This is a genomic window from Vreelandella andesensis (genome assembly GCF_003989795.1).
Lineage (GTDB): Bacteria > Pseudomonadota > Gammaproteobacteria > Pseudomonadales > Halomonadaceae > Vreelandella > Vreelandella andesensis.
Genome location: NZ_RZHG01000023.1, coordinates 1 through 57671 on the forward strand (window position 1 = coordinate 1; position 57671 = coordinate 57671).

46 protein-coding genes (1 of these 46 running past the window's edge) are annotated in these 57671 nt (G+C 51.7%); 24 read left to right on the plus strand and 22 right to left on the minus strand.

What is annotated here, in order from left to right:
- Positions 1 to 36 precede the first annotated feature (36 nt).
- Positions 37 to 1607, minus strand: a protein-coding gene (locus ELY33_RS13260; protein ID WP_126942763.1) for an IS3 family transposase whose coding sequence is annotated in 2 segments (ribosomal slippage) — positions 37 to 1154 and positions 1154 to 1607 — 1572 coding nt in all. Because the reading frame shifts where the segments join, the coding sequence is not laid out codon by codon here.
- Positions 1608 to 2085: 478 nt separating this feature from the next.
- Between ELY33_RS13260 and ELY33_RS13265 the strand changes: the two genes are divergently transcribed.
- The 7 genes from ELY33_RS13265 to ELY33_RS13295 all read left to right on the plus strand — a co-directional run bounded on the left by ELY33_RS13265 (position 2086) and on the right by ELY33_RS13295 (position 11385).
- Positions 2086 to 4017: a hypothetical protein gene (locus ELY33_RS13265; protein ID WP_208644246.1), complete on the plus strand. Its 1932-nt coding sequence runs from the start codon at positions 2086 to 2088 to the stop codon at positions 4015 to 4017.
- Positions 4010 to 6652 (plus strand): WD40 repeat domain-containing protein, encoded by a 2643-nt coding sequence (locus ELY33_RS13270; RefSeq protein ID WP_126948394.1) that lies wholly within the window; start codon positions 4010 to 4012, stop codon positions 6650 to 6652. Before ELY33_RS13265 ends, ELY33_RS13270 begins: the two co-directional genes overlap by 8 nt.
- Before the next feature lie 110 nt (positions 6653 to 6762).
- Positions 6763 to 7800 carry a hypothetical protein gene (locus tag ELY33_RS13275; protein ID WP_126948395.1) on the plus strand — a complete coding sequence of 346 codons (1038 nt, stop codon included), beginning with the start codon at positions 6763 to 6765 and terminating at the stop codon, positions 7798 to 7800.
- A gap of 18 nt (positions 7801 to 7818) precedes the next feature.
- Positions 7819 to 8616 carry a M48 family metallopeptidase gene (locus ELY33_RS13280; RefSeq protein ID WP_126948396.1) on the plus strand — a complete coding sequence of 266 codons (798 nt, stop codon included), beginning with the start codon at positions 7819 to 7821 and terminating at the stop codon, positions 8614 to 8616.
- Between the two features lie 406 nt (positions 8617 to 9022).
- On the plus strand, positions 9023 to 9523 hold the full coding sequence (locus tag ELY33_RS13285; RefSeq protein ID WP_126948397.1) for a ferritin-like domain-containing protein: 501 nt from the start codon (positions 9023 to 9025) through the stop codon (positions 9521 to 9523).
- 660 nt (positions 9524 to 10183) lie between these two features.
- Positions 10184 to 10516, plus strand: coding sequence for a hypothetical protein (locus ELY33_RS13290; RefSeq protein ID WP_208644247.1), 333 nt, complete (start codon positions 10184 to 10186; stop codon positions 10514 to 10516).
- Positions 10483 to 11385 carry an extracellular catalytic domain type 1 short-chain-length polyhydroxyalkanoate depolymerase gene (locus ELY33_RS13295; protein ID WP_126948398.1) on the plus strand — a complete coding sequence of 301 codons (903 nt, stop codon included), beginning with the start codon at positions 10483 to 10485 and terminating at the stop codon, positions 11383 to 11385. Before ELY33_RS13290 ends, ELY33_RS13295 begins: the two co-directional genes overlap by 34 nt.
- A 123-nt stretch (positions 11386 to 11508) precedes the next feature.
- Here the strand turns inward: ELY33_RS13295 and lhgO are convergent, their stop codons facing one another.
- Entirely contained in the window at positions 11509 to 12726 is a 1218-nt protein-coding gene (gene lhgO, locus ELY33_RS13300) for an L-2-hydroxyglutarate oxidase (RefSeq protein ID WP_126948399.1), read from the minus strand.
- Positions 12727 to 12991: 265 nt separating this feature from the next.
- On the opposite strand from lhgO, the gene ELY33_RS13305 reads away from it, so the two are divergent.
- The 7 genes from ELY33_RS13305 (at position 12992) to ELY33_RS13335 (ending at position 19765) form a co-directional block, all read left to right on the plus strand.
- Entirely contained in the window at positions 12992 to 13705 is a 714-nt protein-coding gene (locus ELY33_RS13305; RefSeq protein ID WP_126948400.1) for a hypothetical protein, read from the plus strand.
- A 67-nt stretch (positions 13706 to 13772) separates the two neighbouring features.
- Positions 13773 to 14183 carry a DUF2784 domain-containing protein gene (locus tag ELY33_RS13310; RefSeq protein ID WP_126948401.1) on the plus strand — a complete coding sequence of 137 codons (411 nt, stop codon included), beginning with the start codon at positions 13773 to 13775 and terminating at the stop codon, positions 14181 to 14183.
- Between the two features lie 197 nt (positions 14184 to 14380).
- Positions 14381 to 15739: a S8 family serine peptidase gene (locus ELY33_RS13315; protein ID WP_126948402.1), complete on the plus strand. Its 1359-nt coding sequence runs from the start codon at positions 14381 to 14383 to the stop codon at positions 15737 to 15739.
- A gap of 71 nt (positions 15740 to 15810) precedes the next feature.
- The gene (locus ELY33_RS13320) at positions 15811 to 16050 is read left to right on the plus strand and encodes a hypothetical protein (protein WP_126948403.1); all 240 of its coding nucleotides are present in this window, start codon (positions 15811 to 15813) and stop codon (positions 16048 to 16050) included.
- A 52-nt stretch (positions 16051 to 16102) separates the two neighbouring features.
- On the plus strand, positions 16103 to 16696 hold the full coding sequence (locus tag ELY33_RS13325; RefSeq protein WP_126948404.1) for a LemA family protein: 594 nt from the start codon (positions 16103 to 16105) through the stop codon (positions 16694 to 16696).
- A gap of 25 nt (positions 16697 to 16721) precedes the next feature.
- Positions 16722 to 18653, plus strand: coding sequence for a M48 family metallopeptidase (locus ELY33_RS13330; RefSeq protein ID WP_126948405.1), 1932 nt, complete (start codon positions 16722 to 16724; stop codon positions 18651 to 18653).
- Positions 18654 to 18721: 68 nt separating this feature from the next.
- On the plus strand, positions 18722 to 19765 hold the full coding sequence (locus ELY33_RS13335) for a nucleoside monophosphate kinase (protein WP_126948406.1): 1044 nt from the start codon (positions 18722 to 18724) through the stop codon (positions 19763 to 19765).
- Between the two features lie 231 nt (positions 19766 to 19996).
- Here ELY33_RS13335 and ELY33_RS13340 read toward each other — a convergent pair whose 3' ends face one another.
- Positions 19997 to 21913, minus strand: a complete 1917-nt coding sequence (locus ELY33_RS13340; RefSeq protein ID WP_126948407.1) for a DNA topoisomerase III — start codon at positions 21911 to 21913, stop codon at positions 19997 to 19999.
- A gap of 195 nt (positions 21914 to 22108) precedes the next feature.
- Here ELY33_RS13340 and ELY33_RS13345 point away from each other — a divergent pair, with 195 nt between their 5' ends.
- Complete coding sequence (locus tag ELY33_RS13345) at positions 22109 to 23356, plus strand: ABC1 kinase family protein (RefSeq protein WP_126948408.1); 1248 nt, start codon at positions 22109 to 22111, stop codon at positions 23354 to 23356.
- 82 nt (positions 23357 to 23438) lie between these two features.
- The gene (locus ELY33_RS13350; protein WP_126948409.1) at positions 23439 to 25259 is read left to right on the plus strand and encodes an SEC-C domain-containing protein; all 1821 of its coding nucleotides are present in this window, start codon (positions 23439 to 23441) and stop codon (positions 25257 to 25259) included.
- Positions 25260 to 25261: 2 nt separating this feature from the next.
- Here ELY33_RS13350 and ELY33_RS13355 read toward each other — a convergent pair whose 3' ends face one another.
- Positions 25262 to 26632 (minus strand): AmpG family muropeptide MFS transporter, encoded by a 1371-nt coding sequence (locus tag ELY33_RS13355; RefSeq protein ID WP_126948410.1) that lies wholly within the window; start codon positions 26630 to 26632, stop codon positions 25262 to 25264.
- 119 nt (positions 26633 to 26751) lie between these two features.
- On the opposite strand from ELY33_RS13355, the gene ELY33_RS13360 reads away from it, so the two are divergent.
- Both ELY33_RS13360 and ccoM read left to right on the plus strand, forming a co-directional pair.
- Positions 26752 to 27270: an FKBP-type peptidyl-prolyl cis-trans isomerase gene (locus ELY33_RS13360; RefSeq protein ID WP_126948411.1), complete on the plus strand. Its 519-nt coding sequence runs from the start codon at positions 26752 to 26754 to the stop codon at positions 27268 to 27270.
- 214 nt (positions 27271 to 27484) lie between these two features.
- Positions 27485 to 27610: a cytochrome c oxidase subunit CcoM gene (gene ccoM / locus ELY33_RS18260; RefSeq protein ID WP_279629881.1), complete on the plus strand. Its 126-nt coding sequence runs from the start codon at positions 27485 to 27487 to the stop codon at positions 27608 to 27610.
- A 215-nt stretch (positions 27611 to 27825) separates the two neighbouring features.
- Here the strand turns inward: ccoM and ELY33_RS13365 are convergent, their stop codons facing one another.
- The 6 genes from ELY33_RS13365 to ELY33_RS13390 all read right to left on the minus strand — a co-directional run bounded on the left by ELY33_RS13365 (position 27826) and on the right by ELY33_RS13390 (position 34786).
- On the minus strand, positions 27826 to 28284 hold the full coding sequence (locus ELY33_RS13365) for a group I truncated hemoglobin (RefSeq protein WP_126948412.1): 459 nt from the start codon (positions 28282 to 28284) through the stop codon (positions 27826 to 27828).
- A 30-nt stretch (positions 28285 to 28314) separates the two neighbouring features.
- Positions 28315 to 29172 carry a DUF3034 family protein gene (locus ELY33_RS13370; protein WP_126948413.1) on the minus strand — a complete coding sequence of 286 codons (858 nt, stop codon included), beginning with the start codon at positions 29170 to 29172 and terminating at the stop codon, positions 28315 to 28317.
- Positions 29173 to 29192: 20 nt separating this feature from the next.
- Positions 29193 to 31535, minus strand: coding sequence for a bifunctional diguanylate cyclase/phosphodiesterase (locus ELY33_RS13375; protein WP_126948414.1), 2343 nt, complete (start codon positions 31533 to 31535; stop codon positions 29193 to 29195).
- A 42-nt stretch (positions 31536 to 31577) separates the two neighbouring features.
- Positions 31578 to 32255: a cupredoxin domain-containing protein gene (locus ELY33_RS13380; protein WP_126948415.1), complete on the minus strand. Its 678-nt coding sequence runs from the start codon at positions 32253 to 32255 to the stop codon at positions 31578 to 31580.
- A 192-nt stretch (positions 32256 to 32447) separates the two neighbouring features.
- A complete protein-coding gene (locus ELY33_RS13385; protein WP_126948416.1) occupies positions 32448 to 33026 on the minus strand; it encodes a lytic transglycosylase domain-containing protein in 579 nt (192 codons plus the stop codon).
- Positions 33027 to 33037: 11 nt separating this feature from the next.
- On the minus strand, positions 33038 to 34786 hold the full coding sequence (locus ELY33_RS13390; protein WP_126948417.1) for a proline--tRNA ligase: 1749 nt from the start codon (positions 34784 to 34786) through the stop codon (positions 33038 to 33040).
- Positions 34787 to 35028: 242 nt separating this feature from the next.
- Here ELY33_RS13390 and ELY33_RS13395 point away from each other — a divergent pair, with 242 nt between their 5' ends.
- Positions 35029 to 35463: a hypothetical protein gene (locus ELY33_RS13395; protein ID WP_126948418.1), complete on the plus strand. Its 435-nt coding sequence runs from the start codon at positions 35029 to 35031 to the stop codon at positions 35461 to 35463.
- Positions 35464 to 35688: 225 nt separating this feature from the next.
- Here the strand turns inward: ELY33_RS13395 and ELY33_RS13405 are convergent, their stop codons facing one another.
- Positions 35689 to 36456, minus strand: coding sequence for a glycerophosphodiester phosphodiesterase family protein (locus tag ELY33_RS13405; protein WP_126948419.1), 768 nt, complete (start codon positions 36454 to 36456; stop codon positions 35689 to 35691).
- A gap of 225 nt (positions 36457 to 36681) precedes the next feature.
- Here ELY33_RS13405 and ELY33_RS13410 point away from each other — a divergent pair, with 225 nt between their 5' ends.
- From ELY33_RS13410 to glpK, 5 genes are all read left to right on the plus strand, one after another.
- Positions 36682 to 37659 carry an NADPH:quinone reductase gene (locus ELY33_RS13410; RefSeq protein ID WP_126948420.1) on the plus strand — a complete coding sequence of 326 codons (978 nt, stop codon included), beginning with the start codon at positions 36682 to 36684 and terminating at the stop codon, positions 37657 to 37659.
- A 61-nt stretch (positions 37660 to 37720) separates the two neighbouring features.
- Positions 37721 to 38524 carry an enoyl-CoA hydratase-related protein gene (locus ELY33_RS13415; RefSeq protein WP_126948421.1) on the plus strand — a complete coding sequence of 268 codons (804 nt, stop codon included), beginning with the start codon at positions 37721 to 37723 and terminating at the stop codon, positions 38522 to 38524.
- Between the two features lie 176 nt (positions 38525 to 38700).
- Positions 38701 to 40554, plus strand: coding sequence for an SLC13 family permease (locus ELY33_RS13420; protein WP_126948422.1), 1854 nt, complete (start codon positions 38701 to 38703; stop codon positions 40552 to 40554).
- Positions 40555 to 40671: 117 nt separating this feature from the next.
- A complete protein-coding gene (locus tag ELY33_RS13425; RefSeq protein ID WP_126948423.1) occupies positions 40672 to 41430 on the plus strand; it encodes a DeoR/GlpR family transcriptional regulator in 759 nt (252 codons plus the stop codon).
- Positions 41431 to 41593: 163 nt separating this feature from the next.
- Positions 41594 to 43078, plus strand: coding sequence for a glycerol kinase GlpK (gene glpK, locus ELY33_RS13430; protein ID WP_126948424.1), 1485 nt, complete (start codon positions 41594 to 41596; stop codon positions 43076 to 43078).
- A 124-nt stretch (positions 43079 to 43202) separates the two neighbouring features.
- Here the strand turns inward: glpK and ELY33_RS13435 are convergent, their stop codons facing one another.
- The 11 genes from ELY33_RS13435 to betI form a co-directional block, all read right to left on the minus strand.
- On the minus strand, positions 43203 to 44858 hold the full coding sequence (locus ELY33_RS13435; RefSeq protein ID WP_126948425.1) for a glycerol-3-phosphate dehydrogenase/oxidase: 1656 nt from the start codon (positions 44856 to 44858) through the stop codon (positions 43203 to 43205).
- A 171-nt stretch (positions 44859 to 45029) separates the two neighbouring features.
- Complete coding sequence (locus ELY33_RS13440) at positions 45030 to 46769, minus strand: ABC transporter substrate-binding protein (protein ID WP_126948426.1); 1740 nt, start codon at positions 46767 to 46769, stop codon at positions 45030 to 45032.
- A 107-nt stretch (positions 46770 to 46876) separates the two neighbouring features.
- Positions 46877 to 47149: a DUF2160 domain-containing protein gene (locus ELY33_RS13445; RefSeq protein ID WP_126948427.1), complete on the minus strand. Its 273-nt coding sequence runs from the start codon at positions 47147 to 47149 to the stop codon at positions 46877 to 46879.
- A gap of 15 nt (positions 47150 to 47164) precedes the next feature.
- Entirely contained in the window at positions 47165 to 48061 is an 897-nt protein-coding gene (locus tag ELY33_RS13450) for a carbohydrate ABC transporter permease (protein WP_126948428.1), read from the minus strand.
- A gap of 1 nt (position 48062) precedes the next feature.
- Entirely contained in the window at positions 48063 to 48950 is an 888-nt protein-coding gene (locus ELY33_RS13455) for a carbohydrate ABC transporter permease (RefSeq protein WP_126948429.1), read from the minus strand.
- Entirely contained in the window at positions 48947 to 50044 is a 1098-nt protein-coding gene (locus ELY33_RS13460; RefSeq protein WP_126948430.1) for an ABC transporter ATP-binding protein, read from the minus strand. Before ELY33_RS13460 ends, ELY33_RS13455 begins: the two co-directional genes overlap by 4 nt.
- Entirely contained in the window at positions 50037 to 51134 is a 1098-nt protein-coding gene (locus ELY33_RS13465) for an ABC transporter ATP-binding protein (protein WP_126948431.1), read from the minus strand. Before ELY33_RS13465 ends, ELY33_RS13460 begins: the two co-directional genes overlap by 8 nt.
- 447 nt (positions 51135 to 51581) lie before the next feature.
- The gene (locus ELY33_RS13470) at positions 51582 to 54068 is read right to left on the minus strand and encodes an acyl-CoA dehydrogenase (protein ID WP_126948432.1); all 2487 of its coding nucleotides are present in this window, start codon (positions 54066 to 54068) and stop codon (positions 51582 to 51584) included.
- A gap of 213 nt (positions 54069 to 54281) precedes the next feature.
- A complete protein-coding gene (gene betA / locus ELY33_RS13475; protein ID WP_126948433.1) occupies positions 54282 to 55958 on the minus strand; it encodes a choline dehydrogenase in 1677 nt (558 codons plus the stop codon).
- A 10-nt stretch (positions 55959 to 55968) separates the two neighbouring features.
- Positions 55969 to 57438 carry a betaine-aldehyde dehydrogenase gene (betB, locus tag ELY33_RS13480; protein WP_126948434.1) on the minus strand — a complete coding sequence of 490 codons (1470 nt, stop codon included), beginning with the start codon at positions 57436 to 57438 and terminating at the stop codon, positions 55969 to 55971.
- 10 nt (positions 57439 to 57448) lie between these two features.
- Positions 57449 to 57671, minus strand: the 3' end of a protein-coding gene (betI, locus tag ELY33_RS13485) for a transcriptional regulator BetI (RefSeq protein ID WP_208644248.1). It continues 401 nt past the right edge of the window; only the last 223 of its 624 coding nucleotides appear in the window; its start codon lies beyond the right edge, outside the window — the gene reads right to left on this strand; its stop codon occupies positions 57449 to 57451.

A 57671-nucleotide genomic window follows, 5' to 3' on the forward strand; every position in this document is an offset into this window, starting at 1 on the left:
CGGTGATTTTCAACCCAGTTGTCCAAATGGCTGCCTCTAAGCAGCCTGTTTATTACGCTCGATTTCGTGCATTTTTCCAGGGTTGAGCGACACCGAACCGAGCACCTCCCAGTTTCGGGTGCTGCCCGACCAGCGTTGTGGATGCCGGCGCTTAGCCCTTTCGTAAACCGCTTTGCGGTGCTCAAGACGTTCTCGGTCGACACCTCGATGCCGATCAGCGGGTGTCACGTACCGAATGCCACTATGCAGGTGCTGTTCGTTATAAGCGCGTTCGAACGCCAGCATCCAGTCTCGTACCGCACTCAGCGATGCAAACCCCTTCGTAGGCCACGCGGGGCAATATTTGACGGTGCGGAACAACGCTTCCGAGTAAGGGTTGTCATTGCTCACTCTCGGCCGGCTGTAAGACATCAACATTCCCAGCTCTGTTAATCTTGCTTTAAGCGTATAAGACGTCATCGGCGCACCGTTATCTGAGTGCAGCACCGGGGGCTGATGCCAGCAGCCTTCTCGCAATAAGGCGCGTTCCAGCAGTTGTTTCGCTAACTCGCCTGATTCCGCCTCATGGACTTCCCACGCGATGATTTTGCGGCTGTAGATATCCATGATCAGATAGAGATACCAGTGCTGACCACGCACAACGGAAGAACAGTAGCTGATATCCCAACACCAGACCTGGTTCGGCCCAGTGGCCGTAAAGCTCGTCGGCTCAGGTACTGGTCGGCGTGGTTTCATTCGCCCTCGGTGGTGCTGCTGTTCGTGCTTTTTCAGCACCCGGTAGAACGACGATTCGGACGCCAAGTAGGCCCCTTGATCGGCCAGTAACGGCACGATTTGAGACGGCGGCAGGCTCTGATACTCGGGGCGATGGCAGGCGTTCAAAATGGCCTGTTTCTCCTCGTGAGTCAGTTGATGCGGCTGACGGCCTTGTACCGCGTGTGGACGCTGATCCTCAGCCACCGCGCCACACGCAGAACGCCAGCGTTTCAGTGTGCGCTCGCTCACGTCGATAATCGCCGCTGCTTGATAACGGGAAGCACCCCCCGTTATCGCTTCATCAAATAACGCAATGAGCCTTGCACGTTCCTCAAACGGCGTCAGTCGTCCTCGCCGCTGTTCGGGTCTTCGCTGTACAAGGCGTCGAGCTTTTTTGAGAGCACCAGCAACGACGTGGTTTCCGCTAGGGCTCTGTCTTTGCGGCGCACTTCCGCTTTGAGTTGTTTGATCGTCTTACGGTCTTGTTTACGCTGCTTTTGTGCCGTTTTTTGCTGGTCTTCTTGTTGGCCAGCGCCCTGGAGACAAGCGGCTTTCCACTGCTGGATTTGCTCGGGATAAAGGCCTTTTTCGCGGCAGTAAGCACCAAGCTCTGTTTCTGAGAGGGTGGCGGTTTCGATGACCACGGCAAGCTTGGCGTCAGGCGACCACTCGTTGTCGCTTTGGGTGTAACCCGGCACAGGCACTCCTTTTTCTCGACACTGTTTTAACCAACTATACAGCGTCGCGTCAGAGATGCCTTCTTCAGTGGCGACCGACACCACACTGCGATTATGGGGGGGCAACAACTTTTTCAGTACGGCGGCTTTACGCTCTGCAGAATAACGTGGCACACGTGCTCCATGCCGCTCCCTCTGGAATAGATTTGGGCAATATCGCCAACCGGACAACTAGGTTGACAGAGGGGGCATCCGATGATGACGAAACAGGCTAGCCAACACTATCCGATAAATTCCATGGATGAGCAATCGGCAATGTTCAATGGGATTTAGTGATTTAACTCGAATATAAAGCATGAGAATACTCATTTAAATATCAGCTTTGGTTAAAGTTTTGAGAGCATTGTTTGAAACTTTGTGTGATTTAGTGAGTTGTTAGATGGTTGAATATAAAATCTAAGCACAGTAGTAATTTTTGGTCCGAGTTTTCAAAGTGCTCGTTTGGTATTTTAATAATAAGGTTTAACTAACATAAGTATTAATAAATTAAGCGTTGACCATCTGCATTAAAGCCCCTAGGTTTTTTTAAATATATTTAAACGTAATTGGCGATCATTGCTCTAGCGATTTGAGCGTTTGAAGGTTGGAAAACATGCATTGGATTCCAGATAATACCTTTCGATTTATCTCTTTTGCTGTTTTGCTAAGCTCTGCAAGCATTGCCTTTTCTCAAGATTCGGCTAGCGCAGTAGATGCCCTGGATATAGAGGAAATCGAACGCATAGCAGACATCGCGCGAGCTGGGAGTGACCCTCGAATTACGGCGAGCCTTATTGATAAAAGTGGGCGAAACGATAATCGCACGAATGCCACGCTGCCAGTTCTCGTATCCATTCAGGGTGATCCGGCTTTTGTCTACACGCGAGGAGGGCACTATGGTGTGCCCGAAGGAGAACCGGAATTCGTAATGCGTTGCCGAGGTAACGGCATCGTCGATATGTCCCTGGTGGTTCGGGGGGTGCCGCCCTCTGATAGTAATACAGGCAAGCTGCTGCCAGTTTCAATCGACCTAGAGCCCGGTGAAAGTTATCCGCTTCGCATATCACCTTATGGCCAAAATTTGGACTACACCCTGCCAGTAGAATGGGTCGAAACCTTTCCCGATTATAGTCTTCTCCTTCGTGTGGCTGGGTCGGCACGGGCCGATGATCCGTTCTTTACGTCTCTTCGAGGCACTACGAATTTTTCTTATCAACTAAGAACACCTGCCACGGTAACGGGACGAGAGAATGAACTTGTCTGGTTAGGAGGCGGGTTGGACTTCAGCTCATTTCGTGAAGATGTCGCACCGCTTCTTGAACATTGTCGTGCAGGTAACACAAATCCGATGGATCGAGAGATGGGGCCAGCGGTAGAGATTGCCGCCACCCCGATGGCCACACTGCTTGACGTCAATCTCGATTTTTTGCCGGAAAGCCAGCGCCAGAGTTTTCGTCGAATCCTGGAAGGAGAACGTTGGTCGTCAGAATCATCGCCGCGCTTGCCATTACTTACTTACTTCGCCTTCCACCAGGCGTATTGGGAACGCTGCGCAACGACATCTGATGTGCCGATGAGTTTCTACATGACGACGCCCCTGCCGAAGGTCAGAACGATCGGCATTCAGGATGAGGACTATGCCTCGTTCGTGGTGAGTGCCTCAGTGTATCCCCAGGTCAGCAGAGAAACCTACGACAATGAAATCAGGAATGATTTTAGCTTCGACGTTGTAACTCAGCGCTTTGATGAAGCAATGGAAAGGCAAAAAGACGCGTGGCTCAGCGTATTCGCGCATCATGGTTGCTCTGGAGAAGTTTATGATGCTTTCAGGGAGGCAGTAAGCAACAACCTACCTTACCTCGAATATCGAAACGGTAGCCGTGAGGTCATCGTGGATTTTGGTGGCACTTCTTTTGACATACGACTGCCACAGCCAATCAATCTGGAGATGGCAAGGGAAATCGCTGCCGCTGAGATGGCATCGGTAAACAATTCTCTCTTCACCCGTGACTATCCTGGCCAGATACTGCGGAGTATCGCCGTCGGGAATTTTGCTCTTGCGGACCGTATCGAAGATGAATTTATTGCAGCGATTGTGAACCCCTTTGTAGGGAATTCGGAAAATCCGATATTAAAGCTACTGAAACCGTTGATGGAGTTCGAAAGCGCCATGAAACGGCAGTCAAACATCATTGCTGCCTACGCTGTTGGACGCATGCATATACTCGGATCTTGTGGAGAGCCAACAACGTCGTACCAACAGGACACCGTTTATTGGACAGAGTACACCAACGGGTTGGGGCAATACGTTTCATCTTCTGCAGAAAGCCGCAAGACAGACTATGCCTCAGTGCCCAGTAAGTTCGACAGCATTGTAAGGACGCACAACTCGATCACCACGTCGGCTTTTCTCTCTAGCCAAATGGCCACCATCATCAGCAGGCTGAGTTGCGACAGCTCGATTCGAGTGCAGCTCGAAGACAATTTGATTGCCTATTTCAATGGAAGTGCACCAGCACACATTAGGCCTATTTCGAATGATTAAAATTCGACAACTAACGCATTTTTTTGCGTCTATAAAGTCGTGGCGATGGGGATATAAAACACCCGTATGGTTTGCGGCTGTATGGTTAGCTTATTTTATGGGGTTCTTCTCGCCAACGGTTTTAGCGCAGGAGGATGCCCTTCGCATACAGTCCACGGCGTTCGCCGAAGAATCGGCAAGACTGTTAGGCGCTGGGCAGCAACGGGCCGCGATTATAGAGGCGCTTAAAGGTTTGCCTGAATCGTTTACGGATGATGTGATTTCGGATTACCCCGACGCTTGGCTTGCTTTTTACCGTGCGGCGACCGCGCTTATTATTGTCACTCCGTACCACGGTGATATGGTGGCTGTGGCTAACCGTGAACGCACAAGGGTTGCATTCAAAGGCACTATGATGGGTGATGAGCTAGAACTCGCTTCCGTCGCGCCGTCGGTACTTTGGGACGCAGTGAACAACCAAGAGATTGCCGTCGTTGCAAATGCAACCGAAACCAATGATGACTCTCGAATGTTCGGCTATGAGCTCTCTGCGTCACCAGGTTCTGCTTTGTTTTCGGTCTCGGGCGCGGGGTCTCCAGAAATAAAGTTGTTTGATAGTCAGGACGGAACTGAAGTTGTCAGCTTGCAGATTCCACCCCAGCCGATACCGGTTGGAGTATCACCCATCGGTATCTCTCCGGATGGAACCCGTTTTGCAGTCGCCAGCATGAACCGGATACTGGTGTGGGATCTTGCAACGCCTGAGGCTCCCCGCACGGTTATTCCCCAGCTATCTGGCCAAGAACACCTTGTATTCTCTCAAGCGGTGTGGACGTCAGAAGGGAGCTTTTTGGTTGCTTATACTTGGTTCGGGGGGCCGAGTCAGGGGCAATTCGGAATAGCGATAGTCCACGAAGACGGCACCGCCCAGTCATTGGATGGCGAGGGACCCCGGATAATTTGGGCCGCATCACAAAGTGCGCCTGTTGTTGTGGAACTTCTAGTAGCCGAAGGGGAGTGGCTGGTTAGGGATTTGCAACTTAATATCCTAGGTCGGATTCCTGGCGACGTCGAACCTGTCTCGTTTGCCCGCAATCAGACTGCGATTGTGGCGACGCAGGCAATTGGGGGCATGTTTGGAGGTGCATATACTTTCGAACCAGTTGCGATCTATGGTCTCGACGGAACACCTCTGGACTTGCAGCCAGAAGATTACCTCGGTTTTTCCGACTTTGTGTTTAATGAGACGGGTCAAGTGCAGGCAGTGATTGGGCCAACAGAGCTCAACGCTACGCATCTGTCTGAAGCAGCACCAAGCGCTGCAGATTTGTACACGAGGATCATGGACTCTTTGACGACCGAAGAAGAGGATCTCATTACTGCTCAGGGAATAGGTAGTAGTGGGGCCACGCCCGATGCTAGCCAGATGAGTATCCTTCAATCTGATCGGATTGCCGATGAGGCAGAGCTGGCGATGCTCAATGGGAAACGTCATGAAGCCATTATTCTCGCCTTGTCGGCGTTTCCATCAATGCCCAACCATGAGGACTTCGAAACCTTCGAAAGAGCACATCGCGCACTCTTTCGCGCGTATGCTTCCCGCCCGGCACACTTTGAACGTCCAGACGATTTCCTGACCGTTTTTATGTCGAGAGCCCGTTACGGGCCCCTGGGGCGCACGGCACTTTATCGACAGTTCGAACTGGAAGACTCAACACGGACCACTGTCCTCACGCGAGCGGCAATCGTTGATCTCAGGTCGAATCACACCAGAGAGATCGACTTAACCGAAATTGATCAGCGGGGCTTCACAGACCTGCACTTTACGCCAGATGGACTGGCATTTGCTGGCGTAGGACGAAGCGATGGAAGGGTGCATGTATTCGATACTTCCACAGGCGAAGTCACTCGTGTCTTCGATGCTTCGGGGGACTCGACGCACACCAAGACTGTGCAGATTGGCTTTTCACCGGATGGTCAGTACTTTCTCGCAACAGTCGGCCATGTGTTTGACAGTAAGTTTGCACTCTGGGCTACAGAAACAGGACGATTGGTGTATTCCGGTGTTCCGTTCGAAGGTTCCGCTACGCCACTGGGTTGGAGCAACGAAGGAAGCATCTTAGTTGTCGAATTTGTCACTCGCTTAGATGAGGTCTCTGGCCCCGATAATTTGGTTGTGTGGCAACCAGAAGGTGGCACGTCGACACTGCCTCTTATCAGGGAGGATGGGAGACCCGTTGATCACTGCCAATACTCTGCCATATCTCATACCCTCCCATACCTTGCTTGTTCGGCGGATGCCGAGACGACGATCCTTAACTTCGCGACCGGCAGCATCGTCGGTACTATCCGGCGAGCCGATTCAGTAGGGAGGTTTCTGCGTGACGGATCGGCCATCGGCTGGCCAAACCTCAGCAATCCAGTCGAGATCGATGTGTTTTCCGTGAAGGGGGAGCCGCTTGATCCGATCATGCAGGACTATGTTCCGTTTGGGCAGCTTGCCCTCTTGGGAGGTCAAATCCTTACTAACGTGGCGACAGATCTTTCTGGGTATTCCGCCCAAGAGATTCCAACAGCACTAGCGCTGTATGAGGCCGCAATGGCTGAGCTTTCCGACGATGATCGTGCGCAGTTGCTTCTTGCTAGGCCTGAATGAATAGGGACGACCCCTCCGAATAACACCAAGACGCCCCTATACGTTCGACGCCTTGCCCAACGCTCTTGTAAGCTGTGACTTACTTTCAATAGTCGGTAGGATCAATCCCCATGACGCACGCAACCATTCTGCAGCAAGGCACTATTCACTGTTTTCCCGCTGGACTTCGTGATGAGAAAGGCAACTTGGTGAATGCGGAGGTATCTGCCGTACTTTATGACGGTCAGCGGCTGATTTTAGCCAGTGATAAACCGGTGCCTGGGGAAGAGCGTTCAGCGGTATTTGCGATGCCGATGACCGAGCAGGGGCCGGATGACACCCAACTGGAATATTTCACCACGCCACTGATTAAACAGGCTGTGAAGTACGAAGACCTTTCCCTTACAGCGGATGGCCGCTATGTGCTTGCCACTACCGGTTTCGACCGTATCGATAGCCAAAGCCACGCCCTGAACGACTACAATCATTTGCTTATCTGGCCGCTTGGCCATCCAGAACAGGTGCAGGTAGTTGATCCCGACCCACGCGATGGCGTGGAAGGTTCGTTGGAGCTGCGCACTAAACTGGATGAAGTGATTGGCTTTCCTTATTACAAAATTGAGGGGCTGGCCGCTATTCCCGGTGAGCGCGGCGATGGCTTGCTGCTGTTTGGCATCCGGGAGCAAGGGCAATCCCACGATAATTTCAGCTATGTCAGCCGTATTGTTGGTGCGCATTATGAAATCAGTGAAAGTAACAATCTGGTGTTTATCGATGAAATGCGCGAACACTATGCTTTCGACCCCAGCAGCCATTCGGCGGTGCGTTTCGACTGCGGCCTCTCCAGCCTGGAATACGACCCTTACCATGGCCGCCTATATTTGTTGAACAGCTTTGAGGTCAAAAAAGACGGTGAAAAGCGCATTGGTGGATACTTGTGGGAAGTCAGTTTGGGAGATTTTCGTGAACGCCACGGCCCAACGTTAGTGACCACGCCCGCTGGTTTGCCGCTGGAGTTCGAGCACAAGGCAGAGGGGCTGGCCGTGCTGGACCATGACCGCCTTTTTGTGGCTTACGATAACGACCGGCACCTTGGGTTGGGCAGCGTTGATGAACGCGACGAACGCCATGCCTGCGAAGCGCCCTATACTTTACTGCACGTTTCTTAATTCAGGCGATATCTTCCAATGCATCGGCGATGTGTGTTACCTCTTTTCTTCTTGGGACTGCTGGCCATGTTGGCTGGCTGCGGAGAAACGCCTACCGGGCGCTCCCAACTGGCGCTAGTTCCCGGCCCGTTAATGGCAGATATGGGGGAAGACGCCTTTAATCAGCTGCGCAATAGCCAGCCAATCAGCCACGATGCTCATGCGAATCGGTTGGTTCAATGCGTAGCCGAAAGAGTGGTGGCGGGCGCTGAGGCCAGCTACCCAGCGCTCGCTTTCCCGGAGCGCTGGGAGGTGGTGGTGTTTGAAGACCCATCGCCCAATGCGTTTGCACTGCCGGGTGGGCGCATTGGAGTGCATAGCGGCCTGTTGCAAGTGGCAGAAACCCCCGCTCAGCTAGCGGCGGTGATGGGTCACGAGGTGGCCCACGTACTGGCAGATCACGGTAATGAACGCCTCACCCAACAGCTTGGCATTAAAGCGGTGTTATTGGTGGTTGGCTTACTGGGGGAAGGCGAGTTTGGCAACCAGCAATTAATGCAGGCATTAGGAATTGGTGCCCAGGTGGGCATTAGCCTGCCATTCAGCCGCACCCATGAAGAAGAAGCCGATATAATGGGCCTTGAAATTATGGCTCGTGCGGGGTTTGACCCACAGCAGAGCGTGGCGCTGTGGCAAAACATGGCCGCCACCAGTGATGGCCAGCCTCCTGAGTTTCTCTCGACGCATCCTGCCCATGAGTCGCGCATCCGATCATTACAACAAGGGTTAGAAGCGGCCACCGCGACCTACCGTACGGTTACCCCGGCTAACTGTTAGGGCGAGTTCTGGATTGGCTAACCAATCACGCCGAACGCTCATTTATTAGCGTTTCTAGAGGGGTTTCAAAAGCGATCGAGTAATTTGGTCGTTGTGTTTTTTTTATATTTTTTAAATTTAACAAAACTACGTTCGCCAGCGCACAGTGACTTCGCATTTTAAGGTCCAACCTACAGTTGAGCGAGACAAAGGAAGTGTCTAAACAAGGACGTTACGCTATGCGCTGCCAGGAAGGGCAGCGTCACCATGATTCTCTTTCTTTGGTGTTGCAAAGGAGTGCGGCACCACTTTTTATTGATTTCTTTAGTTCTAGCCGAGTGTTATATAGCCGCTTTAGTAAATTTCCATATCTACGTTCTCCGAAAAATCTGGAGGAGGTGGCTCTTGATATCAAGGAGTGTACTCAATGGATACTGAACATTTGGAAGATTGGTTGCGAGATGCGCATGCCATGGAAAAACAAGCGGAGAAAATGTTGAAGGCTCAAGCGGGCCGCCTTGAACATTATCCGCGGCTGCAACAGCGTATTGAACAGCATGTAACAGAGACCCAGCAACAGGCCAAAAAACTAGAGCATTGCCTAACGATATTAGGCGCTGAGGCCTCTGCCATTAAAGATATGGGTGGACAGTTAAGCGCGTTTGGCCAAGCTGTCGGCGGCATGATGGCTGAAGATGAAGTAGTGAAAGGTGGTCTCGCTTCGTATGCTTTCGAGCATTTTGAGATCGCCAGTTATCAAGCGATCATTACAGCGTCCGAAATGGCCTCGCAGCCTGAAATTACTCATATGTGTAAAGAGATTCTTCAGGAAGAGATGGCTATGGCCGATTGGCTTGGCCAAAACTTGAGCGATACCACCCGTGAGTATTTAGAACGCGATAATCAAGATCTTCGGGCTAAAACGTAATGTTTTAAGCCGTCTCCTATCAAAAAACCAAGCGATCATTATACCGTTTGGTTTTATTTAGTGATTAGCCTGTCCAACTGTTAATTATTAACAATGCCAACTTATCCGCTAATGGATAGGTTGGCATTTTTTGCGCTAAGGGCTTGTATTTATGGCTTGTATTAAGGGCTAGCAAAAAGAGCTGTTATTTTTTCTTTTTAAGAAATGTTTTTCAGGTCAGATAGCCGAATCGCGGACTTAAAAAATTCATAATGCTACGTACGCTAACGCACGGTGAGCGTGCCTTTTTAAGCCCATCATAATGTTGAGCGTGGCAAGGGAAGTGTCTAAACAAGGATGTTGCGCTATGCGCTGCCAGGAAGGCAGCGCTTTTACTATTTTTCAACAGCCCTATTGTCCACCAACCCTATTGTTCACCAACCCTATAGCTCACAAAGCCTGTTGTTCAAAAATACTATGGTCACGCCCATTTTTCGCCCCGCGATTTTCATGTCGCTAGGGCTGTGTTCGTTTAGCTAGCGTCCATTACGAATGGAAAAATTACCATGTCTAAAGCATCTAAAAATATCTAAAAAGCATTTAAAAAGTGCTCAAAAAGGTATTTGCGAGTACAGGGCCGTACGAGCCTGCATTGGGCCAATTCACTGTAAGGAAAATGTTATGAAATTAATCTTTGCCCTAACGCTTGGAACGATAGCCTTACTTTTAGCTGTGACCGCTAAAGATTCGCTTATCGCTCGAATCTTCCTGACTGCAGTAGGCTTTGCGTTATATGCGGTGGCACTGATCCCGGGGGCTGCTCGCAGTGAACAGAAGGTATCTGGGGCTGGTAAGCCGAACGTTACGACGATGAATGAATTCAGCGATCGACATCAAAGAGAACAGCTTAAATTCCATGAAATTTCACGCTCATCTCGAACACTCTCTACAAGCCATATTACGCTGGCAAAGGAGGCTTTATGCCCAGAAATTCAGGTAGCCAAGATCGTCTGACCGATTTAGAAGAATTCGGAGCGGATCCTGGGTCGTTGCATGCAGGTATTTATATTCCACAGAACTTTCCAAAGAATGGGCCGCTTGTCGTGGTACTCCATGGCAGCACCCAGTCAGCGGAAAGTTACGATCTTGGATCGGGCTGGTCGGCGCTTGCCGACGAATGCGGGATTGCACTTCTGTATCCTGGGCAGAGAAAAAGCAACAATCCGATCAGTAGCTTTAATTGGTTTAAGTCGGGTGACAGCCGCCGCGGTGCAGGCGAACCACTGTCTATTCGTCATATGATCGAACAGGTCGTTGATGATCACGAGATCGACCCTAAACGGGTTTTTATCACGGGGATGTCTTCAGGTGGCGCCATGACCTCTGTGATGCTGGCGACCTATCCGGAAGTATTTGCTGGGGGCGCGATTATTGCCGGGCTACCATATCGCAGCGCGGATAACCTGATGGAGGCGGTCGTTCGCATGAAAGGATACGGCGGCCCGTCAGATAGCAAGCTCAAAGAGCTGGTACGGGAAGCCTCGACATTTGATGGCCCTTGGCCAACGATCTCGGTCTGGCATGGCAGCAGCGATTCGACCGTCGATAATTCCAATGCCGACTCCATCGTCCGGCAGTGGCAAAAAGTCCACAACGTTGAAGGGCCACCGACGCATGAAGAAAAAGTTGACGGTTTTCCTCGACAGGTCTGGTCTAACACCGACGGGCGGGAAGTGATCGAGGAATACATCATAAAAGGAATGGGCCACGGCACGCCAATCATGGCTGATGGAGACGAAGGCCTTGGTGAAGAGGATAAGTATATGCTGGAAGTTGGCATTTCTTCGACTCGCCACATAGCGCAGTTCTGGGGTCTTACCTAGCCCGTGAAAGAACACCGATGAAAACAGTCGGCAAGCAGTGGCCGGGCATATTTCGCCGCCACTGTTTAGTCACTTGAAAAAGCTAAAGCCGAGTAAAGCACGCTCCTCTAGTTAATCACTGCGCTAGTTCACCACCACTGCGGCGCTAGGCGCGACCTGCTGCTTCACTTTCTCCACAATATACGCGCCAATCGGAATGGCGGAGGTGGCCGCAGGCGAGGGCGCGTTGCATACGTTAACGGTACGAGGCGTGTTGACGAATAAAAAATCGTCGACCACCTTGCCGTCATTGGACACCGCCTGGGCGCGCACACCGGCAGGGTAAGGCCCAAGATCTGCGAGCGTTAAGCTTGGGCAGTACTTACGTACCTGCTGAAGATAGCCCTTTTTATAGAATGAATTTTTAAATTCCATCATTCCTGGGCGAAGGTTGTCTTTGAGGACCCGACGGATACCACGGTGGCGTAACATAGCGAACGTATCGGAAAGCGACACGTCGGTCTTCCGGTAACCTTCTCGTTTCCAGGCTAATACCGCGTTAGGGCCGACGGTGACGCTGCCATCAATCATGCGCGTTAGGTGTACGCCAAGAAACGGCATCGAAGGGTCAGGAATTGGGTAGATCAGGTGGTTAACAATGTGATTGTGCTGGGCTGGAAGACGGAAGTATTCGCCGCGGAACGGGCAGATAGTGAAGTCCGGTTCGATGCCCAGCATGCGCACTACGCGGTCTGCCATTAGCCCTGAGCAGGACACCATAAAACGGGTAGAAAAGTCCCCCTGGTTGGTGGAGACCACCACCTCATTGGTTTGCTCACTTAGGCCGGTCACCGACGTGGCATAGCGGATTTCACCGCCAGCCGCTTCGAAATCGCGGCCCATGGCAGCAGCAACTTCCGCATAGTTGACGATGCCGCTAGAGGGAACAAAGATGCCGCCGACGCCGGTGATATTGGGCTCGCGCTCGCGCAACTCTTCCGCCGTCAGCCAATAGCGTTCCAGGCCGTTAGCCTCCGTACGTTCCCACAGTGCTTTCATGCGTTGCTGCTCAAGGTCGTTGGTAGCGACCAGCAACTTGCCGCACTCATCGTAGGCAATGCTGTGTTCGTCACAAAACGCCTTGGTGGCAACATTGCCTTCAAGACAGAAGCGCGCCTTCAAGCTGCCGGGAGTGTAATAAACCCCGGCATGAATCACGCCACTATTATGGCCAGTTTGATGACGAGCGGGACCATCCTCTTTCTCCACCAGCAGCATCTTTTTATCAGGATAGGCACGGATAAGCTGCATAGCCGTCGACAGCCCAAGTATGCCGCCCCCAATAATAATGTAGTCGTACATAGGCGTCTCTGTAGTCAAGTGAAATGGCCACCATCATTGGTGGTGGCCTATCTGATGAGTATAAGGCTTTTTCTCGTTTCAAATTTTTATTCATAACGCTTGTTGGGCTGTGAATTCAAACGCTATGTTGTCATGTGTTGAATGACCGTTTCTAGCGGAATCAGCAACTTTCCTTCATATTAACAACGGGCCAGATGACGACCTGCTGATGTATGTACGTTAGCCACCAGATGAGCATTAGCACCAAAGCGAGAGGATTGCACCAATGGTAGAGACTAATAAACCGACAGCAAAAGCATTGCTGAGCGATAACCGGGTAAAGGTGATTTTAGCTATCGCGATTATTGCCGTGGTATGGGCTATCATCGCGCAAACCATTGCGGGGTCTCGACAAGACAGCAAAGAAGCACTTGAAGCGCGGTTGGCCGAAACTGAGCGAGAGCATCAGCAGATTCAGGCGCAGATGTCCGATGTTGAAGCTGCGGAGCTAGATCTTGCAACATTACAACAGAGAACGAGTGCCCTTGAGGTTAAGCAAGCTGAAGCTGAAGCTGAGCTTGCTTCAACGCGAGCGGACATTGCCAATGCTAAAGAAGATTTGACCGCTTTACGGGGCGAGCATGAAACCCGAGAAGAAGAGGTAGAGGCCCTCAACGAGCAGATAGACGAGAGGCGGAGTCGCCTTGAAGTACTCAATGAGACATATGCCGAGTTAGACGCTAAAAAAGCACAGGCTGAAGCCGCTCGCGATGCCGCTCAACAGTCTCGTGAAGAAGCAGAAGAGGCTCGTAGACAGGCTGAAGAAAACCTTGAAGCGCTTAACGCTAAGATTGAAGCGCTTAACGCTAAGATTGAAGAGGCCAATGCCCAGCTTGCCTCAGTCGGCGAACAAGTAAGTGATTTAGAAGAAACCCGTGATGCGCTTACCGTAGAAATCACTTCGCTCAGAGTAATGCGCGACGAAGCACAAACGCCATAACGATTTAGAGTCCATAACTCCTCCTCGCCGCGCAGTGAACTTAAAACGCTAGGGGAGGATGTCGTAGATGACAATGCTTGAACAGACGCTGCTTTTACTCCTGGCGGATACAGTGCTGGTTATCCATGTGCTGTTTGTGATGTTTGTTGTCTTCAGCTTGGTGGCCATCTATGCGGGGTATTTTTTGCAATGGCAATGGGTGCGTAACCGCGCCTTCCGCATCATTCATCTGTGCGCCATTGGCTATGTGGTTGTGCAGGCGTGGCTTGGGATTGTGTGCCCGTTAACCACCTGGGAAATGGCATTACGAGCCAAGGCTGGGGAGGGCACTTATGCGGGCTCTTTTATTCACTATTGGCTGCATAACATTCTGTATGTCACCGCGCCTGAGTGGGTATTTGCCGTAATTTACACGCTGTTCGGTAGTTTGGTGGCAGCCAGTTGGTACGTGGTGCGGCCTTCCGCACGTTTTCGTTAGTTAAGAAAGGCGATCGGTCGCTAAGGTTATGCTGAAAATAGCGACGATTGTTGTGATTCCCGCCGGTTAACCAAGAATGTCCATCGCTTTAAATCCATCTGGCGAAGCCCATCAGGTGCGTTAAGCTGACAATGTGGGTGCTACTTAGACACGCAAGTTTTCTATTGCTTAACGGCTAAACGTGAAGGATGTCTACGATGGCGAAAAAACCGATGGGTAACGGACGCGGTACCCCGCCAACGGGTGAGCCACGCGCCTCTGTTTCAAGTGCCTCTGTTTCAAGTGCCTCTGTTTCAAGTGCCTCTGTATCGTGCGGCACCGAAAAGCTGCTACTGGCAGCTTTAGAGCGAGGGGGCAGTTGCCTGGAAACCGGGCGATTTTTGATCAGCTATCGTGAGGGACGGGTAGACGAGGGCCTAAAGTTGTTAAAAGCGCTGAATTTCCGCGTTGCTGATGCCCGCGACTTTACTGATCAAGCCGTTAGCCTGGAAGATACCGGAGATGCTGAGGCAATGGTGTTTCCGGAGTTGGGCGTGGCGCTTATTGGCGGTGATGCTTTGCAGCTGCACGGGATGAGTATTAAAGATGTTATCCCACCGGATGGTCCGATAGAAATCATTGAACCAGAGTATTTTGCGTTCTCAGAAAGCGCGGAGTACTTGAGGGGGTTTTTACGGGCAGCGACCACCATTGCTCGTGATCTTGGCGTTGAGCTGGACGCGGACGATGGCGAAAAAAACCTTGAAGAGGGAACCCTTCGGCCAACCTGGGGGCTAAGCCGCTGCAACGTGCCGCAAAGTCGCTGGAGCGGTGCCGGCATTAAAGTCGCCGTGTTGGATACCGGGATGGACATTGGACATCCGGACTTCGCTGATAGGGAGTTTGATACGCGATCGTTCGTCGGTGAGCCAGCACACGATATCAACGGCCACGGAACGCACTGTATTGGTACGGCCTGTGGCCCCAAAACGCCCTCCGGAAACACGCCCCGCTATGGCATCGCGTTCAGTGCTCACGTGCGGGTCGGTAAAGTGCTGACAAACTCAGGCAGCAGCACGGGAGCGGGAGTATTGGCTGGGATGAATTGGGCGATTGCCAATCGCTGCGAAGTAATCTCAATGTCTCTTGGCAGCCAAAGCCCGGTGCAAGCTGCTTACACCCACGCTGGCGCGGCGGCACTTCGCAATGGCTGCTTGATTATTGCTGCCGCCGGTAATTCTTCTGCCCATACCGGCGCTCCAGCCAATTCGCCCACCATCATGTCCGTTGCGTCAATTGACGCCAGCTTGAAGCCCTCAAGCTTTTCTAACGCTGGCAAGATCGACATTGCCGCGCCAGGAGGCGATATTTTTTCCTCTTGGCCTCGGCCAGTTCACTACAAAACGATTAGTGGAACCAGTATGGCTGCTCCTCATGTGGCAGGTTGTGCCGCCCTCTGGGCAGAGTCCGACGCCTCACTTAGGGGAATGAAACTCTGGGAGCAGCTATTGGCGTCGGCGCAGCGCTTGCCGTTTGCTGACCCCCACGTAGGCGCAGGGTTGGTACAAGCCCCTTAATATAAGTGGGTTATCTTTGTGCAGTTGCCGCGTTTGGCCCTGCCTGAAGAGCAGACTTCGAAGGTAGATCAATGGCGAATATTGAGCTTTGGATAGTGACGGTTTCAAGCGATCAGTCGATTAATGAAATAGCCAACCGCCTGAGTGCCGAAGGGTTAACCATCCGGGATGTGCTTGAGGAGATTGGCTGTATTACCGGATCGGCAGATAACGTCACCGTGGAGCGATTAAAAGAGATTAAAGGCGTGGTAGATATTACGCCAGATATCCAGATCGACATGGGGCCACCAGGCAACGAGAAAACTTGGTAAGCTCGACTGCTATTACTGCCACTATTAACGCTAACGCTAAGGATGGATCAGAATGCTGACACTGATTATTGTTTTGGTAATTGTTGCTGTTATCGCCTTTTATGTCGTCGGAATCTATAACCGGCTGGTATCGCTGAGAAACCGATTTCAGAATGCGTTTGCCCAAATTGAAGTGCAGTTAAAGCGGCGGCACGACCTTATTCCTAACTTGGTAGAGACCGCTAAGGGCTATCTCAGCCATGAGCGAGAAACGTTGCAGTCGGTCATTGAGGCTCGAAATACAGCCTCTGCTGGGCTGAAAGCGGCAGCGGCGAATCCGGGTAGCGCCAAGGCGATGGCTGATCTTGGCGGTGCCGAAGGTGCGCTAACCCAGGCGATGGGGCGGCTTAATGTGGTCATGGAAGCTTACCCAGACCTGAAAGCGTCGCAAAATATGATGCAGTTGTCAGAAGAACTCACCAGCACGGAAAACAAAGTGGCTTTTGCGCGTCAGTCATTCAATGATGCGGTGATGCACTACAACACCTACCGTCAGAGCTTTCCCCCAGTGGCGGTGGCCGGTATGTTCGGGCATGGTCAAGATGCCTCGCTGTTAGAGTTCGAAGACAGCGCACAGATCCAGGTGGCGCCGAAAGTGTCGTTCTAAGTTATTGCCCAGGAGCTAGTGGGACATGGATTTTTTTACTGCACAGGAACACGCTCGGCGTAAAACGTGGCATTTGGTTGTCTTGCTGGTGCTGGCAGTGCTGGCGTTGATTGTTGTTACGACGTTGGTGGTTGCCATCGCCTTGCACCTAATGAATGGCGCAGAACAAACTCGCCTTTCAGCGCAGGGAATGTGGTCCGCGCTCTCATTTGAGCTGGTGGCCAGTGTGTCGATTGGGGTACTGGCGGTAGTGGTTATCGGTGGTCTGTTTAAGCAGCACCAACTGGGTCGTGGTGGCAGGACGGTGGCCGAAGCGCTCGGCGGGCGCGAAATCAATCTTGCCACTTATGATAGTGATGAGCGGCTTATTCTTAATGTGGTCGAAGAAATGGCCATTGCATCAGGTACGCCGGTACCTCCCGTTTATGTCGTCGAGGAAGAGGGCATTAACGCTTTTGCCGCGGGTTATCGAACCACTGATGCGGTAATCGGCATTACCCGTGGTGCCATTCGGAACCTGACCCGGGAAGAGTTGCAGGGTGTTGTCGCTCATGAGTTTAGTCATATTTTGTACGGCGACATGAAGCTAAACATACGCTTGGTCAGCATCCTGCACGGTATTCTTCTGATAGGGCTATTGGGGGGTACATTGCTACGCAGCATGCGTTTTCGTCGGGTTGGCGGCAATAAACGTAATAATTCAGCCGCGGTTATTTTAGGCTTGGGAGCGGCGCTAATGGTGGTCGGCTATGCGGGCACGTTTTTTGGCAATTTGATTAAATCGGCGGTCAGTCGGCAGCGCGAATATCTAGCAGATGCCTCTGCTGTGCAGTTTACCCGCAACCCCCAGGGCATTGGTAATGCGCTGGTCAAGATTGGCTCGCATGCCCAGGGCTCTTACCTAAAAGCACCGCATGCAGCGGAATTCAGCCACCTGTTTTTCGGCCAAGGCATTAAGCTAGGGTTTACGCGTATGATGGCGACTCACCCGCCGATAAAAGATCGTATTCAACGGGTAATGCCAGAGTGGAATGGTCGCTTCGAAGCTAGCTTGCCCCAGCAGCAAGCTGAGAATGACATGCCTAATTCAGAGGGTCACGAAGACAGTCCTGAAGCGAGGCTAACGAGAGGGACGTTGGCTGCCTTGTTAACCGCAGGCTCTGCTCAAACAGCCATAAATGCCATCGGCCAGCCCAGTCAGCGCCATCTGGCGCAGGCCAGGGCAACGTTAGATGCGCTGCCAGCGCGAATCAAAACCGCTGCCCATGAACCCTATACTGCCCGTGCGTTAATGTATGCACTGCTGCTAAGCGATGATCAGTCGGTTCGTGAGCAGCAGTTAATGTCGTTGCAACAAATCGCGTTGCCAGATGTTTATCAAGCACTGATAGATATTGGCCCTGAGATATTAAGGTTGGATATCGAGTTACGCCTTCCGCTGGTGGAACTGGCACTCCCCGCATTAAAGTCGCTTTCCGTTAGCCAGGCTCAGCACTTCCGTCTCTGTATGGAGCGGCTGATCAACGCGGATGGCCAAGTCAGCTTGTTTGAATGGACGCTCTATCAACTGCTACTGAACCATCTGAGCGAAAAAAACAGTGGGCAATCCCATCTTAAACTCAGCGATTTGCAGCGCGAAGGTCAGCATTTACTCAGCGTGTTAGCGGCGGCGGGCCAAGATAATCCGGATGAGATTAGCGCAGCGCTTAAGGCAGCGGAAAGCGAACTACCGTTCGCCTTGTCTGCCAACGACGACGTAAACGATATGCAGGCATTAAGCTTGGCTGTAGAACGTTTGCGGCGTTTAAAACCGCTGGATAAGCCCGTTTTGCTGCAAGCCATGGCACGCTGTATTGAGCATAGTGGGTATATTCGGCCAGCTGAGGCAGAGCTGTTCCGGGTTATAGCAGATATCCTCGACTGCCCGATGCCGCCACTGTTACCTGATAATGCGTAGATCGTGAGTTGGTGGGTCGCTTTTGCAGGAAAATGCGTCCTCATTTTTTTATATAAACGAGAGTACCTATGACCGAAACAACATCGTACATTCCAAACACTTTGTTCATTGACGTATCCGGATCTGGTCTGCCTGAAGTCGATGGCCTTTACGTGCCGTCGGAAGCGCCGCCCACCACATCTGAGTCAGGTGTTGTGTCCAGTCCTGGCTACTGGAACGGCAAAATGGCCTGGGATCGTGCCGATGGCAAGGCGGCCAGAAGCCCAGCCATTTCCTACTCCAATAGTTACCAATCTTGGCGCATCAGCCGCTTGGATGGCCATCTGGCCTACGAAATTACCTGTGAAGATGAACTGCCGCCCATCGATCGCGAATGGAATGTGTACAAGATGGGCGTAGCGCCAGCCCCCAAAGTTGAGATTCATTATTGCGACCCGCGTAAACCGTGCCCCGCGCCTAATGTGGTGTTTGTTCTGGGTGGCCCCGGTGCTGGCAAAGGCACCATGTGTGAGCTTGCGGAAATTCAGCTTGATTGGACACACCTCTCCACCGGTGACCTTTTGCGCGCCGAGCAGGAGGCTGGAGGTCCGACCACTGAAATCATCAAGGAATACATTGCCGCCGGTAAGCTGGTGCCCAATGAAATTGTTGTGCGCCTACTCAAGGACGCCATGGAGCGAACCACCCGTACCACTGGCAAAAGAAACTTTTTGATTGATGGTTTTCCTCGTTCGCTATCCAATTTAGAAGCGTGGTACGAGGTGTTTGGTAGAGAGGCGGAGCTTCCCGCTATGCTGTATTTCGAGTGCCCATTCGACGTGCTCGAACAGCGTATTTTAGGCCGCGCCAAGTACTCTGGCCGGGCGGATGACAATCTAGAGGCGATGAAGTTAAGGTTTGATACCTTTAAAGCCGAGACGCTGCCTACGGTTGAATTGTTCAAAGGGAAGGGCAAGTGTATCGAAATTGACACCAGTCAAGGCCGCGAGGCGGTGTATGCGCTGCTACGTGAGCAGCTTGCTACTTACACCGAACAACAACTACTTGATCAGCCTTTGAAAGAAAAGTCTGAAATTCTGCTTGGTATGAAACCATACCCTCAAAACGGTTAAGCCCAAAGCAGCCATTATGTAACTATTACCTAGCGGCGCTTAGTTTATTTGCTCCGCTCGGTAAAACTGCGTTTCTCGCGAGGCTATCGGATATCTGTCTTACATGTTGGTAGTGCCTAGTCCTGGCAATTTCAAGGTATATTTATACCGTTATCTTGCAAGTAATTAAAATCAAGCAAACCGACTAGCTGCTTAAGGCAAGTTTCATACCGCGGTTGCATTAAATTCTCTTCAGCTCGGCGTTTTTCTAGCTCCGGTACTTTTTCGTTTTGCATACCTTTTGCGTGTACTCGATCCGCGCTTAGTCGGTGCGGCGTCTTCACCCTGGGCGGTTTGCAGGCTCTGCCTGAGTTTTCCCGCATCACTGTGAGTCAGTAGGCCGCGAAGATCATCGAGCAAGGCTTGCTGAAACGCGCCGGGATCGTCTTGCTGTTCGGAAATGGCCCGCAGGCGTTGTTCCCAAAGGGCGGTGCGTTCTGGCGTACTCACGGCGCTGGGTAGGGCGGCGATCAACGCGCAGCCGAGCTTGGTGGCACGCAGGGCTTTTTGCTTACGCACCAAGTAGCCACGCTGTACCAGCGTTTCAATGATGCCTGCGCGGGTGGCTTCAGTGCCTAGGCCATCGGTATCGCGCAGCGTGCGTCGTACATCGGGGTCATCAACGTAGCGGCCAATGTTCATCATCGCTTTGATTAGGCTTGCATCGGTGAACGGCTCGGGTGGGCGAGTTTCTTTTTCTTCAACGCCGGCGCCCAGCGCTTGGCAGGTTTCCCCTTGAGTGAGCGGTGGCAGCGGCGGGGTGTCGTCGCGGGTAGTGAAAAGTGGTTTCCAACCGTGATCAAGAATGCTCTGGCCGCGGGCGCGGAAGGCTTCATCCAATAACGTAAACTCTGCTTTGACCTCAAAGGTACGTAGCGGCCGGTAGAACTGGGCCATAACGTTACGCACAATCAACCGAAACACATGGCCTTCGGTGGCGGAAAGCTGGCTGAAATCCGCCGGTTTGCCGGTGGGCGCTAAGGCATGGTGTGCACCCACTTGTTTGTCGTTCCAGGCTTTGGAACGCAGGGTAAAATCTGCCCCGTTTAGCCAGTGGCGCAGCGTGTCATCGTTCTGGCAAGCGCTGCTCAAGTTTCGTTGGGCAAGCTGGAGATGTTCTTCGGGTAGGTAACGGCAGTCGGAGCGAGGATAAGTAATCAATTTGTGCTGCTCGTAAAGCCGTTGGCAAATATCCAGCACCATCTGTGCGGAAAGGCCGTGGCGTCTGGCGGCGTCGACTTGTAACGCGGAAAGCGAATAGGGCAGCGGCGGTGCTTGGCGTTTTTCTTGTTGATCAAGGGTCGTTAAGGTGCCTTGTGCCCCGGGAAGTCGGGCTGCTAAAGCATCGGCGGGGGTGCGATCGATCAGCCGTCCTTGGTCATCTAACGGCTGGTGTTCTTTTGGCGCCCACCAAGCGCGCAGTTGGCCCTGGACCACTTGTAAATCCACCCATAGTGGGTAGAACGGATGAGGCTTAAAATCACGAATGGCATTGTCGCGGCGAACGATCAACCCAAGTACGGGGGTTTGCACACGACCAACGGAAAGCACGCCATCATGTCCCGCTTGGCGGCCGGTCAGTGTCCAGGCGCGGGTTAAGTTAATGCCGTACAGCCAGTCCGCACGGGAGCGGGCTTGGGCCGCTTCAAACAATGGCTGGAATTCCATATTCGAGCGCAACTTGGCAAGTGCTCGGCTAACCGCGGGCTTGTTAAGGTCGCTGATCAGTAGCCGCTGTACCGGGCCACGATACTTCATGTACTCGATAACTTCTTGCACCAGCAGCTGACCTTCGCGGTCAGGGTCGCCAGCATGTATCACGCTGGTGGCCTGCTTAATCAGCTTGCGAATTACCGCGAGTTGCCCGCGCGCTTTGGCGCGTGGCATTAGTTTCCACTGTTGCGGAACAATGGGCAAGCGGTCGAGTCGCCACTGTTTGTCGGCAGGATCATAAGCTTCGGGAGGGGCCTGTTCTAGCAAGTGGCCAAGGCACCAGGTTACCGTGGTGTCACCGCAAATCATTGCGCCATCCTGGCGTTTTGAGCCACTTGGCAGCGCGTCAGCAATCGCCCGTGCAAGGCTGGGTTTCTCAGCGATAATCAAGCGCATACAGTGTTTGGCCCTGGCGTCTGGTAACAACAAATTGCCATATTAGCAGAACCGGCCGTGGGTTAGCGTGCTGCTCTTATGAAAGATGGCTGTGAGGTTGTTTGAAAAATGACTTGGTATATTTGTATGTATAGTTTTTGTATAAATTTATCAGATTGAGTAAGCTGTCTGAAAGCAATCAATGAGGCGGTTTCTATGCGCGAGCGCGGCAGAACACGACGTTTACTAGGGCTGGGTGCCCGCACTGGCGGGGCTCTGTTGAAAACCCGCTTAGGTGGCCAAGCCGATTGGCGGGCGCTGGGCGAAGCGCTTTTTGTGGGGCTTTCGGAGCTAAAAGGGCCAGCCATGAAGCTGGCGCAGATTATGTCCCAGTGGGATGACCTGTTGCCCCCTGACTTAGCTAATGAACTTGCTCGTCTTCAACGGCAGGCGGAACCGATGCCGTGGCCGCGCATTCGTGAAGCGTTGGTGCTGCAATATGGCGATATTGATCACTATTTTAGTGAGATAGAAGAGCGCCCCTTTGCCAGCGCTTCCATGGGGCAGGTGCATAAAGCCGTGACTCACGCAGGCGAAACCGTGGTGCTAAAAGTACAGTACCCTGGATTAGCAGATGTATTGGAAAGTGACTTGAAGCAGGTCAGACGTATCATGAGTCTTGGCCGCTGGTTCAAAGTGCCCCAGGCGCGCTTGGATGCGTTGTTTGAAGAGTTAGCAGCGGGGCTTCGTGAGGAGTTGGATTATCATGCGGAAGCGCAAGCCCTGGCCCGTTATCGCCAGCGTTATCAGGATAACCCTCAGTTGGTGATTCCTGAGCCGCTGTTTGAGCTTTCTGGTCAGCATGTTCTCGCTATGCGCTTTGTTGATGGCACTCCGCTGCGTGATTTAGAGGACACTGATGACGTCACCCGCCAGAAAGCGGCAGTGGCTCTGGCTGATTGGATCACCGAAGAGCTATTTACCTATCGCGAGCTGCACGCTGATCCTCACGCGGGTAATTTCGCGATAGATGCCGAAGGGCGCTTAGTAATCTACGATTTTGGGGCGGTGATACCTGTGCCGGAGGGTCGGCTAAAAGCCATGATGCAACTGTTAGATGCCACTCTGGCTAAAGACCCAATGGCGATGGATGATGCGCTTATGAAAATGGGTGGTCGCCAAGGACAGGGGGCGCCACTAGGGCTTTACCAAGAGTCCGCTGAATGCGTGTCTCCGTTGTTTGCTCCAGGAGAACAGGATTTTAGCGATGTGCGGGTACACCGTCGCCTGCGCGAATTAACCCCGAAAGTATGGGCGGCGATGGATCGTCTGCAGCCGCCCGCAGATACTTTGCTGCTTTCCCGTGCGCTGAATGGCCACTATTGGAACCTAGTGCGTTTGAAAGCGCGGCTGGATATGCACACCCGCACCGAGCCATTGCTAACCTGGGCACGCACAGCTTAACGAATAGCCGCTGGGGGAGCGCCGTCTGTCATGCTAAACTATTGCGCTTTTCAATAGCGTTTTGAAGACAGTGGAGACGGCAATGCTGGCGGTATGGGTCGATCAACTGCTGGGATTTGCCTCTGGGGCACTCTCGGCAATTAGGCAGCGAGAACACTATCCTGATTTTATGACCTGGGTACGTGCCGAAGGCGCAGATGCATTTAATGGCGATGTAGCTACCGCTCAGGCGCTTGCGCCCATTTTATGGTCGCAAACACCGCTAGAGCGGCTTGATTTTGCTGGCGAGCCTTTGGCTACCCCAGGGCGCAATGAGCCTTGCTGGTGCGATTCTGGGCGCAAATTCAAACAGTGCTGCTACCGTGTTGAGTTCCCTACGGACATTCCTGAGCAGATGATGTGGATGCTTTCCCTGCGTGAGTGGAAAGGCGCTACGCTAAAAGCGGCACTGGAAAGCCAGCAAGCACCTGCCCAAGCGTTATTAGAGGCCGGGTTAATTGCTGCTGAAAGTGGTCAAACGGGCCGTTCCATGCAAATTCTTGAATCGCTGTTTGATGGCAATGATTGGTCGCGATTGCCGGAGCAAGCCGAACCTGCTTTTGAAATTCTATTAGATATTTATCAAGAACGTGGGTTTACCCGCAAACGTGCAGACCTGCTTGATGACGTTATGGAGCGCGGCCCGCTGTTTTTGCGCGGCGTGGCGCTTGAAAGGCTGTGCTTAATGCACCTTGATAATGACGACTTAGACAGTGCCCGCGCGGCGTTTGTTAAAGCCCAACAAGCGCTGCCGGATTCCCCGACACTTGCGTACATTGAAGCCATGCTGCTGCTGCATGAAGGCCATGAGGAAGAGGCCAAAGAGCGGGCTAACTTCTGGTACCGGCGTTTGGTTCGTCAGGGCGATTTGGATGAAGAGCAGCTCGAATTCCTGGCCGCCTTGGCAGAAAACCCTGGCGCCACCTTGGCCGACCAGTTGTTGAGCGCCGAAGAAGATCTTGCAACGCCGCTGGTATCGCTGCAAGCGTTGCTGGCTGCTTTGCCTATCGCACCTAAGCTTACCATTCAGCAGGATGCTGATTCCGGTAGGTTGCATTACACCACCACCGCGCGTGAAGAGACCCTGTTTGCGGCCTGGCACGAGCAGTTTCAAGTCTTGGTTGATGAAGAGGTCGCCTTGGGCTTTCGCGATGACCCGTGGGGTAACGCGATAGAGTGGATGTCGGCGCTATGCGCTCATCCAGAATGGCTGGATGCACCCCAGGTGGTGCAAGACTTGACGTTAGCGTTGACCAGTCGTTTTGGTAGCCTGCCGTGGATGGCGCCGAGTCTACTAGAACCGCTGGCGCTGCGCCTTTCTCGCTGGCTTGAACAGGCCCGCGCCGCTGGTGTCGGCAGCCTATGTTGGGACGATGCAGATAACGCCATACTGCTGCGCACCGGCCTTGCACTCGTGGTGGGTATGGAGCGCGGCGCGCGCCAGCATTCCCGTGAGCTGGCTGAAGAGTTACTCGCTATTGATCAGGAAGATAGCCTTGGCTTGAAAGAGCTGGTGCTCGACCAATTACTGCGAGATGAACGCAATGAAGACGCGTTAGCGCTAACCGATGAGCCGCAGAAGAACGATGGTTCTCTAGAACTTGGGTTATTGATGGGTCGTACGTTGGCGCTATACCGTTTGGAAAACCACGATGCCGCCGAAGCCGCGCTGGGGGATGTCATTGCCCATAATCGCTATGCGTTAGAGCTTTTATGTGCCGAAAGCCCGCGGCCTACTTTGCCCCATGCAGATGGTCAGGTAGACCCAGGTTCACGTGCAGAAGCGTGGCAGTATCGTACGCTAATGCGAGATCAGTGGCGCACCACGCCAGGCGCGCTGGCGTGGTTGGCGTCTCACCGCTAGTTTTACTTTGCTTGTGCGATCACTGGGGTAGGTACTAACTGCTTATCTCGGCTGATCCAGATAGCCAGAAAAATGGCAGGTAAGCCGAGCAGCGTAGCGACAACGAAAAAAGTGGCGTAACCCTGAGCGGTAACGACCAGCCCACCAAAGCCACTCAGAAACTTGCCTGGTAGCGTCATCAGTGATGAAAACAGTGCGTATTGAGTGGCGGTATAGGCCCGCGAAGTTAAGCTGGAAAGAAATGCAATAAAAACCGCGCTGGCTAAGCCGTTGGCAAGGTTGTCGCCAATAATGGTTACCACCAACATAGGGAGTTGATTACCTATTAGCGCCAATGCCGCAAACAGCAGGTTGGTTACCATGACAAAACCTGCGCCAATGATCAGCAGCGGCCCTATGCCGTAGCGAGCGACTAGCAAGCCGCCAAGAATCCCCCCCGTAATACTCATGGCAATACCAAAAATATTGGTCACGTTGGCAATGGTCGCTAGCGAAAAGCCTAAATCGATATATAGCGGATTTGCCATGGAAGCCATGGCAAGGTCGCTGATTCTAAACACCGCGATAAATACTAAAATGCCCAGCGCCTTTGCCCCATAGCGGCGGAAGAAATCAGTAAAAGGGCACACAATGGCACCAATCACCCAAGCCCCTAAACGCCTTAAAGCCTTGGGCTGACCACGGCTGGCGCGAATGAAGGCGCGCACTTTAGGTTCGTGAATGAGCTGAACCGTGAGCGATGCACGCTTTGGTTCAGGGCGAACCAGTACGGTGAGCACGCCAATGCCTACTAGCGCAGCCATGCTTAGATAAGCTGCGTTCCAGGAAATCGCTGAGGCCACATACAGCGCACCTGCCCCCGCCGCTAATAGCCCCCCGCGGTAGCCGATGATATAAGTAGAAGCCATCGCTGCTTGTACGTCATCATCCGCGGATTCGATGCGGTAGGCGTCAATGGCGATATCCTGGGTGGCCGAGCCAAAGGCTACCAGCAGCGCAAAAGTGGCTACCCAGCCCAGGTTGCCCACGGGGCTTACTCCCGCCAAACCGATTAATCCTGCCGCAATCATCCCCTGGGCAAGCAGCATCCAGCCACGTCGTTGTCCAAACGTTCTGGTGAGTACGGGAAGTGCCAGTCGGTCAACAATAGGCGCCCAAAAAAACTTGATCGAGTAGAGCATGCCAATCCAGGCGAAGAAGCCGATGGCGGCAACTTCTACGCCGTCACTGCGTAGCCACGCGGAAAGGGTAGAGAACACCAGCAAAAAGGGCAGGCCTGCAGAAAAGCCTAGAAACAACATGGTGATGACAGGTGCACGACAGTAAATACCTAGCGCATCCCGCCAGCTGCGCTGGGGAATTGGGGTGGGCATATTGATTAACACTCCTGGAAAGAAAACGTCTGCATCGAGGCCCGCTAAAAACCGGTCAGTGATAGACTAGGCCTGGATATCCATGACAAAACCGATAGCTTACCGGAGAGGAGTTTTCCATGTCGATTACAGCCCATCAGGTCGTCACTTTACACTATGTGTTAAGCGATGTGCTTAGCGATGGCAGTACCCGCGTGCTAGATGACTCCAGCGCGCGTGATAAGCCCTTGGAGTACCTCCATGGGCACGATAACATTTTGCCCGGTTTAGAAAGTGCTTTGGAAGATAAAACTGCTGGAGATGAGCTGCGCGTCACCCTTGCACCTGCTGATGCCTACGGCATTCGCAATGAAGACTTGGTGCAGGAGGTTAGTCGTGCTTCGTTTGGCAGCGCGGAGCTAGAGCCTGGTAGCCGTTTCCAAACAGAAGGTGAAGCGGGTCCGCAAATTGTCACGGTGCTAAGCATCGATGGTGACATGGTAACGGTTGATACTAACCACCCGCTGGCAGGCCACACGCTGCGTTACCAGGTAAACGTGTTAGATGTACGTGATGCGACTCGTGCGGAGTTGGCCAAAGGTCACCCACTGCCACCCGGAACTGAGCACAGTAAAGTAGAAGATCGAAAAGTGCTTTAGTTGTAATTTTCGTTTCCCGTGTCTTTAAATCTTTAACGCGCTCATTATTGGCAGTTTTTTTAACGCTGAAAGTACCTTTCAGCGTTAAAAACTGACCCGCATCAAGTTTCTGATATGCCGTTTTTATCCCCTTTAAAAAGCTTGACCCAGGTCAGCTTACTGCTGATGTTAACGCACTAGGATGGTGCCATACATCACGGCGGGAGGGGACACCATGTACTGGGATGATACTGTTATTTTTGGTTTAGTGACTATCGCGTTAATGATTGTTTTTATGATTGGTTGGGTAGGTTTCGTTGTGCGCGACCATCTTCGTAAGGATGATCGCAAAAATCACTAATGCCTCGTGTTGTACCATCGTCAGGGGAGGGGGCTAGCTTTTAATAGCGAGCCTCCTGTTGCCGGCCCGTTTGGGCCGGCTTTTTTATTAAGCGAACAGCCCTTCGAAGACGAACAACAAATAGCTATACGTAATTTTCCGAGTGCTTACCAAGCTGCTGATAAAGCGCATTATCGAGTAAAAAGTGCCGGGCGAGATGGCTGTCAGTTGGCAGGTTACCTTAACCGCATAACGTCCTCATAAAGGGGGGCCAACCGTCCTAATAAATCATTACGTGCTGACAGTGATACGCCCTCATGTCGCATGGCAATATCCAAATACGCGACAACGCGGTTAAAATGTGCGTCGGTAATCCCCATCGTTTGGTGAGCGCGGTCCATGGGTGGGCCATCGTAGCGACAGGGACCGTCGCTGATATCACAAAGTTGAGTAGCGAATGACTCTGCGAATAAGTCTATGTTGGTATTGGCGAAGTAACCAACCACCTCTTCATCCTCGGCAATGCGGTAAAGCAGGTTTTCAACAATTGCCTCTATTGCTGGCTGGCCACCAATGCGCTCATAAAGCGAAAGCGTAGCGCCAGAGTTATGCTGAGCGCAGCCCTGCATTAATAGCGTACTTAATAGTAAAAAGGTAAATATAATACGCCGAGAAGCGATGCTTAATAAACTCATGTCAATTCCTGTTGGGTAAAAAAGAGCCTATTAAAAAGCGGCTTGCAGGGATACATAACCACCCTGCTGAGAGGGTAGGCCGGCGATATCACCCAGATCCAACCATGCGCCCGTTAGCGATACATGTTTATTAAAAAAGTAGGCGCTGTAGAGACTTTGCCAGTCATCTTCCCGGGCCACGCTGAGGTTGTCAGGTTTTTGACGATATTCGGTGCCAACTATCCAATTTGGTGTGATAAAAACACCCAGGCTACCTTCAGCCATCCACGCACGCCCCCCTTGGTCACCACCAAATCCCAATAGCCCCCCTTGGTTAGCTGATGTGTTGCGAAGCGTGCCATTGACCAACACGTTTCGGCCTAGAAAAGCGTTAAACAATAGTTTGCTAGCGCTTAAAAAGGCATCAGTGCCTCGCGTGTCGTCAGCACCTAATGCGGTTGGAACCGAGCCGTCTTTTAATCGTTTGTGCATCATACCCGCGCTCCAAATACCCCAGGGGTGGTAAAGCACGCTGCCAAATAAACGCACTTTGGCGGCATAGATAGTTTGCTCCAGCTCGCCACCTAATGTGGTGAGCTCAAACGTTTGACGGGCCATTGAAAGCTCTAGCCTGTCGTGGACGTTGATGCTGGCGCTAGCGACGCTTAGCTGATAGTCATCTACCCACGCTTGTGTTGCAGAGGCCGTCGCTCCCAGTTCGTTATCGCTGGCAGTGCTTGACAGCACGGCCCACGGTGAAAGTCCGCCACCAGCGGCGCCTTCAATGGCGCTAACAGCACCGGTGCCCAAAATGCGACTTCCTGCACTACTGGGAAGCGCTATTAGCAGAGCGCTGGCTGTTGCAGCCATCAATAAAAGGCGCCGGTAGAGTGGGGAAGGTTGATGCATAGCTATACTCTGTGCGTTGATTAGTGTGTTGCCTGTGACGGCAGCAGTGGGTAGGGAGTGTCATCTAGCCATCCAAGGACGGCTTCGGCGGGCATTGGTTTGGCGATCCAATAGCCTTGCAGATAATCACACTGTAGCTTGCACAGTAACTCTGCCGTGGCACTGTTCTCGACCCCTTCTGCAACAATTTTTAGGCCCAGGTTATGTGCCATCTCAATAGTTGAACGCACAATGGTAAGGTCTTCCCCTTGTGTATCGAGTTTAAGAACAAAGGATTTGTCGATTTTTAATTCATCAACGGGCAGCCGTTTAAGTTGTGCCAGGGATGAATAGCCAGTGCCGTAATCGTCGATAGCGATCTTTAAGCCCTGCTGGCTGAGGGCTAGAAGTGTTTCGGTGGCAGCATCTACGTCTTGCATAACAGTGCTTTCGGTAACTTCTAGGGCAAGCTGGTCGGGAGTTAAATTAAAATGGTTTACTAGTTCTTTAATACGCTTAGGCAGCGTTAGGTCTGTTAAGTCACTTGCTGACAGATTAATCGCTACTGATAGATGGCTGTCAGCGCATTTCCAATGGTGGAGCTGTTCGCACACATGCGCTAGCATCCAGCTCGATAGTAAGCTGATGTTGCCAGAGCGCTCAGCGAGGCCAATAAATTCATCGGGGGGGACAAGCCCCAGTGTAGGGTGTCGCCAGCGCATCAGTGCTTCGAATTGACATACCTTTCCGCTGTGGGTGTCCACTTTGGGCTGGTAGGCCATCCATAGCTCACTGTTGGTCACCGCGTCTCTAAGATCGCGAATCAGCATTAATTGTCGTAAGTGCTGCTCTTCCTGGCCTTCCATGTAGCTCTCATGGCTGAGTTGTTGGCCACGGGCTTTATCGAGTGCTATGTCCGAGCGCCGGAGCAGCAGTTGCGGCGTGGTGCCATGGGCTGGATAGTTGACTTCACCCGCGGATATCGACGGTACAATAGGCGACTTATCCAGATGAATAGGCTGATTAAGTCTATTCATCAGTTCAGTACGTGTGGATGGGTCGCAGTAGGGCCTTTCAATGAGCAGCATTAATTCATCGCCATCTAAACGATAGGCATTGCTCACCGGAGCTGGAAGCTGTTGCATTCGTTGGGCTAGCGTAACGAGGAGATAGTCGCCCAATTCATAGCCGAAGGTGTCTTTGATGTCGCGAAAATCATTGACGGCGAAACGCAGCAGCGAAAATGGTTTCCCTTTTTGAATATACTTAAAAATGTCTTCTAGTGCGCTTATTCGATTAGGTAAATCTGTCAGCATGTCATGGCGCGACTGGTGGTGAAGCGTAGCTTCACGCTTAGCAATATCGTCCTGCATTGAAAGTAGTGTTGTCGCAAGCAAGTCCGTCTCAGCGACTGACGCGCCTGCAGGAATACGATCAATGTGTTCGCCCTCGCCAATGCGTTTGGCTGCTAGCGCAAGAGCGGTCAGCGGTCTGCTAATGCTTCGCGCGCTCCACATGGCGACTGCTAGTGTGAGTAATAACATGAGTGCGACAATGCCAATCAGCTGCCACTGGAGGTGACGGTAAGCACCCAGAAGTTCGGTCCGGGATAGCTGAAGAAAAGCAAATGATTGATACTCTGGACTTTCAAGCAGCTCAGATGCATAAGATAAAAAATTATTATTGTCAGACATTTGACTGTGAGTCGTATAAGCCCCACCCATTAATCTATCGCCATGGCCGCTCATTAAGCGTTTGGCCAGTTGCTCTTCATGGGAGCTCGCTAGATAACTGATATCGCTGTTGGCATCGTAGGTAACAATGCTGATATCCAGCCCAGTCAGTGCGTTAATTTCCTGGACCACTTCTTGGTCAATTAAGAAACCCATTCCGACCCAGCCAATTAAGTTGGGGGCACGAATAGGCATCAACACGAATTCGTAGGGTTCACCGCTGCCAATTACCACACCGACACCACTACCACTTTGCTGGGCGCGCCTAAATAGTGCTGGAAAAGGCATTTCGCTATTTTGTTCATGGTGGCTGCTGGCAAGCACATTCCCTGCTAAATCACTGAGCATCACCATATCCGCTTGAGCACGATCACCGTGATTAGCGAGTACCGAATAAAGGGTAGCAGTATCTTTTGTTGCTACGGCACTTTTGAAACCAAAGTCGTCGGCCAATATCGCCACATTACTGTGCAGCTGTTCGCCGCGTCTATGAAGCAATTGCTGGAGTACTCGCGCGCCGACTTCCAGGCGCTGGCTGCCTTTCATTAGTGCATCATTTTGTGTCGCGTGTAAAAACGCCGCTCCCGTCGCAATCTGTGAAACGATGACCACCGTCAGTAGCACTAACATTAGGCGCGTGCGAAAACGCATAGTTACCCCTGAATGTGAAGGCGCTTATCTTAGTGCCAGACATCAATGTTTGTTGGTGGCGTCATGAAAGCGCTGCTGCAGCGGTGAGATTGAGCTAGGCTGCGGCGGAATTGCATTAAGTTCTAAACTAACCGTCATGTTATCTGCATTGCTGATATCGCCTTCCCACCATACCTCTTGGCTATCATGCATGCGGCTATGCCACACCCTCATCTTGTGGCGACCTTCGGGCAATGTTGGCAGCGTTAATGTGCCACGGACATCAGTCAGCGCAGCGTAGGGTGCATCGCTGACCACGATGAATGCCTGCATGCTGTCATGAATATTGCAACCGAGCACCACGACACCAGCTTGATCGAAATGGATAGGCGGTGGCGTTTCGCTTAAATACAGCTCTAAGTCAAAGACTTTAGCCGGTGAAAAAGAAAAAACATGGTGACGGGTGGTGTCTTCATTGGGAAACGCTACATGACTATCGGTAGAAATAGCGAGAACTTGAGGATGAAAGACAGCATTTCGCTGAACAATGTGTTTGGTTTGCACAGTTGTGACTGGCGACGATTCAAAATAAACCTCAACGACAGCGTTCTCTAATAACGCGCCTGCTTCGTCGGTCACGCGGATTTCAGCAGATTCAGCGTTCAGGCTGAGGAGCATTAATAAGCTGCCCAGTGCCCAAGTGGCAGGGTTTCTGCGACAACTTTTTAACGACGTTTGCATAGGGCAGTGCCTTGATAAGAGAAAAGTGCGTGAATAGTGGTTCTTTTAGGTAAAAAAGTCATATCAATATGCCAACGGTAAACTCACATTTGTTAATAAAGTAAACAACGGGATATCTACCCGTTATTGGGGCAGTTAGTCAACGTTATTGGGGAAGTTAGTCAACTTGGGGTGAGTTCAACCTGTCGAGGATTAGCGCCAGTCATCCCGCCATGCTTTAAGCACTCGTTCTGGATACCACGTTTCCCCAAGGCTTCCATTGTAACGAGCCAATGCGCGGGTGAAGTCGCCGCGTTCGACGGCAAGATAGTGGGCTAAAATAGTACAGCCATAACGCAAATTGCGGTTTGGGTCGCTAAGGTTGTCCATTGGCAGGCCAAGCTCTTCAACCCAAAAGGGCATAATTTGCATTAATCCGACGGCGCCAGCTGATGAGATCGCATCAGCCTTAAACGCGCTCTCAACTTGAATCAGTGACAGCACGAGATCGGGGGGTAGTCCGGCTAAGCGAGCTTCCTGATAGAGTCGCGTCAATAGCGCGTGGCGCGCAGCGGGTTCACGGATAAACCGTGAAAGCGGCGCATCCATTCGGCTACGCCACTGTTGGAACTGCCGTTGGTAATAAGGCGTGGGTTGATGGGCAGCGTCTAGCGTTTGGCGCAATGGTGCAGATTCCGCACTGGCAATAGGCAAGGCAGCAATTATTAAGCTGCCTGCCAAAACCCACCCCCTGACTCGGCGGAAGCGCCACGCCAAGGCGCCTAGCGGCATAAAAGGTTGCCTTAGTTGTTGTTGTTGTCGTTATTGCTGCTCATTCCTGCTTTTTCGCGAAGGAAGTCGATGATTTGATCAGCAGGGATCATGGTCGCTTCACTGTCCCGGCGGCCTTTGTATTCCAGCTCGCCGTTATCCAATCCGCGATCACCAATCACTAAGCGGTGGGGCACACCCATCAGTTCCAGATCAGCAAATTTGACGCCGGGACGAGTGTCGCGGTCATCAAGCAGGACATCTAATCCTGCTGCGGTTAGCGCTTGATAGAGGCGTTCGGACTCTTCGCGCACGCGCTGAGATTTATGGGCATTCATGGGCACTAGCGCTACTTGGAACGGTGCGATGGCGTTTGGCCAAATAATGCCAGCATCATCGTGGTTTTGTTCAATAGCGGCTGCAACCACCCGGGTAACGCCGATACCATAGCAGCCCATCCACGGATGGCTGGTTTTGCCGTTGTCACCCAATACCGTCGCATTCATTGCTTCGGAGTACTTTTGCCCAAGCTGGAAGACGTGGCCCACTTCAATGCCGCGCTTGATAGAAAGCGTGCCCTTACCGTCTGGCGAGGGGTCACCCTCTACAACGTTGCGAAGATCAGCGACGTGGGGCAGGGCAGCGTCACGCTCCCAGTTTATGCCGAAGTAGTGCTTGCCATCGACGTTTGCGCCAGCACCAAAGTCACTCATAAGGGCCACGCTGCGATCAATAATAATTGGCATTTCTAAGCCGATCGGTCCAAGTGAACCTGGGCCAGCGCCTACCGCTGCACGAATTTCTTCTTCACTCGCCATGGTAAGTGGCGTGGCTACCTGAGGCAGGTTTTCGGCTTTGACTTCGTTAAGCTCGTGGTCACCGCGAATTAGAAGGGCAATCAAGCCATCCTCGGCGGCATGCACCATCAGCGTCTTGATAGATTTCTCGATAGGCAGACCATGCTGCTCTACCAAGGCGGCAATCGTTTTAGCATTCGGCGTATCGACCAGCTGCATTTCTTCACTGGGGGCGGCGCGCTCGGTATCGCTGCCTAGCGGTGATGGTAAAGCCTCAGCTTTTTCCATATTAGCGGCATAATCGGAGGCGTTGGAGAACACGATATCGTCTTCGCCTGAGTCGGCTAATACATGGAATTCGTGAGAGCCAGTGCCACCAATCGAGCCGTTGTCAGCGATCACGGGACGGAAATCGAGACCCAGACGGGTGAAGATGCGCGAATAGGCATCGTACATCGTCTGATAAGTCTCTTTTAATGATGCTTCGTTCAGGTGAAAAGAGTAAGCATCTTTCATAATAAATTCGCGAGAGCGCATCACCCCAAAACGCGGGCGAATTTCATCACGGAACTTGGTTTGGATTTGATAGAAGTTAATCGGTAGCTGTTTGTAGCTGGCAATTTCCTTACGCACCAAATCGGTAATCACTTCTTCATGGGTCGGGCCTACGCAGTAATCACGCTCATGGCGATCTTTCAGGCGCAGCAGCTCTGGTCCGTACTGCTCCCAACGGCCTGACTCTTGCCATAGATCGGCAGGCTGCACAGCGGGCATCAATACTTCTTGAGCCCCGGCACGGTTCATTTCTTCACGGACAATGGCTTCAACTTTGCGCAGCGTGCGCAAGCCAAGAGGCAGCCACGTATAGAGGCCCGAGGTAAGACGACGGATCATACCGGCGCGCAGCATTAACTGGTGGCTGATAACCTCAGCGTCGGCCGGAGTTTCTTTTAATGTCGCAATCAATAATTGGCTGGCGCGCATGGGCGTGAGCATTCCTTGTTGGTAGGGGTGATGCTTAATCGTTTAGTAACGTGGCGCTTAAATTAGCGTTTAATGCGGCATTGTACGGCTAAGCGGGTTGGGCGGCAAAATCCTACGTCAATAGCTTGGCGTGTGCTGGTAATCAAATGTGTTAAGCTAGGTACGTTTTGTGGTTCGATAGCAATGTTCAAACAACAGCATCTCTTCAGCTATCGGTAGGTTAGAACTTTGAGGAAACCTTCATGCAGCAAGTAGTTCGCCGTTGGTTAACGGGGGCCATTGCGGGTGTCTCCATTATAACGCTAAGTGGTTGTGGAACGCTTTTTCACCCTGAACGTAAGGGGCAAGTAAGCGGTAATGTTGACCCAGTCGTGGCTATCGCCAACGGCGTTGGACTCCTGTTTTTTATTGTACCGGGCGTTATTGCTTATGCCGTGGATTTCTCTAATGGCACTATCTACTTACCAAGTGTGAGTAGTGCGTCGGTAGATGTTCACCACTTAGACGACGCAATGGACGTAGCTTCACTTGAGAAGCTGTTGTCAGATAAAGCAGGACAACCGGTTAGTTTAGAAAACGAGTTGCTGATGATGGAAGAAGTGGCCAGCTTGGACGAGGCGTTGGCGTTGGTTCGAATGTCTGGCGTATTGGATGAAGAACGTCTCGCCACGATGTGATCATTCGTTGCCAAATGCTGCTTATGGCACTTTAGCGCGTAGCCAGCCGAACTCTTCAGCCCACATGCTGGGTTCAATGGTTTCCAAAATCATCGGTATGCGAAAAATGCGGCTGCCCTGCGTGATCGTTTAGAACGCGTCTAGACCAATATTGCCTTTGCCTTTGCCTTTGCCTGTGGCGTGTTCAAAACCTAATGCAAGAAGATGAACAAAGTAAGCGTGAATCTAACCGTGTTGGCGCCGATTATTCAAATAGCGTTGAAATGCTTCAGGCTCATCGGTAATCGCGCTGGCTATTCCCCAGCTCCAACGGCTTTCAAAAGCGCTTGGGTCATTGGCGGTGTAGCATAGAATTTCATAACCATCACGGCGCATGGCAGCCGCCTGAGTGTGTTTCAAACGTGGCCAGTGAGAGTGAATGCTGAAGGCTTCGACGGCTTCACATTGATCACGCCAAGTAGGCGGTGTGCTGTCAAAAAGCACACCCAGCGCGAGCGCTTCTTTTGGTGCAATAAGCCTGCATTTAGCCAATGCGCGAGCATCAAATGAGGACACAATCAGCCGTTCGGGGGGAAGCGTCGACAACACGATTGGCAATACGGTTTCAACCAAGGCGATAGGGTCGCGGCCTTTATTGACCTTAATCTCTAAATTCACTCCCATACCCAGTTCGTTCAATAGCGCTAGCATGGCCTCGAGGCTGGCCATTTTTTCACCTGAAAACGCATCGCCAAACCAACTGCCAACATCAAGCTGTTGCGCGTGTTGCCACGTTAGGTTGGCAAGTTCTCCACGCCTGTCAGAACAGCGGCTAGTATCACCATCGTGCCAAATAACAGGCGTGCCATCGCCTAATAGCTGAACATCCAACTCCACCCAGGTAGTACCTGCTTGATGAGCGGCACGCACCGCCGTTAAGGTGTTTTCAGGTGCGACAGCTGAATACCCGCGATGGGCGATAAGCGTAGGCAAACAGATTGCTGGGTGTGTCATAGTCTGTCCGTTTTGAAGTAACTGATAGCCGTTGTTATCGACAACGATGGTTATAACAACGATGGTTATAACAACAATGGTTATCGACATTTTCGGCTAGTTTAGCATGAGTGCATGACAGCAATGTGTCCTATGTGGCTGGCCCATCGCTTGATTTAAGGCGCGCAACGCGGTTGGATAGCCCGCTGATATGTGTCTAATAATTAACAATAGGAGTTTACCCAGATGTCTAAACGCATTCAGTTTTCGAAAGCGGGTGGTTCAGAGGTATTGGAGTGGGTGGATGCAGAGCCTAAGGCACCCGGCAAAGGTGACGTGTGCATTGCTAATAAAGCGGTAGGTCTGAATTTTATTGATATCTATTTTCGTACAGGGCTTTACCCCGCACCATCCATGCCTTCTGGCTTAGGTACTGAAGGGGCCGGGGTTGTTGAAGCCGTTGGTGAAGGCGTTACTCATTTAAAAGAGGGTGACCGGGTAGCCTATGCACAAGGCCCACTGGGTGCCTATGCCGAGCTGCATACAGTGCCGGCGTCCAAGGTAATTAAGCTGCCGGACTTTATTGATTTTGAAACCGCTGCGGCTAGTATGCTGAAAGGCTTAACCGTGCAGTATTTGCTGCGTCAAACCTATGCGTTAAAAGGCGGCGAGACGATTCTATTTCATGCCGCTGCGGGTGGTGTTGGCTCGATTGCCTGCCAGTGGGCTAACGCGTTGGGCGTTAAGCTAATTGGTACGGTGAGCTCAAAAGAGAAAGCAGACTTGGCAATGGCCAATGGTGCATGGGCAACGATTAACTATAGCGAAGAGAATGTGGTAGAGCGGGTGCGAGAACTAACCCATGGCGAAATGTGCGATGTAGTTTACGATTCAGTAGGAAAAGATACCTGGGAAATGTCGTTAGACTGCCTAAAGCCTCGTGCGCTAATGGTCAGTTTTGGTAATGCGTCTGGCCCAGTTGACGGGGTGAATATTGGTATTTTGAATCAGAAAGGCGCGCTCTTTGTCACCCGCCCGAGTTTGAACGGATACGCTGATACCCGTGAACGTCTTGAAATGATGTGCGATGACTTTTTCGGCATGATCGAAAGCGGAAAACTTCGTATCGACATTGCAAATCGCTATCCGCTTCAAGAGGCAGGAAAGGCTCAAGACGCTCTGCAAAGCCGTAAAACCACAGGTTCGACCATTCTTCTGCCTTAGCCCTATTTTAGGCTCTATTATTAGCCCTATTATTAGGCCTACTACTTGTGGAGCGAAAGCAATGAACACGAGGTTACCTGAACTTGTCGATGCCACCCTGGCCCTTGATAACCGTGTGGCAACGCTGACCTTAAATCGTCACGATGTGCGCAACGCACTAACGGGTACCGCACTGGTTGATGATATTGTTGCGACAGCCGAGTGGGTGAATGCCGCAAGTGATGTATCGGTATTAGTGATTACTGGCGCAGGCTCTGCTTTCTGTGCCGGGGGTAACGTTAAAGACATGGCCGAGCGTGGTGGCGATTTTGCGGGCGATGTGGCGGAAGTGGCCGAGCGCTACCGGCGAGGCATTCAGCGCATGCCGTTGGCGCTGAGCCAAGTCGAGGTGCCGATTATTGCCGCTGTGAATGGGGCCGCTATTGGGGCAGGATTCGATTTAGCCAATATGGCAGATATTCGCGTTGCTTCCAGCAACGCCACCTTTGGTGAAACCTTTCTCAACCTGGGGATTATTCCAGGCGATGGTGGCGTTTGGTTTATGCAGCGCCAAATAGGCTATCAACGTGCCTTTGAGCTGACACTTTCAGGTCGGATCATTAACGCCGAAGAAGCATTAACCTACGGTGTGGTACTGGAAGTAGTGGCGCCGGATGCATTAATGACTGCTGCCATGAGTCATGCTACTCGTATCGCTGCCCAGCCGCCGAAAGCGACCCGCTTAACGAAGCGGTTGATGAAAATGGCGCCTGATATGGAGCTAAAAGCATTTTTAGATGTTTGCGCTGTGTTTCAAGGAATGTGCCATAACGAGCCGGAGCACCTAGAGGCGGTAGAACGATTACTCGCACGAATGAAAAAATAGTTCTTTAATCAATAGTTGCTGTATAGATGCCTGGCCTCGCCAGGCATTTTGCCATTAGGCATTTGTTTTGTGGTCTTCTCTCTAAGTGCTATGCGGTCGTATAGCCATCATCTAGTGTATTGCTAATTAATTGGCGCATCGGCAGAGCGTATCAAACCCAAGGAGATGGACATCGTATGACAATAGAAAGCATCGGGCTTGCGCCCAGTACGTTAGTTTTTATTGTTTTGGGTTTAACGCTTGCCGCTTTTATGTGGGGGCGATTTCGCTATGACTTGGTCGCGCTTGCGGCGTTGCTTGGCTCTGTAATGCTAGGGCTAGTGCCCACTGATGACGCTTTTAAAGGCTTCGGGCATCCTGCGGTAATTACGGTGGCTGCCGTGTTGGTGATTAGCCGAGGGTTTGAGCGCTCTGGTGTTGTCGATATCATCGCCAACCAAGTGCTGAAAGTGGGTGAACGGCTGCTGTTGCAGTTACTGGTGCTAGTCGGCACGGTCGTCGTGCTTTCTGGAGTGATGAATAATGTTGGGGCGCTTGCACTGCTCTTGCCGGTGGCGATGCGCCTTGCCCGTGAACATAATACGTCGCCATCGCTGCTGTTGATGCCACTTGCTTTCGGTTCGTTGTTGGGCGGCTTAACCACGCTGATTGGCACACCGCCCAACATTATTATTTCCACTTACCGGGGCAATATCACCGGTGAAAACTTCGGCATGTTCAGCTTTACCCCCGTGGGAGTTGTCGTTGCGCTAGTGGGTCTACTGTTTATAGTGCTAGTGGGCTGGCGATTGACGCCTAAGCGCAGCGGGCAGGCATCGACCGATGAAATGTTTGATACGGCTAATTACTTGGTTGAATTAAAGGTATCAGAAGAATCAAAGGCAAATGGTCTGACGCTCCAGCAGCTTCATGATGAGTTAGAGGAGACCATTCCCGTGCTTGCGGTAGTTCGGAAAGATACTCGGCAAACGGGTTACTCATTTCATGGAGTGCTTCAGCAGGGGGATATTTTGTTGTTAGAAGCAGGGCCGGATGAGCTTAAACTGCTGGAAGACAAAGTAGGGTTAAGCGCCATTGCGGAACCAGAAGAAGATGATGATATAAACACTGATGAGGCTGAAAGTGAAAGTAGGGCCTCACAACAGGCGGCTGAACGCCAGCCTGTCGATACTGAGGGCTTGCAGTTAATTGAAGCGGTGGTGCGTAACGACTCAATGATGATCAATCGAAGCGTTCGACAGCTGCGTTTAAATCAGCAGTTCGGCTTGCATTTAGTCGCGGTGGCACGTGATGGAGGGCGTTTAAAGCAGCGTCTACGGGACATACGTTTTCAAACGGGTGATGTACTGCTGTTACAAGGTAGTGAAAACGAAATTGCCGATGGCTTAGCGACTCTTGGGTGTTTGCCGCTGGCCAATCGTGAGCTTCACTTAGGGCAGCCGCGAAAATTGGCAATGTCGCTCGGTATTTTCGCCCTGGCTATTCTAGCGATGCTGTTTGACCTGCTTCCTGCCGCGGTAGCCATGAGTACGGCGGCGTTGATATCACTGCTGATCGGAGTGCTTCCGCTTAGAGAGGGTTATCAAGCAATTGATGGACCCGTTATTGTCCTTCTAGCCGCCATGCTGCCAGTGGGGGAAGCGCTTGAAACGAGCGGTGGTGCTGAAATTATTGCGGACGCGCTGCTTCGATTTGGCGTTGAGTGGCCCATTATTGTTTCATTAGCAGGCCTATTTATTCTTTCCATGCTGCTCTCCAACGTGGTCAATAATGCCGCTGCTGCATTGTTGATGGCGCCCATTGCCGCCAGTCTGGCCAGCGGTTTTGATGTGTCACTCGATCCTTTTTTAATGGTGGTGGCTGTCAGTGCTTCATGTGCTTTTCTAACGCCGATAGGCCACCAGTCGAATACGTTAGTGTTAGGCCCAGGTGGTTATCAGTTTGGTGATTATTGGAAGCTTGGTCTGCCGCTTTCGTTAGTGGTGATGATCGTCGCTATTCCTGCCATTTTATGGGCCTGGCCACTCTGATTGAGAAGATACTTGGCGAAATATGCGCAGATAGTCCAATGTTCGTAGTATTGAATTTCGAAAATTTTGCTACGCTTTAGCACTTAATCACCAATAAATAACGAACAGGCCGGGCTTATGAACCAGCAGTTTCGCCAAGATGCCATCGTCGAACTGGTACGCCAGCAAGGCTATATGAGCATTGAGCAACTGACCGATCACTTTGCAGTGACGCCACAAACCATTCGCCGTGATCTAAATACGTTAGCAAACGAAGGGCGGGTTCGTCGTGTCCATGGCGGTGCAGGAATAGAGTCGAGTACGGTTAATACCGCTTACAGCACGCGTAAAACGCTGCATTTAGAAGAGAAAGAGCGAATTGCCCACAGCTTGGCGCAGCAAATTCCTCATCACGCCTCGCTTTTTATTAATATCGGTACCAGTAACGAGATGATCGCCCAGGCATTGCTTGAACATCAGGGCTTAGAAATCATTACCAATAATTTGAACGTGGCGGCCATCCTGCAGCACAAAGAAGATTTCACGGTGATTATTGCAGGCGGGCAAGTTCGCTCTCGCGATGGCGGTATTATCGGTGAAGCTACTATCGATTTTATTAATCAATTTAAAGTGGACTACGGGATCATCGGGATTAGTGGTATTGATGAGGATGGCTCGCTACTTGAATTTGATTATCAGGAAGTTCGCGTTGCCCAAGCGATCATTGCTAATTCGCGACGAGTTTATTTAGCCGCTGATTATTCTAAATTTCATCGCAATCCGGTGGTGCGCCAAGGCAATATTTCCCAGCTCGACGCACTGTTTACTGATAGAAAGCCTCCCGAAGCGATTCAGCAACTGTTATCTCAGCATGGTGTAGCGTTGCATATCGCCTAGGTAGGGGGCTCAGCTTTTGACAGTGCATGGTTACCGATGGCAAAAGAAAAAAGGAGGCTAGTTTCGTACTTGAGCATTTCGGGCGGCTGGAGTAGCCTTGGATGATAATAAAGCGAAACAAAAAATACAAAATCGAAAGAACCTACAACAAAGTGAACGTAATATGTCCTCCTTTATTCTCGCCATCGATCAAGGTACGACCAGCTCCCGCGCCATTTTATTTGACCGTCAAGGCCAAATAGAGGCGGTTGCCCAACAGGAATTCCCTCAACACTTCCCACAAGATGGGTGGATCGAGCATGATCCCGAAAATATCTGGGAGACTGTTCTTGCCACCTGTCGCGAGGTATTAGAAAAGTCAAATATTTCACCCGAGCAAATTGATGGAATTGGCATTACTAATCAGCGTGAAACCACCGTGGTGTGGGATAGAGAGACAGGTAAGCCTCTCTATAATGCTATTGTTTGGCAAGACCGACGTACCTCTGAGCTTTGTGAAACGCTTCGCGACCAAGGCCACACAGAGACAGTGCAAGTTAAGACAGGCCTGTTGATTGATCCCTATTTTTCGGCCACCAAACTCGCATGGATACTCGACAATGTAGAAGGTGCCCGCAAGCGAGCGCAGCGCGGTGAGTTGCTTTTCGGTACTATCGATACCTTTTTGATTTGGCGATTAACCGATGGTAAGCAGCATGTCACTGATGCCACTAACGCATCTCGGACAGCCATTTTCAACATTCATAATCAAACATGGGATGATGAGCTGCTAGCGTTGTTTAATGTTCCTGCCAATATGCTGCCGGAAGTAAAAGATTCCAGCGATGATTTTGGCACCACTGAAGCGCACTGGTTAGGGGCGTCTATTCCCATTGCGGGTGTAGCAGGGGATCAGCAGGCCGCGTTGGTTGGACAAGCTTGTTTCCAGCCGGGAATGGGCAAAAGCACGTATGGCACTGGCTGCTTTATGATCGTCAACATCGGTGATACGCCGTCGGTGTCACGAAACCGCCTGCTAACGACGATTGGTTACCGGATTAATGGAAAGCCTACCTATGCAATGGAAGGCAGTATTTTCGTTGCTGGCGCGACGGTGCAGTGGCTACGCGATGGATTAAATCTGTTTGCAGATGCGTCGGAAACAGAGGCGCTTGCCAAAGAAACCCGAAGCGGACACAGTGTTTACTTGGTGCCAGCCTTTACCGGTTTGGGCGCTCCTCATTGGGATCCTAAAGCGCGTGGGGCAATTTTCGGTCTTACTCGGGATACCGGTATTGCTGAAATCGTTGCAGCGGGACTCCAGGCGGTGTGTTATCAAACCCGCGACCTGCAGCACTGCATGAACGACGATATGGAAGCTACTCCCGGTAACCTCCGTGTCGATGGTGGCATGGTGAAGAACAACTGGTTGATGCAGTTTTTGGCCGATATGCTAGATGTTCAGGTGGATAGACCCACGATTCTTGAGACGACGGCCCTTGGCGCTGCTTATTTAGCGGGTTTGCGCTTAGGTTGGTACGACACACTTGAAGAGATTGAGCAGCTTTGGCGCTGCGAAAAAAGCTTTACTCCTGCTATGGAGGAATCAACTCGGGATGCGTTATATCAAGGTTGGCTAGACGCTGTGAATCGCGTGCGTTCCAATTAAACAGCGTAATTTTATTTATTGTTCTTAACAACGTAGTTCTTAACAACGTAGTTCTTAACAACGTAGTTCTTAACAAACGAGCCGCTATCGATGATAGCGGCTCGTTTGTGTGGCAGCTGATGTGTCAGTGGGTATGCTGTGGTTCTTCTGGTGCAGCGTAAGGCTGTGACGTGTCGCGATTTTCTGCAAAGTAGGTGGCAAATCGCTCTTCTGCTTGGTCTCCGAACAGCACACGGCAGGCTTCTTTTAGCCCTTTAGAGCGGCGCAGTTGTTCATGGTGAACAACCAGCGATACTTTGGCTCTGCGGCGAAGGAAATCTTCCAGCTGTGTAATCATTTCGTGATCTCTAGCATGCTCTAGCTCACAGCGAATATACTCGGTGCCTTCAATGAGAATATCGGCTTCGGCAGGATCTTGGCGGATTTTCTCTAGCATCTGCATGGCCTGTTCTGCATAGCGACGCCACAGCCGTGAAGAGAGTGGCTCTGTAGACGTCGGTGCGGTCATCGCATCCAGGTTCATTCGCTTTGCTTGGTCCATGAATTGCTGTTTAACGGGCTCTGGTGGTTCGCCATACCAGCGATAATTAATATCGCTGAGGTTAACGCCTAATCGAACCACTTCTTCTGCAATTTCATCGCCTACATTTAAGCAGTCAGTCAATTTGCCGCCAAAAATACTAATGTGAGCGCTATCTGCGTTTGTATCAATCACGTGTTTACGCGAAAGCTGAAGAAAATCCCGATCGTTACCTTTATCTGTTTTGATGGCTAGCGGGCGAACACCGCAGCGCGTTGAAATAATATCGCCTTGAGTTAGCGGCTTTTCTAACGTTAATCGCTTATTGATATTTTCTAATACAAAATCAATATCTTCGGCAGTGACATCTACCTCTGGGTGTTCCATATGGGTATCAGTCGTGCCGATACAGGTGCGATTTCCCATGGGGATGACAAAAAATAGACGCCCATCGTCGGCAAAAAACGCGATTACCCGCTTAGTTTCCGTTAATTGTGGAACTATCAGGTGGATGCCTTTTGAATAAAGATGTTGATGGGTGGTTTTCTCGCCGGTAAGTTCATTGTGTTGGTCTACCCAAGGGCCGGCAGCATTAATCAATACTTTTGACCGAATAGTAAACGTGTTGCCATCCATGACATTGCGTACTTTTGTTACCCAGTGCTCACCTTCGCGTTCGGCACCAAGAGACTCAACATAATTGGCAGCAATCGCACCATAATTAAGCGAATGACGAACAAAATTAAACACGAATCGGGCATCGTTATCGTGTAAGTAGGCATCAGAGTATTCAAAGCCACCTACGGAGCCTTCGACATCAATAATAGGCTCTTCCTGCTTGATGTTCTTAGGGGAGAGTAGTCGAGGTAACTTAGTAAACCCATTCCCCATGAGCCAATAGAGCCAAGTGCCCGCCCATAAATATTTCGGTGAATGGCGGAAACCTTTGCTGATAGTGGTTAGGAAGCGAATTTCCTGAACCGTAGAAGGGTAATTTTTAATCAAGTGATTACGGCTTTTACATAGCTTACGTACTAATGCGAAATCCTTGCTTTCCATATACTTAATGCCTCCCCAAACTAAGTTGGAGGAGTGCATACTGGTACTTCCCGCAAAATCACCGCGGTCTATTAAGGCGACTTTAGCTCCCTTGCCTGCAAGCGCGGCTGCGGTTGCTGCACCGTTAATGCCGCCACCGATGATTAGTGCATCAAAGTCGTCAGTGTGCAATTTCTCGATATTCCGGTTACGCAGTTTCATAGCGGTTCCAATTAACAAAGAAAAAGCCCCGTGTTTAGGTAGCGGTCTCAACATGACAACAAAGCAATAAGCCTATGTAGACCGGCAAGCGAGCGGTTGTTTGCTTGCCGCTGATGAAACCTAGTTTTTTTTGCGCCTGAAAAGGGCGGGCTTTTGCCCGCCCTAACAAGGTTAGCGGGTACCCGCTTCCATCCAGGCTTCCATCATCACATCGTAAGGAACGGTGTTGCCTTGCGGCATTTCATCGTCAAGCTTCTGCTTAGGAGAGCCTTCTTGGTCCAGCCAGTACTGTGGGTCGCGCTCTTCGTTCAGCATCGGGGCATAGCTGTCGAAGACGTTTGCGCGAGCTAGGCGGTGCATGGTGTTGTCCATATCGGCCGCTAGCTTATCCAAGCCTTCTTGGGGAGTGACATCGCCACTCATTACCGGCGCTAGGTTCTGCCACCATAGCGGTGCCATGCGCGGGTAATCGGGTACGTTTGTGCCCGTAGGTGTCCAGTTGGATTCGTTGGGGCTGCGGTAGAACTCAACCAAACCACCAAGCTTGGGTGCCATTTCGGTCATCTGCTCAGAGAAAATGTCAGATTCACGAATTGGCGTAAGGCCAGCCATTAGCTTTTCAAGAGAGGCTGTTTTGGACACTGTGAACTGGGCAAATAACCAAGCAGCGGTACGGCGATCCTCGGGGGTAGAGTCAAAGAACGTCCAAGCACCCACATCTTGGTAGCCTACTTTCATGCCTTCTTCCCAGTACGGGCCGGTGGGGGAAGGAGCCATGCGCCACAGTGGATTGCCTTCATCATCGGTAACTGCCACAGCGGGATCGGTCATATCAGCGGTGAAGGCGGTATACCAGAAAATTTGCTGAGCAATATGGCCTTGGGCAGGAACGGGGCCCGCTTCACCGAAGGTCATGCCTTGTGCCTCAGGCGGTGCAAAGTCACGTAGCCAATCAACGGCTTTTTGCATGGCAAAGACAGACGCGGGCGAGTTGGTAGCACCGCCACGGCTGACGCTGGCGCCTACTGGCTGGCTATCTTCGTTAACGCGAATACCCCAGTCATCCACTGGATTACCCGATGGGACACCTGGGCTACCCATGCCCGCCATTGAGAGCCAGGAGTCATGGAAGCGCCAGCCTAGCGACGGATCACGGCGACCGTAGTCCATGTGGCCGTATACGGTAGTACCGTCGATTTCACCAACATGGTCGGTAAAGAACTCGGCAATATCTTGGTAAGCTGTCCAGTTCGTAGGAACCCCAAGGTCATAGCCATAAATTTCCCGGAATTGATCTTGCAGGTCTTCACGCTGGAACCAGTCATAGCGGAACCAGTAAAGGTTCGCGAATTGCTGTGTAGGTAGCTGGAATAAACTGCCATCTGGGCCAGTGCCGTACTGCAAACCAATAAAGTCGTCTAAATCTAATGTCGGCAGAGTATAGTCAGCCCATTCGTTTTCCATTGCCTCGGTGAGGTTAATGGTGGTGCCGTAACGGATGTGGGTGCCGATAGCATCAGTGTCGTTAACAAAGCCGTCGTAAATGCTATTACCCGATTGCATCTGGTTTTGCATCGTGTCGACGACGTCGCCTTCACCAATAATGTTGTGGGTGATATTGATGCCGGTTAGTTCACTGAATGCTTCTGCCAACACTTCGCTTTCATAGACATGAGTAGTCAAGCCTTCTGCGACGGTTTGAATATCCATACCGCGGAAGGGTTCGGCTGCTTTTGCAAACCAAAGAAGTTCTTCGATTTGCTCTTCACGGCTTAAAGTCGAGTTTTGGAAGTGTTCGTCGACCAAGCGTTCTGCGATTGCCCGCGCACCGTGATCGTCGGCCATCAGTGTCCCTGATGCGAGCATGAGACTGGCGGCGAGGGTAGTAAGTTTGAACTTGTTATAGCGCATGTTGACCTCGTTTTGTTGTGATCTTCCCTGATAGCGTGAGCGTCCTTGATACTGCCGTACTTATCGCTAGGGCCAGCTCCAGAGCTTGTCTCCAGGGCTGAAGTGGCTTAACCCCAACGCATTAACACCAGCAGCCATACCGCTGATAGTGCTAGTGCAATCCAAATGGAAAGTGACGTGAATCCAATGATGCCCAGGTGAATAAAGGCGGCTGACAGCAAGCTGATAAATAGCCGGTCACCTCGGGTGGTCGAAATGGGTAAAAAGCCTTTTCTTTCAATGCTTGGTGAACGCAGCTCCCAGATCGTCATGCCCGTTAGCATGGCCGCAATGGAAGAAAAGAAAATAGCCGTCGGTAACGTCCATACCATCCAGGACATAAGGTTTTCTCCTACTCAGGTGCGGCCCAGGGCAAAGCCCTTGGCGATATGGTTGCGTACGAAGTAAACCACCAGAATGCCAGGAACAATGGTCAACATACCGGCGGCGGCCAGGGTGCCCCAGTCGATACCTGATGCTGTCGAAGTTCTGGTCATGATCATGCCGATCGGCTGAGCGTCTGTAGACGTCAACGTGCGTGCCAGCAGCAGTTCAACCCAGGAGAACATGAAAAGGAAGAACAGCACGACGCCAATGCCAGAACTGATCATGGGGATGAAAATCTTGACGAAGAACTTGGGAAAGCTGTAGCCGTCGATATAGGCGGTCTCGTCGATTTCCTTAGGCACGCTGCTCATAAAGCCTTCTAGAATCCAGATGGCCAGCGGAATATTGAACAGGCAGTGCGCTAGGGCCACCGCGATGTGTGTGTCAAATAGTCCGACAGAGTAATACAGCTGAAAGTAAGGCAGCAGAAAGACCGCTGGCGGTGCCATCAGGTTAGTTAGCAGCCAGAAGAACAGGTGTTTGTCACCGATGAACTTGTAACGGCTGAAGGCATAGGCGGCAGGCAGTGCCACTAGCATGGTGATGATCATGTTCATCACCACATACATGACAGAGTTGACGTACCCCATGTACCAGCTTGGGTTAGTGAAGATGCCTATATAGTTGTCAAAGGTCAGGTTTTGCGGCCACAGGGTCATTGATCCGAGGATCTCGCTGTTAGTTTGCAGCGACATATTGAGCAGCCAATAAAGAGGTAGCATCAGCAGCACAATATAGCTGCCAAGCAGAAGCTGCTTTCTTAGCCGAGAGCGAGAGTGACGCTTGCGCCGCTCAGCGGCTGGCACTTTACTGAAAATAGTGTTGTATTTTTCACCCTGCTGGGTGTTTTCAAGTTGGTAAGTCATCTCACGCGCCTCCCTGTGAATTCTTGTCTTTCTGTAGATGCATGATGGTGGTGTAGAACACCCAACTGACTAGCAGAATGACGAGGAAGTAAATGATCGAGAAGGCGGCAGAAGGCCCCAGATCCTGTTGGCCAATGGCCATGGTGGCAAGCGATTGAGTCAGGAATGTGGTCGAACTGCCTGGTCCTCCGCCGGTTAACACAAAGGGCTCGGCGTAGATCATGAAGGAGTGCATGAAGCGCAGCAGTACAGCGATGACCAGAACGTTGGTTAGCTTCGGTAGCTGAATATAGCGAAACACTGCCCATTTAGAGGCACGGTCGATCCTTGCCGCTTGGTAATAGGCTTCAGGGATTGAACGCAGCCCGCTATAGCAGAGCATGGCGACGAGCGGTGTCCAGTGCCATACATCCATTAAGATAATGGTTGCCCAGGCGTCACCGGCATTACGGGTAATATTGTAATTAATGCCTAGCTCGCGCAGCCCCCAGCCCATCAATCCGATATCGCCACGGGTAAAGATTTGCCAGATACTGCCAACGACGTTCCAAGGAATGAGCAGGGGTAGGGTAATCAGGATTAGTACGGCAGACGCCTGCCAGCCCTGTTTTGGCATAATCAGTGCTATTCCTATCCCCAGCGGAATCTGGATAGCCAGAATGATCAATGAAAACAAAATCTGCCGACCAAACGCAGCCTGTAGCGCCGAGTCGTTGAGCATGGTACGAAACCACTCGGTGCCAGTAAAAAAGCTGGCGTTGGGGCCTAGCACGTCCTGTACAGAGTAGTTAACCACCGTCATCAACGGGATGATGGCGGAAAACGCCACAAGTACCAGCATGGGTAGGACTAATAGCCAGGCACGGTTGTTATAGACTTTATTATTCATGAGGTAACCTCCACCCGGTATTCGTCGACAAACAGCCCTAACTGATCGTGGTCGAAGGTGAGATAGATATCGTCTCCGAATTCAGGGTGACCTTCCGGCAAACGCGCCTTGAACGTTTGGCCACCCAGCTCAAAGGTAACGATTGAATAGGTGCCTAGATCCTGCACTTGCCGCTTACGAGCGGGCAGGGCGCCTTCACGTTGGCTGGCATGCACGTTTACAAATTCGGGGCGAATGCCAATTTTTATATTTGAGCGTTTAGAGTTGGCAATGGCGTCAACAAAGGTTTGCGGCATAGTGAGTGGTATATCAGCAAAGATGACCTCACCCGCGTGGTAGTGAACATCCAGAAAGTTCATGCCGGGGCTGCCGATAAAGTAGCCAACAAACGTATGGGCGGGTGTTTCAAACAGCTCTTGGGGAGTGCCGAACTGAACCACTTGGCCTTCATACATCACAGCGATTTTGTCGGCAAACGTTGACGCTTCCAGCTGGTCATGGGTGACGTAAATCATAGTGATATTGAAGCGCTGGTGAATCTCCTTCAGCTTGCGGCGTAACTTCCACTTGAGCTGAGGGTCGATAACCGTTAATGGCTCGTCAAACAGAATTGCCGAGACATCATCGCGTACCAAGCCGCGTCCCATAGAAACCTTCTGCTTTTCATCGGCGGTCAGCCCTTTGGCTTTGCGCTTGAGCAGCGGGGTCAACTCCAGAATCTCCGCAACCTCCTCTACCTTTGGCGTGATGCGGTGACCTGGAATGTTGATGTTACGCAACGGAAAAGCGAGGTTATCAAACACGGTCATGGTGTCGTAGATCACCGGGAACTGAAAAACCTGAGCGATATTGCGTTCTTCTGGCGGTAGTTCGTTGACGCGCTGGCCATCAAACAGCACGTCCCCTTCGGATGGTTCGAGCAGCCCGGAAATAATGTTTAGCAAGGTAGACTTGCCACACCCCGATGGCCCCAGTAAGGCATAGGCGCCACCCTGGTGCCACACGTGTTCCATCTGTCGAATCGCGTAATCTTCAGGTGATTGCGGATTAGCGCTGTAAGTATGCGCGAGAGCCTTCAGTACGATCTCAGCCATGCTGAATCCCTCCCCGTGTTTCTGGCGTATGAACAATAGAACCCTGCTGGTCGAAGACAAACAGCTTATGGGTAGGGAAGTAGACCTTGAGGCGCTGATTGACTTTGGGCGTATGAATACCCAGCAAATGGAGCACCAGAGGAAATAAGCTGTGCCGCACGTGGAGGAAAGTTTCCGAACCGCTGATTTCAGCCACTTCTACTTCAACCTCGAGTTCCAGATCATCTGCTGCATTCGGCTGTAGGCTGACATGAGAGGCACGAACACCAAAGCGGTATGCTCCTGCAGGTAGGTTGCGTAGAGCCACATCGCAGGGGAAATGGATATCCTGGTCAAAGGTGATTTCATTGTCAGTAAGATGCCCTGGCACAATATTGATAGGTGGTTCTGAAAACATCTCGGCACTCAGGATGCCGTTAGGCTCACGATAAATCTGCTCGGTAGGGCCATACTGCAGCAGCTTGCCTTCATGCAGTACCGCGGTGTTGCCCCCTAGCGCTAGCGCTTCGTTAGGCTCAGTGGTGGCATAAACGGCAATGCAGTTACGCGCCTTGAACAGCTCGCGAAGTTCATCTCGCAGCGCCTCACGCAGTTTGTAGTCAAGGTTGACCAGCGGTTCATCAAACAGGATCAAATCAGCATCCTTAACCAGCGCGCGGCCCATGGCGGTACGTTGCTGCTGACCGCCGGAAAGTTCCAGTGGTAGGCGATCCAGCAAGTGGTCAATCCCCAGCATGGCGGCGGTTTCGCGTACGCGCTTGTCGATTTCCTGCTTGGACGCCTTGGCTAGCTTGAGAGGTGACGCTATGTTGTTGTAAACGCTTAGGCTTGGGTAATTAATGAACTGTTGGTAGACCATGGAGACGTTGCGTTTGCGTACGGACATCCCAGTCACGTCTTTGCCATCCATCTTGATACGCCCACGGGTAGGCGGTTCAAGGCCTGCCATTAACCTCATGAGCGTTGTTTTACCTGCTAAAGTTCTCCCCAGTAGTACATTGAAGGAACCCGGCTCAAGCTCAAGATTTATCCCACTAATATGGGGTTCACCGCCGACGATATGGTCGATATTCTGCAGTTGTAAGGACATGCCGATCTCGCTAACGTCATTGTTATTGGTAGATGTTGTCGATAGATGTTGTCGATATAGGTCTTGCGTTGATCGCGATTGATAAAAGTGAAGCGATACTCGCTTATGTAGGAAGTTAGCCCTGGCTATTTGCAATTTAGTAACAGCCGACCATCCAATGTTTTTTATTCACTTGTTTTCAATAACGAAAGGCTAGTTGATCATTTGCGAACTTGCAACGACTTTTATTGCTGTTTGTGTTCACTTTATGGCATATGCCGTCAAAGGCTCTTGCAGGCAAAAGTGCTGCTTGCCTGCCGCTCCCTTGGGTTAAGCGTCTTAACGCTGTGCGTTTACTGCCGCTGAGTAAAATGAACGAATGTTCGTTTTTTTCGTTTTTGAAAACATTGCTACAAAAAAACCGGCCTAAAGAGGCCGGTTAGCGTTGCTAGTTCAAGCAGGATGGGGCTATTTAACGCTGGTTTCTTCTTGCTGCGGTGTTGCCACAGGTGCTGCGTTGTGATTAATCAATGTCGATTTGTCATTGGCAAACGCGTCATAGGCGAAGTCATCCACTGTCAGCATTTCAAGCACTTCTGCCTCGAAAGTACGCATAAACTGTGCGTCGTCCTCGTTGATAAGTCCTTTTTCCAGCGCGGCCTCAACGCGTGCTTCAGGGTGTAGAGCCGTTTGTGGCAGTTCACCTTTGGCATACGCTTTATTCACTGTGCGATAGAGGGCTTCGGCACGATCATAATCAACCAGCAGCGCGTTGTAGCGAGCGAGCGGGTTAGACTCTGCGCCATCATCTTTATCCCAAGTATTGGAAAGCAGCTTGCTGCGCAGGGCACTATGCGTAGATACACGCTGGGCAATATCGCGCGCCAAGTCGTCATGCGGTTTATTCCAACGACGACCAGTCGGCATCACCACGACTTTCAACACCTTGCCCAACGCACGGTTTGGCAGATTGTCGAAAATTTCCACGAACGCCTGCTCGGCACGGTTAAGCAAGAATTGCAGGCTGTAATGCAGCAGCGCTTCTTCGCCTTCTACTTTATTGCCGGTGTGCCACTGTTTGAGCACCATCGAGGCCAGGTAGAGGTTGGACAACACATCTCCCAGGCGCGCTGAAAGCATTTCACGCTTTTTCAGTGTGGAGCCGAGGCTTGCCATCGCGGCATCGGCGCATAAGCCAAAGCCTGCAGAAAGGCGTGCAATGTCCTGGGCATAAGTAGCGGCGGGGCCACTAAAAGGCACACTTGCTTTGCCCAGGCCAAACCCAAGCGTAAAGGCGCGAGCAGCGTTGCCAAAAATCAGCCCAGCATGGCTAAAAAAGGCTTTGTCAAAAGCGTTAACGTCGTTGGCGTCTTTGGCAGCTAGTTCGTCTAGCACATAGGGGTGGCAGCGAATCGCACCTTGACCGAAGATCATCAAGTTGCGGGTCATAATGTTGGCGCCTTCCACGGTGATGGCTACCGGGTTGGCACTGTAGCCAATGCCTAGGTAGTTGCGTGGGCCAAGGGTAACCGCTTTACCGCCGTGAACATCCATTGCATCGCTAAGCAGCACGCGCTGGAACTCGGTCAATTGGCTTTTCAAAATTGCTGAAGGAACGGCGGGTTTTTCGCCGTGGTCAATCAGGTTAGCGGTTTGATAAACCGTAGCTGCAGAAATATAGGCCAGTGAGGCCATCCGTGCTAGCGGCTCCTGTACGCCTTCCATTTCCGCCACGGGGACGTTGAACTGACGACGAACACGGGTGAAACCACCGCTCCAGCCCAGTGCGTAGCGGGCAGTGCCGGTTGCGCCAGAAGGTAGGGTAATGCAGCGTCCAATCGAGAGACATTCCACCAGCATGCGCCAGCCTTGGCCAATCATGTCTGGGCCACCAATAATGGTATCCAGCGGAACAAACATGTCGTTGCCTTTAATCGGGCCGTTCATAAACGGGCTGCCGATTGGGTGGTGACGGCGGCCGATGTCCATACCTTGAGTATCGCGTGGGATTAATGCAAGGGTGATGCCGCGGTCTTCTTCGTCACCCAGCAATTTTTCTGGATCAAAAAGACGGAAGGCTAGACCCACCACAGTGGCGATGGGAGCTAGGGTGATCCAGCGCTTTTCGAAATTAAGTCGTAACCCGAGAACTTCTTCGCCGTTGACGACTTGTTTGCAGACAACGCCTGTGTCCGGTAACGATGTGGCATCAGAGCCAGCGCGTGGGCCGGTCAGGCCAAAGCAAGGGATTTCGCGGCCATCAGAAAGGCGTGGCAAGTAGTGGTCTTTCTGTTCTTGAGTGCCGTATTTGAGTAGCAACTCGCCTGGGCCGAGTGAATTCGGTACGCCAACGGTGACCATCAGCGTCTCATTAGCTGAAAGCTTCTGCAGTACCATGGATTGCGCTTTAGCTGAGAACCCCAAACCGCCGTACTCCTTCGGAATAATCATGCCGAAGAAGCCTTCTTTTTTTAGATAATCCCAAAGTTGTTGAGGTAGGTCAGCGCGCTCTTGAGCGATATCCCAGGCGTTACACATGCCAGCGGCTTTTGCACACTGGATATCTAAGAATGCTTGCTCTGCCTCTCTAAGGCCGTCGTCTTTGTAGTTAAGCAACGATTCCCATTGAGGTTTGCCAGAGAACAACTCTCCATCCCAGGAAACAGTGCCCGCTTCTAGCGCCGTGCGTTCTGTGTCTGAGACCTTTGGCGCTACCTTTTTAAAAGTGGCGAAAATGCGCGGCGTCAGCCACTTGCTGCGTAATGCCGGTAAACCAGCAATCGCAACGGCTGCGGCTGCTATCAATAACACTACGCCAATAACAGGCGCGTCTAACACTAAGCCTACCAAGCCCAATACGCCAAGCAAGGCGAGTGCAGGCGTAGCGCCTGCTTCGCGGCGCATCACCACGAGCAAGCCTACAACGGCAAGCACGATGAGTAGTAAGGTGAGCATGAGGGGTTCTCCATGGGTGGTTAATCATGAAACATTTAAACGTATGTTTGAATATTGTCAGAGTCACCTGCCTTAGTGCAAGCATTTCACGCTTATACGTTCGCTCTATACCCTTTACTGTAGCGTAATTAGTCATAAAAAAACGCTATGGTAGCCAGCCATAGCGTTGACATTATTTGGTTAGTAAATGGGTGTTACCGAGGTGTTGCGCTGTTACGAGGCCTGCCTGGCAGCTGTGCCATGAGCAACATAGTAATCAACATGAGCGCGGGGCAGTGGCTCGCGGCCACGTATCCAATCAGCAATTTTCTCCGCCAACATAATGGTTGGGGCATTCAAGTTGCCGGTTGGAATGATGGGAAACAGCGATGCATCGACCACGCGTAGCCCTTCAAGTCCGTGTACTCGTCCCTGGCCGTCGGTAACTGCCATGTCATCTTCGCCCATGCGGCAGCTTCCACAAGGGTGGTAGGCAGTCTCGGCGTGGTGTTTGACGAAGCTATCGAGCTCCTGGTCACTTTGCACGCCGGGGCCGGGTGCGATTTCACGACCACGGTATTTCTCAAACGCAGGCTGCGCGATAATATTGCGGGTTAGGCGAATCGCGTCGCGGAACTCCTGCCAATCTTTCTCTTTGGCCATGTAGTTAAACAAAATACTGGGTGCCGCGTGCGGATCTTTAGATGTCAGACGAATACGTCCGCGGCTTTCCGAGCGCATCGAGCCGACGTGAGCCTGGAAGCCATGAGCCTGAACCACACTTTTGCCATTGTAGCTGATGGCAATGGGCAGAAAGTGATACTGCAGGTTCGGCCACGCTTCCTCATCACGGCTGCGAATAAAGCCGCAGGATTCAAACTGGTTGCTGGCACCAACCCCGGTGCCTTTAAATAGCCACTCAGCGCCAATCTTAGGTTGGTTATACCATTTCAACGCGGGATACAGCGAAATCGGTTCTTTGCATTCGTATTGAATGTACATTTCAAGGTGGTCTTGAAGATTTTCACCCACACCGGGCAGCTCATGAACCACTGAAATGCCTAATTCTTTAAGCCATTCTGAGTTGCCGACGCCTGAGCGTTGGAGAATCTGTGGTGAGGCAATGGCGCCGCCACACAACAGTACTTCGCGGCGGGCGCGGGCCATTTGTGATTGGCCTTTTTGCTCGTAACGAACGCCGACGGCGCGCTTACCATCAAATTCAATCACATCAGTGACTGCGTGGGTTTCGATGGTTAGGTTGCTACGTTGTTTGGCGGTATCCAGGTAGCCACGTGCCGTTGACGCACGGCGTCCCTTAGGGGTAACGAAACGGTCCATGGGGCCAAAGCCCTCTTGCTGGTAGCCGTTTACATCGTCCGTTTCCGGGTAGCCAGCCTGTTTGCCCGCTTCGATAAAGGTGCGGTAAAGCGGGTTATTGCCCGTTTTAGGCGTGGTAACGCTGACCGGCCCGTCGCCGCCGTGATAATCATTGGGACCAATATCACGGGTTTCGCACTTTTTGAAATAGGGCAAGCAGCTGAGGTAATCCCATTCTTCCAAACCGGGCTGCTTGGCCCAGTTATCGTAATCCAAGGCATTACCGCGGATATAGCACATGCCGTTGATTAGCGAAGAACCGCCCAAGCCTTTGCCTCGACCACACTCCATACGGCGGCCATCCATGTGCGGCTCAGGGTCGGTTTCAAATGCCCAGTTGTAGCGTTTACCTTGGAGCGGGAAGGCCAGTGCAGCGGGCATTTGAGTGCGAAAATCGAAACGGTAATCGGGGCCGCCTGCTTCGAGTAGTAACACGCTGACGTCACTGTCTTCGGTCAGGCGGGTAGCCAGCACATTGCCCGCCGAGCCTGCACCGATAATAATATAATCAAACTCACGTGGTTCGGACATTAGGGCCTCCTTAAAACACTGACTCAAACGGACCCATTTCGATCTGAATGGACTTGGTCTGGGTATAGTGATTAAGCGTTTCAACGCCGTTCTCGCGGCCAATGCCTGACTCTTTGTAACCACCTACCGGCATTTCGGAGGGTGATTCGCCCCAGGTGTTGACCCAGCAAATGCCGGCTTCCAACTGGTGAATAACCCGATGAGCGCGGTTTAAGCTTTCGCTGAACACACCCGCCGCTAAGCCGTATTTGGTGTCATTGGCCCGACGAATAACCTCGTCTTCGTCGTCAAAGGCGAGTAACGACATCACCGGGCCAAAGATTTCCTCTTGAACAATGCGCATATCGTCGCTGCAATCAGTGAAGATAGTGGGCGCTGCCCAGGCACCATTCGCCCAGTCGCCTGTGTTCCACTCATCACCGCCTACCAATACCCGCGCGCCTTGCTCTTTGCCCAGGGCAATGTAGGAAAGCACTTTTTGCTGATGTTCAAAACTTACTAATGGGCCGAAGTTGACGCTGGGGTCCATCGGGTCGCCAGCGTGAATGCGTTTAACGCGCTCCACTAGTTTGGCTTCAAAAGCTTCTTTGACGCTGCGTTCAATAAACACGCGAGTGCCGTTGGTGCAGATTTGGCCACTTGAGTAGAAGTTAGCCATCATGGCGGCGTCAGCAGCACGATCTAAATCAGCGTCAGCGAACACGATAAGCGGCGATTTGCCGCCAAGTTCCATGGTGACGTCTTTCAGTGTAGAGCTACCTGCAGCGGCCATGACCTTTTTGCCAGTCCCAACTTCACCAGTAAACGAGACTTTGGCGATACCTTCGTGCTCAGTCAGCATGGCACCAACGTGACCATCACCTTGAACGACATTGAAGACACCGTTAGGTAGGCCAGCTTCAGTGAACACTTCGGCTAATTTAATGGCGGTCAGCGGCGTAACTTCGCTAGGCTTGAAGACAATTGCGTTACCGGCGGCCAGCGCAGGAGCGGCTTTCCAACAGGCGATTTGGATAGGGTAGTTCCAAGCACCAATCGCGCCAATGACGCCGAGTGGTTCGCGGCGGGTATATACAAAGGAGCTATCACGCAGAGGAATTTGGCGGCCTTCGATAGCGGGGGCGAGGCCTGCGTAATATTCCAAGGCATCGGCACCGGTCACAATGTCGACGCTGGCGGTTTCACTAATAGGCTTGCCCGTGTTGTGAGTTTCCAACTCGGCAAGTTCATCATTTCGCTCTCTCAGTAGCGCAACAGCGCGTAGTAAAATGCGTGAGCGTTCCATGCCTGTCATCGCAGCCCATTCACGTTGCCCGCGTTGAGCAGCTTTTACAGCGCTGTCAACATCGGCTTTGCTTGCCTGGCCAATCGTGGCCAGCAGATTGCCGTTGTAGGGGTTTGAAACGGTAAATGTTTCGCCAGAGGTGGCGTCTACCGGGCGACCATCAATATAAAGTGGCTGAATATCTTGAGCGGCCATGTTGGTCTCCTTAAAGAGTTTCTGCAGTGGATGCGAATTGCTGGCATCCATAATGAATAAGCAGTTGATCGAGATAGGTGTGCGCAAGATGTCGCGCTTCGGGAGCGTCGAGCCCATCAGGCGTTAGCGCACCACGCAGCCATAGCCCATCAATCATCGCCGCAAGCCCGCGGGCGGCATTGCGAGCATCTGCGCGAGGCATTACTCGCTTGAATTGATGGCATAAATTGGCG

Excerpts from the sequence above, each read along its gene's own strand:
- ELY33_RS13470 (WP_126948432.1), bottom strand. The coding sequence starts at position 54,068 with ATGCTCACCTTACTACTCATCGTGCTTGCCGTTGTAGGCTTGCTCGTG.
- ELY33_RS13355 (WP_126948410.1), bottom strand. The coding sequence starts at position 26,632 with ATGCCCACCCCAATTCCCCAGCGCAGCTGGCGGGATGCGCTAGGTATT.
- ELY33_RS13440 (WP_126948426.1), bottom strand. The coding sequence starts at position 46,769 with ATGCGCTATAACAAGTTCAAACTTACTACCCTCGCCGCCAGTCTCATG.
- ELY33_RS13265 (WP_208644246.1), top strand. The coding sequence starts at position 2,086 with ATGCATTGGATTCCAGATAATACCTTTCGATTTATCTCTTTTGCTGTT.
- glpK (WP_126948424.1), top strand. The coding sequence starts at position 41,594 with ATGTCCTCCTTTATTCTCGCCATCGATCAAGGTACGACCAGCTCCCGC.
- ELY33_RS13465 (WP_126948431.1), bottom strand. The coding sequence starts at position 51,134 with ATGTCCTTACAACTGCAGAATATCGACCATATCGTCGGCGGTGAACCC.
- ELY33_RS13460 (WP_126948430.1), bottom strand. The coding sequence starts at position 50,044 with ATGGCTGAGATCGTACTGAAGGCTCTCGCGCATACTTACAGCGCTAAT.
- ELY33_RS13270 (WP_126948394.1), top strand. The coding sequence starts at position 4,010 with ATGATTAAAATTCGACAACTAACGCATTTTTTTGCGTCTATAAAGTCG.
- ELY33_RS13320 (WP_126948403.1), top strand. The coding sequence starts at position 15,811 with ATGGCGAATATTGAGCTTTGGATAGTGACGGTTTCAAGCGATCAGTCG.
- ELY33_RS13340 (WP_126948407.1), bottom strand. The coding sequence starts at position 21,913 with ATGCGCTTGATTATCGCTGAGAAACCCAGCCTTGCACGGGCGATTGCT.
- ELY33_RS13395 (WP_126948418.1), top strand. The coding sequence starts at position 35,029 with ATGCAGCAAGTAGTTCGCCGTTGGTTAACGGGGGCCATTGCGGGTGTC.
- ELY33_RS13310 (WP_126948401.1), top strand. The coding sequence starts at position 13,773 with ATGACAATGCTTGAACAGACGCTGCTTTTACTCCTGGCGGATACAGTG.
- ELY33_RS13435 (WP_126948425.1), bottom strand. The coding sequence starts at position 44,858 with ATGAAACTGCGTAACCGGAATATCGAGAAATTGCACACTGACGACTTT.
- ELY33_RS13295 (WP_126948398.1), top strand. The coding sequence starts at position 10,483 with ATGCCCAGAAATTCAGGTAGCCAAGATCGTCTGACCGATTTAGAAGAA.
- betA (WP_126948433.1), bottom strand. The coding sequence starts at position 55,958 with ATGTCCGAACCACGTGAGTTTGATTATATTATTATCGGTGCAGGCTCG.
- ELY33_RS13365 (WP_126948412.1), bottom strand. The coding sequence starts at position 28,284 with ATGAGTTTATTAAGCATCGCTTCTCGGCGTATTATATTTACCTTTTTA.
- ELY33_RS13325 (WP_126948404.1), top strand. The coding sequence starts at position 16,103 with ATGCTGACACTGATTATTGTTTTGGTAATTGTTGCTGTTATCGCCTTT.
- ELY33_RS13405 (WP_126948419.1), bottom strand. The coding sequence starts at position 36,456 with ATGACACACCCAGCAATCTGTTTGCCTACGCTTATCGCCCATCGCGGG.
- ELY33_RS13370 (WP_126948413.1), bottom strand. The coding sequence starts at position 29,172 with ATGCATCAACCTTCCCCACTCTACCGGCGCCTTTTATTGATGGCTGCA.
- ELY33_RS13390 (WP_126948417.1), bottom strand. The coding sequence starts at position 34,786 with ATGCGCGCCAGCCAATTATTGATTGCGACATTAAAAGAAACTCCGGCC.
- ELY33_RS13415 (WP_126948421.1), top strand. The coding sequence starts at position 37,721 with ATGAACACGAGGTTACCTGAACTTGTCGATGCCACCCTGGCCCTTGAT.
- ELY33_RS13305 (WP_126948400.1), top strand. The coding sequence starts at position 12,992 with ATGGTAGAGACTAATAAACCGACAGCAAAAGCATTGCTGAGCGATAAC.
- ELY33_RS13330 (WP_126948405.1), top strand. The coding sequence starts at position 16,722 with ATGGATTTTTTTACTGCACAGGAACACGCTCGGCGTAAAACGTGGCAT.
- ELY33_RS13420 (WP_126948422.1), top strand. The coding sequence starts at position 38,701 with ATGACAATAGAAAGCATCGGGCTTGCGCCCAGTACGTTAGTTTTTATT.
- ELY33_RS13450 (WP_126948428.1), bottom strand. The coding sequence starts at position 48,061 with ATGACTTACCAACTTGAAAACACCCAGCAGGGTGAAAAATACAACACT.
- ELY33_RS13425 (WP_126948423.1), top strand. The coding sequence starts at position 40,672 with ATGAACCAGCAGTTTCGCCAAGATGCCATCGTCGAACTGGTACGCCAG.
- lhgO (WP_126948399.1), bottom strand. The coding sequence starts at position 12,726 with ATGTACGACTACATTATTATTGGGGGCGGCATACTTGGGCTGTCGACG.
- ELY33_RS13285 (WP_126948397.1), top strand. The coding sequence starts at position 9,023 with ATGGATACTGAACATTTGGAAGATTGGTTGCGAGATGCGCATGCCATG.
- ELY33_RS13445 (WP_126948427.1), bottom strand. The coding sequence starts at position 47,149 with ATGTCCTGGATGGTATGGACGTTACCGACGGCTATTTTCTTTTCTTCC.
- ELY33_RS13380 (WP_126948415.1), bottom strand. The coding sequence starts at position 32,255 with ATGCAAACGTCGTTAAAAAGTTGTCGCAGAAACCCTGCCACTTGGGCA.
- ELY33_RS13290 (WP_208644247.1), top strand. The coding sequence starts at position 10,184 with ATGAAATTAATCTTTGCCCTAACGCTTGGAACGATAGCCTTACTTTTA.
- ccoM (WP_279629881.1), top strand. The coding sequence starts at position 27,485 with ATGTACTGGGATGATACTGTTATTTTTGGTTTAGTGACTATCGCGTTA.
- ELY33_RS13410 (WP_126948420.1), top strand. The coding sequence starts at position 36,682 with ATGTCTAAACGCATTCAGTTTTCGAAAGCGGGTGGTTCAGAGGTATTG.
- ELY33_RS13360 (WP_126948411.1), top strand. The coding sequence starts at position 26,752 with ATGTCGATTACAGCCCATCAGGTCGTCACTTTACACTATGTGTTAAGC.
- ELY33_RS13315 (WP_126948402.1), top strand. The coding sequence starts at position 14,381 with ATGGCGAAAAAACCGATGGGTAACGGACGCGGTACCCCGCCAACGGGT.
- ELY33_RS13275 (WP_126948395.1), top strand. The coding sequence starts at position 6,763 with ATGACGCACGCAACCATTCTGCAGCAAGGCACTATTCACTGTTTTCCC.
- betB (WP_126948434.1), bottom strand. The coding sequence starts at position 57,438 with ATGGCCGCTCAAGATATTCAGCCACTTTATATTGATGGTCGCCCGGTA.
- ELY33_RS13385 (WP_126948416.1), bottom strand. The coding sequence starts at position 33,026 with ATGCCGCTAGGCGCCTTGGCGTGGCGCTTCCGCCGAGTCAGGGGGTGG.
- ELY33_RS13345 (WP_126948408.1), top strand. The coding sequence starts at position 22,109 with ATGCGCGAGCGCGGCAGAACACGACGTTTACTAGGGCTGGGTGCCCGC.
- ELY33_RS13375 (WP_126948414.1), bottom strand. The coding sequence starts at position 31,535 with ATGCGTTTTCGCACGCGCCTAATGTTAGTGCTACTGACGGTGGTCATC.
- ELY33_RS13280 (WP_126948396.1), top strand. The coding sequence starts at position 7,819 with ATGCATCGGCGATGTGTGTTACCTCTTTTCTTCTTGGGACTGCTGGCC.
- ELY33_RS13455 (WP_126948429.1), bottom strand. The coding sequence starts at position 48,950 with ATGAATAATAAAGTCTATAACAACCGTGCCTGGCTATTAGTCCTACCC.
- ELY33_RS13335 (WP_126948406.1), top strand. The coding sequence starts at position 18,722 with ATGACCGAAACAACATCGTACATTCCAAACACTTTGTTCATTGACGTA.
- ELY33_RS13350 (WP_126948409.1), top strand. The coding sequence starts at position 23,439 with ATGCTGGCGGTATGGGTCGATCAACTGCTGGGATTTGCCTCTGGGGCA.